This is a genomic window from Bacillus sp. AMCV2 (assembly GCF_056033925.1).
In genome coordinates this window covers 2,042,069-2,098,485 of record NZ_JBVYIB010000002.1, presented here as the reverse complement: position 1 = coordinate 2,098,485, position 56,417 = coordinate 2,042,069, and the positions used below count along the sequence as shown (strand labels likewise).

The window sequence follows — 56,417 nt, the reverse complement described above, 5'->3', positions numbered from 1 at the left end:
ACATAGCTTTGATGATGTTTTGTATGATGAAGGACCATAATATCGCGTGAAATATAAGGTTCTAAGGCGGAGTATTTGTAAGGAAGCTTTGGCAGCACGTGTTTCCCTATAGGAACATAAGCGCGTCTTTCACTTGTATCACCTGATTCTGTAATATCCCGATAAAGGGCAGCGGCCTGTTTATACCAATCTTCTTCTGTTGTTTGGTCATCTTCCAGAGCCTCAATCATCTTGTCGATTTGATCTTCAAACTGGTCAAGCTGACCTCGCTTTTGAATCTGATCTTTCAGGGCTTCACACCAATTGAACATCTCCGTTTGATAAGATTCACGTTTCATTTGCTGTCTCCTTTTCAATAGAATCTAAATACTTCCCGACAGCCAGCAAAGAGAATACATATGGATAACTGTGATAGCGAATATAAAATTGCTTCGGCAATCCGATCCCTGCTGGATACGCGAGGCTATCGGCGCTATGCGAACTGCTGTCGGTAAGGTATTGCATGCCTTTCACAACTGACGGGTGTTCGGAATTTTCATATGTGAGCAAAGCGTCTAAAGCCCAGGCCGTTTGTACAATGGTTCCTCTATGAAGCGGTACATATGTTTTGATTTCGGCGCTTTTGCAGGATTCTCCCCAGCTTCCCTCATCATTTTGTATGGATTTGAGCCAACGCAGAGCCTTTTGTATACCGGGATGCTTTCGGTCCACCCCGCATGCATGCATACCAGTAAGAGCAGCCCAAGTGCCGTAAATGTAGCAAACACCCCATCTGCCGTACCATGACCCATTTTGTTCCTGATGTTCGAAAAGCCACTTCACTGCGCGTTGAATATGTTGATGTTTTTCTGTAAAGCCAACTTTCTCGCCTAAAAAGTGCAGTACACGTCCGGTGAGGTCGGCGGTTGAAGGGTCAACTGCAGCGTCCTCGGCGGATTCAAGCGGCAGAAGGCGGATCAGTGGATGGTTCACATTTTTTTCGAAAGCAGAAAATCCGCCGTCATTGTTTTGCATCGATAAAAGCCAAGATACCCCTCGCTCCCATGCTGCAGGAGAATGATTGCGGGGAATTGCCTTTAAAACGGCTGCTGTGTCGTCACAGTCAGGGTTATTTGTATTAATGTTTGAAAACCCCCAGCCGCCAGAAACTGAATTAGGATTTTTGACAGACCAATCTGCTATTTTGGTATGCTGGCGTTCTAGCAAAAAGTCGGCTGCTTTTGTAACAGAGCCATCCGTTTCGGTCACACCATTTTTTTGAAGGGCATAGCTGATTAGAGCTGTATCCCAAACAGTTGAAGTAGAGTTTTCCAGATAAGGAATCCCGTTGCATTTAGTCACCAGTGATTTAATGCCGATAATCGCCCTCCTGATAACAGGAGAGTAGCGTGACACACCAAGTGACAGAAGGCTGTAAACCATAAATATGGTTGCGCTCGTATAGCTGTATAATGTTCCATCTTTTTCAATCCGGTCCAGCATATACGTTTTAGCTGTCTGTAGGCCCAGCTGCTGAAAAGCAAATGGTGCATGAAAAACGCGTTTCCAATGTGACAAAATAGACGTGAGATCTCTTTCTTCGAAAGCATCAGACCGAAGCCAAGTGAAAGGATTTTTTGTCATGTGCGGATCGAGATGGTGAAGAGATGAAATATTGCGGTTAATATGGACAAATCGCTGATTGAGTGTTACAGCCATAGGAGCAAAATGAATACGGGCATATGAGCTGAACTGATAGAAATGAATCGGCAATGTTGGGGGGAGCGCCATGAGTGATAATGGTAAATACAAAGCAGGCCAAGGATAAAGCCCGTTCGCGGCAAGCATCCATTTTGTCATAAAATGAACATGTCTCAAACCGCCATGTGAGATGATAAATTGTTCAGCTTTCTTCATGTGCGGCTCAGATCTGTGAAAACATCCTGAAGCCAGCATCCCGACATATCCTTGGACGGTAGCCGTTAGATTTCCGCGCGTTTCATCGGGATAGTTGATAAATGTTCCGTCGGGCTGCTGTTTTGTATGAATGCCGGCCGCAAGGGATGATATCAGTTCTTTTTCATTTTCGCCTTCATCTAGTGAGGTAAGGAGCAAAATAAAAAAGGAATTTGTCATGATTGGTCCTTCAAAGCAAAATGTCCATGAACCATCAGCATTTTGCCTGTCTCTTAACTCGGTAATGGTTTTCTTTTGAAAACGCCTCACTTTCTCCTGAAGTGTGCCCATCACGCTCAACTCCTTCAGAAGCATATATATTCAGCGTCTTTTACTGCCATTACAGAAAGAAAAAAACTGCTGGCAGGCAGCAGTTTTTTAAACATACATGTTAGTCTTCAAGGTTTATCCATACACTTTTGACTTCTGTGTAATTATCCAAGGCATATGATCCCATTTCTCGTCCGAGTCCTGACTGTTTATAACCGCCAAATGGAGACGCCGCGTCAAACACATTATAGCAGTTCACCCAAACGGTTCCGGCTTGAAGTCGGTCCGCGATATAGTGAGCCTGCTTGACGTTCTCTGTCCATAGTCCGGCCGCAAGCCCATATTCTGAATGGTTTGCCCGTTCAATAACTTCATCGATTGTTTCGTACGGAATTGCAGTCAGCACGGGTCCGAAAATTTCTTCTTTTGCAATGGTCATTTCGTCTTCAACATTCGCAAACACAGTCGGTGCGACAAAATATCCTGCTTCAAAAGGACAGCTTCCGCCGGTCACTGCTTTTGCTCCTTCATCTTTTCCTTTTTGAATATAAGAAAGAACGCGCTCATGCTGTTCCTTGCTTACGAGAGGCCCGATTTGAGTATCTTTATGAAGTCCCGCTCCTTGGCGGAGTGACTCAGCATAGGACGCCATTTCATCAACAACTTCATCATATTGGTCTTTATGAATGAAGACACGTGAGCCCGCACAGCAGACTTGGCCCTGGTTAAACATCACACCGTTTAAAGCGCCCGGGATGGCTTTTTTCAAATTCGCATCCGGCAGAAGAATATTAGGCGATTTTCCGCCCAGCTCCAATGTAACACGCTTAATGCTTTTCGCTGCGGTGGACATGATTTTCTTTCCGATTTCAGTGGAACCGGTAAAGGCAATTTTATCAACCGCTTCGTGGTTCGTCAGCGCTTCTCCCGCATCTTCACCGAATCCTGGGATGATGTTGATTACACCGGCAGGGAAACCGGCTTGGTCAATTAATTCTGCCAAATAAAGAGCTGAAAGGGGTGTTTGTTCAGCCGGTTTGAGGACGATTGTACAGCCTGTTGCAAGTGCCGCGCCCATTTTCCACATCGCCATCAGGAGCGGGAAATTCCATGGAATGATCTGGCCGACGACACCGACAGGCTCATGACGCGTATAATTAAAATAAGCGCCGGAAACCGGAATCGTCTGTCCTGTTATTTTTGTACACCAGCCGGCGTAATAGCGCATATGCTCAATAGCCAGCGGAATATCTCCATTAGTCGTTTCATTGATCGGTTTCCCATTATCAAGTGTTTCAAGCTGAGCAAGCTCAGTTTTATGCTCTTCCATTAAGTCTGCCAGCTTATACATCAGTCTGCTTCTCGAAGCTGGAGACATTGTTCTCCATTCACCTTGGTCAAAGGCTTTCCGGGCAGCTTTAACCGCTTTGTCCACATCCGCAGCCTGGGCTTCATACAGCGTCATCAAGGTTTCGCCGGTCGCCGGGTTTGGAGTGTCAAAGGTTGCCCCTGAGGCACTCGGAACAAACTTTCCGTCAATATAAAGCTTCTTTGTTCCCTGTAAAAATGTCTCCAGCCTTTTCGTCACTTGCATCGTTAAAGAACTCATCCGTAACAAACCTCCAGTCATTTTTTATGGTCTGTTCTGAGATTCTTGGTGATAGCACATTGATTCCTGGATTGAATAGCAGAAATAAGCTGTGATAGTTGCTTCAAACGTAAGCGTATACAAACATTCTATAATAGAAATCAAGGCAAAATCAATGAATAACCGATATTGCAATTTACAAAAGAAAAAAGCTACAATAAGCTTATAGATAAGAAAAGGAGATTTCATCATGATTCATAAAAATTGGCTTGAAAAAGAAACAATTAAAAAAGTAAAGTGTGTGCAGACAAACGCAAAAAAATATATCGTAAACCGCGTTTTAACGCCGGGAAAAGAATATGAAGTAAAAAATGAAACAGAGGAGTTTCTCTTTGTGGTCGACAATACGAATAAAGTCGGCGGCTATTATAAAGAATACTTCGAAGAGATGTAATGCTTCCTTGAAGCATCAGACAGATTTTGTTAAAACATCGATACATAATCCGCAGCTCAGCTGCGGTTTTTTTGTGGTTAAAACAGGAAATATAAAACAAAATTAAAAAAATCATTAAAAACCACTTTTTTATAAAAACATTGCTGAATATTGAAACTTTTTTCTCTATATGTGCGTATTACTTGATGACAACAGCTTAAAAGCCAAAAAACAAATCAAAAATTTGAAAAATGTAATCTGTTCGTAATGGTTTAAATGTCTTCTATGTCGTATTCTTATATAGGGATAAAGGACTTATTTTTATGTAGTGAATGATAAAACAAATAGATAAATGCAGAAAGAGGGGTTCTTCATTGGGTATTTTTTCTGTTAGCAGATCAACGGACGCAAAGAAGCTTGAGGCTTTGCTCGTTGAAGGGGAAAGAATAGAATCGATTTATAAGCTCCGAGTGGACCAAATTTGCTTTACAAATAAGCGGATCATTTTCTTTGACAATAAAATGTTTTCCAAAAAGAAGGTTCGTGTATTTCTTCCATATAAAACAATTGAAAGCTTTGCCATCCAAGAAGCGGGAATGTTTGATCCGGACACTGGGCTTTTATTGATGACAAGAAGCAAAACGTTCGAATTAGAATTTGCGAAAGACACCGATTTAAGCGAGGTTCAGGCGGTGCTGACAAAGCATTTGTGCAGCTGAAAATTTGATGAGCCAGCCGTTCAAAAAATGGTTAGGCTTTTTTTTATATAAAAACAAGAACAGGGCATGTGCGCCCTGTTCTTATTACACCACACTGTTTTTCGCTGAGTTCGAATCAACAAGATCTGCATCTAATACATTTGAAATCGGTACGACAAGAGGAGTAAAGTCGCCATTTTCTTCTCCAAACCCTTGATTTATTTTAGCTGATAAAAAGTAATCGACCTGCTGATACGGACCGAGTGTTAAAGAGGAACCACGGTCCATTGTATTGATTTTAAATCCGCCGACATTCACGACGGAGGGTGAAAAGAACATCTCATCACTTCCTTTTGATTGAGGAGTTAACCGCTTCACTTTCAAAAGAGGCCGGAGAATCAATTTGGTCTCTGTCATCCACATGGCTTCTCGTGCCCATAAATCCGCTCGCATCTCCAAAATTCTGTCCGTAGCCTTGATTTTTTTTATCTGAATTTTGCCATTCTGCCAATAAATTTTGTCCTACGTTAACCGCTGAAGCATTTTCAAAGGAATTAATTTTCAGCATGAAAATATTAATATTGATATACGGAGTTGGTTGAACCACAGGCAAACCTCCTTTCTATAGTTGTATGCTGGCGGTTATAAAGTATGTTAAGACAGGGGGCTTCAAATGGATTTCGAAAAGATGAAGCAGTGGATGGAATTCGCACAGCAGATGTACGGCGGTGACTTTTGGAAACAGGTATTTGATGAAGACCAAAAAACCCCTTTTATGACAAATGGCCAATCTCCGTTTCCGTTTGCGCAGCAAGATCAGCGAGGGAAAGGAGATGCTTCGTTTCCGAGCATGGATATTGTAGATACTGTTGCGGAAGTGCAGTTTTTAATTTATCTTCCAGGCTACCGTAAACAAGACGTTCACATATTATCGTACGGAGATTATTTAGTGGTGAAGGGGCAGCGCTTTTCCTATTTTAATGAACAGGACTTTCGCCAAAAAGAAGGGAAATACGGAAGTTTTGAAAAGAAAATTCCGCTTTCCGATCATCTTCATGGAAAGATGAATGCCATTTTTAAAGACGGAATCCTATACATCACTATTCAAAAAGACGAAGGTCAAGCGAAAACCATTGTTATTGATGATTGATTTTCATACTGAGTGCATCTGCCCCATCACGGTCATCAATTGATTCAATCGGAATGACCATGACAATAACATCTGCATTTTGTTCCCCAAAACCGTTATTTCTTTTGATAGCAGAGCACCTGTTCCTTAACTCCGCAGAACCAAAGGTAAGGGATGAGCCGGTGCCTATCGAGTTAGTCTTGAGATGAGAAATATTGATGTTAGTCGGAAGCATGAAAACCTCTCCTTTCTATGGGATATACCTCATTATATATGTAGACGAAAGAGGAGTATGCAAAGGGTCGTGATGTCATGAAAAAAATGTTCCGGTCGCTGATCAGGCATTGCTTGAAACCAGAACTTGACAAACTGCGTGAATGTGAAGAAAGACTCTCAGTGATTGAGAAACAAAAACAAAGCAGCAAACAGGAGTCTGAAGAAACCTATATACATATTGAAACGCTGAATGTCGAAAAAATTGACTATCATCTTGAATTCGGCGAGCTGACCATTGATGAACTGAGCGGCAGATTAAATATAGGCGCAACCTATTATATACCGCCAGAAGAGAAGGACAAAAAGTGCCAACGAAAATCCGAAGCACCATCGACGCCAGCGGTCACGATCCGTTCAAAAAGGCAGTAGCTCATCTTTCCATCGATGTTCCCATGTTTGACAGAAGGCAAAACGGGAAACAGGATAGAAAGGAGAGGATATACATGGCACTGACAAAAGAACAAACACAGCATCTCTATCATAAATTGCTCGATATGCAAAAAGAATTGTCTGGCGAGAAAAAGGAAACAGAATCAATGACGGAAGAAGTGGGGGAGCTTTCCAATGGGGTTGACAACCATATGGCAGACCACGGGACGCTCGTCACAGACCGGATGACAGACCAAACAGTGAGAGAGATTGACCGGGAGCTGTTAGAGGAGGTCAACCGTGCATTACAAAAGATGAAAGACGGAACTTACGGCGTGTGTGAAAAAACCGGCCAAGAGATTCCTTACGAAAGACTTGAAGCTGTTCCTTATGCAAGAATGACAGTTGAGGCCCAAGCTGATGTGGAGGATGATCTGGAGACAGATGCTCCTTCTTATGAAAGAGAGTTTCATGAACAGGTAAAAGACTTATCCAACAAAGAAACAATTGATCAAAAAAGCTCGCAGACGTATGAAATCTTGGATCGTGAACAAGATTCGAAGTAAAAATGGCAAGCAAGTACACCGATATTAGATGTACTTGCTTTTTTTTTGAAAAAAAATCTCATATTCAAAATAAAGTGATTGACTTTGCGTAAAAAAGAAAGTAACATACTATTTGTAAGTAAATATAAAAAGTTTACCGGGAGGAATACAAATGTCTACAGTTTTATTTGTAAAATCAAGCGACCGTACAGCTGAAGAAGGCGTTTCAACTAAACTTTACGAAGCTTTCTTAGCTGCTTATAAAGAAAACAACCCTAATGATGAAGTGGTTGAATTAGATCTTCATAAGGAAAACCTTCCTTACCTTGGCAGAGATATGATTAACGGAACATTTAAAGCAGGTCAAGGAATGGAAATGACAGAAGATGAGAAAAAACAAGCAGCAATTGCTGACAAATATCTGAACCAGTTTGTAAAAGCTGACAAAGTTGTTTTCGCATTCCCGCTTTGGAACTTCACAGTGCCAGCAGTGCTTCATACTTATGTTGATTATCTGTCTCGCGCAGGCGTTACATTCAAATACACACAAGAAGGACCAGTCGGTTTAATGGGCGGCAAAAAAGTTGCGCTTCTTAACGCTCGCGGCGGTGTCTACTCAGAAGGACCAATGGCTGCACTTGAAATGTCATTAAACTTCATGAAAACAGTTCTTGGTTTCTGGGGTGTTCAAGACTTGCACACAGTTGTCATCGAAGGACATAATGCAGCACCTGATCAAGCGCAAGAAATCGTTGAAAAAGGTTTACAAGAAGCAAAAGATCTTGCTGCAAAATTCTAATAAAGCCAAGACTCCTATCGTTACAAATAGGAGTCTTTTTGTATATACACATTAATATAGAAGAAAATAATTATTCGCTTTTAGCGAAAAAGGCTGTTTTTTTTATTGTAATATATTTTTTGTTTGTCGAATTGTCAGGTATTTTGGAGAAAAAACAGTTTTATTCACTGGAAAAAGTTTTTCTAAACAATTGTTCTGACCTCTTGATTAAAACCGCCTGATGGTGTACTATATTAAAGAAGCTACTTTGTGCGTATTGTTAATTAAGTTTTAACCTTTAAGCTGTAATAGGGAGTTTTATATCGAAGCCGGAATGTCATGCCTCCATTGCAGAGGACGACAGGAACGTTTCTGCAAACACCCACTTTGAGGAGTGGTGGTTTAAAACTTTCTTACTTGCATACGGCAAGACGTAGCGAAAGCCATTTCCTTTTCGGAAATGGCTTTTTATTTTATCTAAAAAGGTTTGGTATAGTGAATATTCCATTTTTGTGTGAAAGAAATGAAGGCCGCTTTTTTATGATATGATGGGAGAAATTCAAGGAAAAGCGAGGTTTACACGTTATGTTACATAGAGCCCAATCCCTTCTGGCTCATTATTTTGGTTATGAGAAGTTTCGGAGCGGCCAAGATGAAGCGATCCGCTTGGTGACGGAAGCGAGGCAAAATACGGCCTGCATTATGCCGACGGGAGGCGGCAAATCGATTTGCTATCAAATTCCGGCATTAATGTTTGAAGGGACGACGATCGTCATTTCACCGTTGATTTCCTTGATGAAGGATCAAGTTGATGCGTTAGAAGAAGCGGGAATTAACGCCGCCTACATTAACAGCACACAATCCAATCAGGAAATATATGAGAGGCTGAACGGACTCAAAGAAGGGGCTTATAAGCTTTTTTACATTACACCAGAGCGACTAACGTCCACAGAGTTTATCCGGATTTTGCAGGGTATAGTTGTTCCTTTGGTCGCAATAGACGAGGCGCACTGTATTTCTCAATGGGGCCATGATTTTAGGCCAAGCTACAGGAATATTGAAATCTTGTTCCGTGAATTACACGACAAGCCTGTCATCATGGCGTTAACAGCAACAGCCACACCCGAGGTTCATGATGATATTTGCAAACAGCTGCATATTCAAAAAGAAAACACGGTATATACCGGATTTTCCAGAGATAATTTAACCTTTAAAGTAGTAAAAGGAGAAAATAAAGATCGGTTTATAGACGAATATGTGCAAAACAACAGGCATGAAGCAGGAATTGTCTATACAGCGACCAGAAAAGAAGCTGATCGGATATATGAGAGATTGAAACGAAATCAGGTCAGGGCAGGCCGGTATCATGGAGGTTTGGCTGATGATGTGAGAAAAGAGCAGCAGGAAAGGTTTCTTAATGATGAGCTTCAAGTGATGGTGGCAACCTCTGCTTTTGGAATGGGTATTGATAAATCAAATATCAGATTTGTTCTGCATGCACAAATTCCGAAAGATATGGAAAGCTATTATCAAGAGGCAGGACGAGCTGGACGGGACGGTCTTGCCAGTGAATGTGTTCTCCTGTTTTCACCGCAGGATATTATGGTGCAGCGCTTCTTAATTGAGCAATCAGAACATGAAGAGAAACAAAAGCAGGATTTAAAAAAGCTGAGACAAATGGTCGACTACTGTCATACGGAAGATTGTCTGCAGCGTTTTATCCTTATGTATTTCGGAGAAAAGGAGCCTGATGCGTGCGGACATTGCGGAAACTGTGCCGATACAAGAGCGGCCCATGACGTGACGCGGGAGGCGCAAATGGTCTTATCTTGTATCATTCGCATGAAAGAACGGTTTGGCAAAACGATGGTTGCCCAGGTGCTTGCCGGCTCCAAAAATAAAAAAGTTCTTGAAAACGGCTTTTCCGACCTTTCAACATACGGGATATTAAAACACCAATCCGTTGGCGAAATCAGTGATTTTATCGAATTTCTTATTTCTGACGACTTCATCAGGATGTCAGACGGAACGTTTCCGACTCTTTTTGTCAGCAGTAAAGGAAGGAATGTGCTGAAAGGAGAATTATCAGTAGCGAGAAAAGAAGCGTTAAAAGCGGCAGCGATTACTGAAAATGACGAGCTATTTGAACGATTGCGCATGGTTCGGAAAGAAATTGCGGCTGAGCAGGGCGTTCCGCCATTTGTTGTTTTCTCTGACCAAACGTTAAAAGAAATGTCAGGAAAACAGCCCGTAAATGATGATGAACTTTTGTCTATAAAAGGAGTCGGAGAACAAAAAAGAACAAAATACGGCCGGCTTTTTTTACAAGAAATACAAGCTTATGCAAGGATGACAGACTAAAAAAACAGAAAAACAATCTTTTTTTCTATAAAAAACACATTTTATTTTCTCTGTTTCGCCTCAAAATAAAAAGACCTGCGAAGCCTATTATATCAAGGGTTCAGCAAGTCTTTCCATCAGAGAGAAATCCTTCATGTAAAGGAACTGTAATCTAAATCATATCTTTTTGTTATTGATTTGACATTTACGTGTGTTACGATATCACCTGTTAGCCGCCAATAAAAAGCTAACAAGGGAGGATTTACTTATGAAGAAGACGATTATGTCCTTTGTGGCAGTTGCTGCACTTTCAACAACTGCATTCGGAGCTCACGCTTCTGCAAAAGAAATTACGGTGCAAAAGGGTGATACGCTCTGGGGAATCTCTCAGAAAAATGGAGTGAACCTAAAGGACTTAAAAGAATGGAACAAGTTAACTTCTGATAAAATCATTGCAGGAGAAAAACTGACCATTTCTTCAGAAGAAACAACCACGACTGGGCAATATACAATTAAAGCGGGAGATACGCTTTCTAAGATTGCTCAAAAATTCGGCACGACAGTCAACAACCTGAAAGTTTGGAATAACTTAAGCTCTGACATGATCTATGCTGGATCAACTCTTTCAGTAAAAGGTCAGGCAACAGCAGCAAACACAGTTGTTGAGAATGCGCAAACAAGCGCACCTCAAGCTGCGCCAAAACAAGAGGCTGTGCAAAAAGAGCAACCTAAACAAGAAGCTGTACAACAGCAACCTAAACAAGAAACAAAAGCTGAGGCAGAAACTTCTGTTAACACAGAAGAGAAGGCTGTTCAATCAAATACAAATAATCAAGAAGCTTCAAAAGAACTAACAGTTACTGCTACTGCTTACACTGCTAACGACGGCGGCATTTCCGGCGTTACAGCTACAGGCATTGACTTAAATAAGAACCCGAACGCGAAAGTTATTGCGGTTGATCCTAATGTGATTCCGCTAGGTTCTAAAGTCTATGTTGAAGGCTACGGGGAAGCAACAGCAGCAGACACTGGCGGCGCTATTAAAGGAAATAAAATCGACGTATTTGTACCAAGTAAAAGTGATGCTTCTAATTGGGGCGTCAAAACTGTAAGTGTTAAAGTCTTAAACTAATAATATAGATTGTGATAAAAGACATGAGCTTTTGGCTTGTGTCTTTTTTTGTTCTGCTTAGAGCTGTTTATATCATATGCTGATAAAAGAAAGTGGTCCCGTTTTTCTTTATGTGCGATTCAGGGGCTCTCGGGTTAAATGATTGATTCCACATTACAGAGACATTCGGCATCATGACATTTATAGCTGGTTGTTACTATCTTTGATCAGCGAAATGTTGTATCTTTTTTGGCAGATAATAAGCAGTTGGATGTAGCAGATGCCATTTACGGAATCGGATTGATTTCAGACGGTTTTTTATTGTGTTATTAGGCTCTTGCAGTGGGGCATGGCAGCTTCGTGAGCGAAGTGGCACAACTTTGTCATACTGAAAATACAATATAATCAATATCAGAAATTCTGCTGATGTGCAATGGCCGACCATTTTAACAGGGATATCATTCAATCCTGTCTTTTATTGGGCTGTTAACCAAACAATCGTTCAGCGGGCATTAGGAGCGAGGATATGGACCAGTTTAATTCTGGTTGCGACGAGGTTCTCAAACGGGAATTTCAGGTTAAAAAAAGGATCCTGGCAGATGCCAAGATCCCTTTTTATTTAAACCAGCCTTTTTCCTTTGAACGGGTAATGGCTTCAATTCGATTTTTCACTTCAAGCTTTTCTAGAATCATTGAGATATAATTCCGCACCGTCCCGCTTTTGATGCTGAGTTCCTGAGCGATTTCTTTTGTGTTTTTACCGTCAGCCACAAGTTCAAGCACTTCTTTTTCTCTATCTGTAAGAGGGTTAGCTTCGCTGTATAAGTCCTCCATCAGCTCAGGTGCATAGATGCGTTTTCCGTTCATGACGCTACGGATGGCGTTGGCCAGCTCTTCACTCGGACTGTCTTTTAACAAATAGCCTTTAACGCCAGCTTTAATAGCTCTCTGAAAGTAACCGGGTCTGGCGAAGGTGGTTAAGATGATAATTTTGCAGCCTGTATCTTTTAGCTCCTCAGCAGCTTCAAGCCCTGTTTTTCCGGGCATTTCAATGTCCATAATACATACATCAGGCTGGCGTTTTTTGACAAAATCAACAGCATCTTGGCCGGTTGTACCTTTGCCTACGACTTCCATATCGTCTTCGAGGTTTAGAAGTGATCCTAAAGCGCCCAGCAGCATTTGCTGATCTTCTGCAATAAATATACTAATCATATAAGCCATCCTTTATGTTTATTTTGAATTATTAGGAATTGCCATGGTAAGCTTGGTTCCGTTTTCGGCATCGATGTGAAGGCTTCCGTTTGCAAACTCAAGCCGTTCTCTCATCCCGAGTAAGCCATGTCCTTTTGAAAAGGAATTTTCTCCTCCTTTGAATGTTCCATCGTCAGACACTGTTATCACAACTTCCTTCCAGAGCTGCTGAATGTCAACTCGGCAAGTTTTAGCCTGGCTGTGTTTGACGACATTTGTGACAGCTTCCTTTAAGCACATGCTCAAAATGTTTTCATTCAGCAATGAGATATTTTCGGGCCATTTCTCTTCTTCATAGATAAACATAATGTCAGCTGCTTCGAGAATTTGTTTGATGTTGATCAATTCATCCTTGAGCCGGATGCCCTTCATAGAGGAAACGATTTTTCTTACTTCATTTAAAGAAGTTCGCGCTGTTTGCTGAACACTTTTCAGTTCACGAGCTGCTTGTTCGGGATCTTTGTATATCAATTTTCTTGCTAAGTCACTTTTTAACCCGATAAGAGAAAGCTTTTGCCCAAGCGTGTCATGGAGATCGCGGGCAATTCGCTGACGTTCTTCTAATTTTACTAGTTCTGCAATCCGTTCATTTGCATCCTCGAGCTTTTCTTCAAGCCGTTCGCGCTCCTTGCGGCTTCTTATACTAAAGGGCAATAAAATTGCGCTGATGAGGGTAATGACGACAAAAGGAATTTGTGTCAGAAAGAATTCCTTTTTTAATACGAGACTGAAATTGGCTGCGACGGCTGCGCTTATTAAATGGACATAATATAAAATATGAAAAGGGACGCGTTCCTTAATGTTTCCAATAAAATACGCGATAAAAAAAGCAAAATAAATATAACTGAACAGGGTAATGGAGGCGGTTGAAATGCCAATTAATAAAAATCCCCACAAATAAATGGTCCAGCCTTTTGAGACAAAAGCAAATCGATATACCGAAAAAAATAAAAGCGTCAAAATGATGCCGACAATAATAACAAATGTAGATGATGATTTCCATATAAAGTAGAAGGGGAGGATGAAAAATATCGTCCATATATAGGGCGTAATCCCGTTTAGTTTTTGAAATGTAAAATGATTTTTAATCATGATCTTACCTCATTTTCAGCTTTTCATCTTACTTGTAACTTTATCATTGTGAAAGCCAGAATGCACCCTCCAACAATAAAAAGGAAGCCTTCTAGTATATTAGAAGACCTCCTTTAACATCAGGCGTTCTTCCGCAGCTTCTGTTTTTCTGGTGAATCAGGCGGAAGGCTTACAGGTATATGTTTTATAGCCCGAAATGACACAAACTGTTTGTTATCTTCATCCCAAAGACGGAACGCGAGTGATTGCAGGCTTGTTTTTAAGGTGATTGTCGGTACGTTTTTTAAAGGTTCGTGATGTTCATGAGCAACTTCAAGCTTATAGTTAGGCACCTTTGGACTCAAATGATGAACGTGGTGGTAACCAATATTGCCTGTTAGCCATTGAAGCAGTTTCGGGAGTTTATAAAATGAACTGCCTTCAACAGCAGCCTGAACGTAGCTCCAGTTTTCATCCGCTTCAAAATAAGAATCTTCAAAGGTATGCTGCACATAAAACAGCCAAACACCGATTGAACCTGAAATCAGAAATATCGGGCCTTGCACCAGTAAAAACGATTGCCAGCCAAAGATCAGACAGCAAGCGGCAGCCAACGCGACAATTGCCAGATTCGTAAGGTATGTGTTTACACGTTCCTTGCGTCTTGCTCCTTTTTTGTTAAAACGGTTCGTGATCAGAAAAACATAAATCGGTCCGAGAATAAACATGATAAACGGGTTTCTATAAATTCTGTATGCAAGCTTTGTTCGTCTGGATGCAGCTTTATATTCGTTTACTGTTAACATCCAGATGTCTCCTGTTCCGCGTTTATCCAGATTGCTGCTAGTCGCATGATGAATCGAATGGCTGTGCTGCCATTGAAGATACGGGAATAAAGTCAGGACACCTGTCAGAAAACCGAGAATATGGTTATAGCGTTTTTGTTTGAAAAAAGATTGATGGCAGCAGTCATGGAAGATGATAAAAATTCTTGTCAGAAAACCTGCGGCAATCACCGTTAATGCTAACGTAAGAAGATAGGAGACATCGAGGCTGAGATAAGCAAGAAACCATAGGCCGAAGAATGGGATAAACGTGTTTAAAAGCTGAATCAGGCTGTTTTTTGTTTCAGGCTGAGCAAATGCAGCGACTTGCTTTGTCAGCTGTTTTTGTTTATGTGCAATGGTTTGTTCAGTCATAGTAAGTATCCTCTCATTGTGTGTCTCGGTTCAGTATACGCTAATGAGAGAAGTCTTTTGTAGTAGCACACATCATGCCTCCTATATGACATTTGTCATGTCTCGTGCGGCATGCATAACCGATTGCGCTAAAAAAGCTTGTAAAAAAATTTACAAGCTGATTAATGTTTATCAATCCATATTCGTGATGTGCCCGAAATAGCTTCAATCCTGCATGTTCCTCCTATAGGGAACGTGGCAATTGGCGAGGTATGTCCGGCATTTATATTTGCGATGATCGGGATGCCGGATAATTCTTTTTTTGTTTCGATCATGGCTTTTACAAGATCCATTGATACGTTTGATGCATTCTGAAATCTGCCGATCAAAATCGCCTTTACATATGAAAAAGCGGGGAGGTGGATGAGTGATTGCAGATCGCGGTCAAACATATGGATGTCTGACATATAATCATCTTCAATCAATAAAATAGTATGTTCTGTTTCAGGAAAATACTCCGTTCCCTGCAGCAAATTAAGCGTGCATAAGTTTCCGCCAATTAAAGTGCCTTCCGCATAACCTTCTTGGATTACAACAGGGCCGTTATTAGGATAAAAACGCCTGTTTTCTTGATCCAAAAACCAGCGATCATCGCTCCACTCACTTGAGGGGTGAATTTCAAACGGATCGTCTGAAGCGCAGCAAGAAAGAAAATACTCCTCTGTATAATCGAGTCCTTTTTTCATTGCAAATGTTGAAAAGAAGGGGCCTGAATACGTAACAAGACCCGTTTTCCGATAAATTGCGTTGCAAAGAGCGGTTATATCGGAATAGCCGCACAGAATTTTTGGATGTCGTTTGATTTTCTCGTAATCAAGATAACGCAGCAGCTGATTTGAATTAAACCCTCCGAGTGTCGTTAAAATCGCTTTGACGCCTGGATCAAAAAAGGCATCGTGCAGATCATGGACTCTTGACTCAATAGAGGATGAATCAAATTCGTTACATTCATTTGCGTGTTCAGCGATGGTTACCCGATAACCTAAGCGTTCTAACTCCGTTTTTGCTTGGATTTTTGCTTCATTTGATAATATAGACATGCTGGTCGCGGGAGACACGATCCGGATTTCGTCTCCCTTTTTCAGTTTTGAGGCGTACATAAAACCCTCCATCAATGGTTTTATACCATTACAGCATATCTTGGCTCTTTCTTCCAGACTTTTTTACAAATCAACCCACTTAATGCTGCCGGATTGGGTATCATGATCGATACATACTTTGAATTGATGTTTTTCATAAAAGTGAATCAGCCGGTCTACATGATTCCAATCCCGTTTGGCGATGTCTCCGGTGACTTTCGGTATATTGTGGTCTCTTGCAATATCTTTTAAATATTTCATGCAAATGGAGCCAAACCCGTGATTCGGAGGGCCTGTTATATCCCCTATATGAATGGCATCGTCCTTGTAAGACGCTACAAGTGAAAAACAGCCTTTTCCTTGGTAAGCCGTTTTACAATCAGTTAGCATAATTTTGCATGTTTGGCCATCATCAATCGAGGAAACAATCATCCACTCATCATGTTTCGATTGATCAATACCAAGCACTTTGGCATCTTTAGATAAATCCTTCATATTCTCCTGCATGCGATAAATTTGAAATTCTAAATCATTTAGTTCTTCCTCAAGCTCTTGACGATTTTTTTCTTTTATAGTAAACAAGATCAAACTCCTTTCAAAAATCAGCTTAGAAACACAGTTACCAATTGTATTAGAAGAGAGGCGTATTGTAAACAACAATTCCATTATTACTAGAAATTAGCGGAAAGTCAGGTTTGATCGTTTTTAAGAGAGGAAAAAGAAAACTAACCTGTGAAAAAGGAGGAATCGGAATGGCGATTGATTCATTGATTAACAAATTACAGTATGTCCAATTGGAACCGCCGGATAAAATTCTCTCTCTGTATCTCAATACAGACATGAGAGATCCAGAGCAGCAGGGGGGAGAATGGAAGATTGCCCTAAAGTCAGGATTCAGCCGATTAAAAGAGTATTTGGCAGCTAGTGATCCAGAGGAGGAAAAGTGTCTGGATGGAATCAGGGCTAAAATGAATCAATACTTGAATGCAATGGGAAAAGACATGCCCCGCAGTCTCGTGTTTTTTGTTTCCGACAGCGGCATATGGGAACCTATTAAGCTTCAAGTCCCTGTAGATACAAGATTTTACTGGGAAGAAACAGCTGTCCTGGATCAGCTAAAGGGTTTGCGTCAGGCATACCCAAGTACGGCGTTTATTTTAACTCAGCAGCATGAAGTGAAAATTATTGAAACCGTTTTAGGGAAAATTGAGGCGGTGGAGCGTTATGAGTATGATATGATCAATGAATCTTGGAAGAATTGCCATTCCGCTGTAGACAAAGCGGCACCATTTGAAGAGAAGCGGATGAGGGAACATATAACAGAGAACCAATCGAGACTGTATAAGCGGCTGGCTGCCAGCCTTGATCAAAAAGCTGCCGCGAAAAGATGGGAACGAATGGTTATTGCCGGGGATAAAGAAACGGCCGATATCTTGGATCAGCATATGAATAAACCCATTCATTCGAAAATTCAAAAGAACCTGCTGAATGAAAATGAACATAAGGTCATTGAACATTTGATAAAAGAGGCGTAAACCTAACAGGCCGGGGCTAATAGCCCCCGGCCTTTGAAGTGTGTCTAATTTCTGACGAAGCAATCGAAACCGTTGACATCTTCTTTGAATTTGCATACGATTTGGATAGCCAGTACAAATTAGGAGAGGTCACCAAATGAACCAAACAGAAAATAAACCGAAAAATTACACGGGGATTGTCCTTACGCTGACAGTTCTGATTAACGGTTTAATCGCAGTGCTGTTTTTTATGCCTAAATTAGATCAGTTCAGCCATGCGAATATTCACATTTTGCCAATGCTAAATGCGATATTCAACAGCTTTACGTTTATCTTCTTATTGGCCGCGCTGATTATGATTAAACAGAAAAATATCAAAGCTCACAAACGCTTTATTTTAGCCGCATTCACAACAACATTACTATTTTTGATTTGCTATGTGACGTACCACTCAATTGCGGAAAACACGCTCTATGGCGGAGAAGGTATTATGCGCCCGATTTATTTCTTTATTTTAATTACACATATCTGCCTTTCTGCAATCATTGTACCGCTTGCGCTGTTTACGCTGATCAGAGGCTTCAGCATGCAGGTAGAGCGCCACAAAAAAATTGCGAGATGGACAATGCCTCTATGGCTGTATGTAAGCCTTACAGGCGTTATTGTATATTTGATGATTTCACCGTATTATTAAAAGCCATACTCAGTATGGCTTTTTTTACATGTAAACATGACAAAAGCCCAAATTCATTTTTGGGCTTTTGTCAGTAAATTGATAGACTCTTATTCATGAGCCTTGGATTCCATGGTTTCAAGTGTTGCAACCTGCAAAGATTCTTCAACAGTTTTTGTTTTTTCTTTTACTTTTTCTGCATACGTATAATCACCGTAGCAATACGGATAGCGGAAATTTTTCGCATTTCCCCCGCAAGTATACAGATCAGGATTTTTTTTGACTTGCTGCTCGGAGTATTGTTTTGCCAATTCCTCAGTATGCGTTCCTCCATGTTCAGCTACAAAATCAATGTAACCTGCCCCCATGTTGTAGCTTTGAATAATGGTATCCAAATCCACGCCTTTTTCCTTACCGGTCTTGTACATGAGGGTAAATTGCTTGATGCCTTGTTTAACACTGAGTTGAGGGTCTGTTATCTCATTGCGTTTTAACCCCAGAGATTCAGAGGACTGCATGGGATCATTGCCTTTTCCTTTTGACTCCTGATACATCATGCCTAATATGAGTGATGTATAATTAGAGAGTCCTTGGCTTTCAAGCTCTTCTTCCACCAAGGGTTTGTAATCGGTTAAACGTTCCAAAACAATGGTTTTCGTATCGATCGGAAGTTTTTTGATTAAATCCCGGTTGAAAAAAAGCAGGACCAATAAAAAAGAGGCGATGACAAAGACAAAAATCATCATAAAACCCGCAGCAGCGAAACAGCCTTTTCTCTTTTTTCTTCACTGTGTTTCACCCTCAATGTTTGGAGCAGTATGACCTTTTTTATTATGACATAAGACGGTATATCAGACCAAGTAAAAACCTGATTTGAAACATAAATTTAAACTATGAGATTGAAATGGAATACAAGCAGGCTGGTTTGCACTCAAGCGCATTTGTTATAAGATAAAACTATGAATAAAGAAAGGTGATACATATGACTGAATTTAGAGAAACGGAACAATCGGCTGCTGATCTGGACGAGGAGACGCTGTTTCTAGTCGCGCAAACATTCAAAGCGCTTTCTGATCCAACCCGAATCAGGATTCTCCATTTATTGTCCCAGGGTGAGCATGCTGTAAACGGAATTGCAGAAAAGCTGAATTTACTGCAATCCACCGTGTCCCACCAGCTTAGATTTTTAAAAAATCTCCGGCTTGTCAAATCGCGCAGAGAAGGAACATCGATTTATTACTCTCCGGAGGATGAACATGTTTTAGATGTTCTTCAGCAAATGATCCATCATACACAGCATGATTGAAAAAGACATCCTTGCTTAACTCGCTGTTAGCGGGCAAGGATGTCTTTTTCTTTATTGTGTTCGTGCTGTTCGAGTTCGTTTCTGCTGAGCTTGATGACAAAAGAAGAAAAACCGATATAATAAACGGCTATCAGAAAACAGACGCCAATTGTCAGAGGGTCCGTTCCGATTGACTGACTGTATGATCCAAGGCGGTTTAGATCAGGCGAGGTAAGATAAAGCTCTGTCACTCGATATAGAAATCTTGACAGGAATAAGGTTAAGAGAATCATTTCTACCCAAATATGAGTCCGAAAATAGATCTTTCCTCTGCGTTTTTCAAAGGAGATGTTTTTCTTAGCGAAAAAGACAAGGAGCCATCCGCCAAGAATGCCCAAAATGAGATATCCATATAAAAAAGGGTGAATGGCGCTGAAGATTGAAAGGCCAAAAGCAAACAGCGAGAAAAGAATGACGCGGGTGAACAGCCAGCGGGGCTTCAGCGGCTGGTATCCGATGGACCTTTTAATTTTTTTATACAGAAAAAAGATGATGATCATGGCAGGATAAACGCTCTGAAGTGTAAGATGCATGATGTGAAATCCCCTCCGTTGAGAAGTGTATGCTTATCCGGTTGGAAATAGTAGCTGAAATAAAATACTGAACACAAAAAAGAAGGGGAAACCCCTGTTTTCATAGCATATGCGAGGTGTATTCCGCCGCATAATAAATATGCCCAAGCTTTATCAAAATGTTATGATGGTTTTGTTGGAAAATACAAGAAGAAAAGGTGCGCAGAATGAAACTGGAACGTTTGTTAGCGATGGTTGTGTTATTGATCAGCAAAAAACAAGTGCAGGCTGCAGAGCTTGCTGAGCTGTTTGAAGTATCTGTCAGAACAATTTACCGTGATATTGAGACGATCAATAGGGCTGGTATTCCGATTGTGACCTTACAGGTTCCGGGGGCGGAATTGGCATCATGGAAACGTATCGGCTTGAAAGAGAGTGGCTGAAGGAGGAGGAATTGTTTGCAATTGCTTCCGCTTTGCAGAGCGTTTCATCTATGTATGAACCCGTTTCTCACAGCACAGCCTATCAAAAAATCAAACATCTTATACCGGAGCACTCTGCTCAAGCATTTAAGCACCAAACAGAAAAATGGTTTATTGACATGACGGCATGGGGCCATACCGAGGATCAAAAGGCGCTTCGTGAGAAAATCAGCGCCGCCATCGATCGATTGTCAACGATATCTTTTACATATACAAGCGCAAGCGGGGAAACACTACTTCGGGAAACTGAACCTTATACATTGGTTTGCAAGGCGGGGCGCTGGTATTTATATGCCTACTGCCTGGTAAGAAATGATTTTCGTTTTTTTAAACTAAACCGGATGAAAGATCTGGCCATCTTACATCAGACCTTTATCAGAAAAGACATTCAGCTGGACACTTTGCCATGGGATAAGAGTTGGTACCAAAAGGACCGTTTAACTGAATTGGTTATTCTTGTTCAGCCGGCAGCACGTCAGCGCATAGGTGAATGGTTCGGATATAATGTCCTTCACTGTGATGAAGATGAAATCTGCCGGGCAGTGATTTCGCTTCCAGAAGATCAATGGCTGATCGGTTTTTTACTGCAGTTCGGAAAGGATATTGAGGTTCTGCAGCCTCTTCATATACGGGAGAAAGTAAAAGAAACCATTCATCACATGCAAAAAATATATGAAACCTGACACACTGCTGTCAGGTTTCTTTGTCTATAATCTTAGTAAAAAGGAGGGGATCGTATGGGCTTTTCACATATGACACACTTAGACAGGAAACGATTTGCCGGACTGTCACAACGGACAAGCAACGCACTGGAAATGACAGAAGAAAGGCGGATTCCGGCACTGTGGGACCAATTCTGGAAGCAGGATATGAGCGCTCTTTTATCACAGTCTGAAAAAGACAAGAGCATTATTGCCTTATATTCGAATTATGAACAAGAGACGAATGGGTTATATACGTTTTCAGTCGGAACATTTCAGGAATACGACGACATTCTTCCGGGACCATATGAAAACATTGATTTGCCGGCTTCCGCTTACGCCGTTTTCACTTCCAGAATCGGCCCTATTGAAGAGATTGTGCTTGAAACATGGAAGGAAATTTGGACTTGGGATAAGCGGCATCTGCGCACGTTTACAGGTGACTTTGAGATGTATGATCAAAGTGCCGCAGTGCCACAGCGAGCAGAAGTTAACATTTATGTAGCGATTAAAAAATAATAAACTCTTGAAAAACTAATGGTGTTAGTTAATAATAAAACTAACACCATTAGTTTTTGTTAGGAGGAATAAAAAGATGAGGATTACTCAGTACCAAACGGTTTGGCAGCTGACTTTTTTTCCAGCATTGTTTCCAGTCAATTGCTATTTAGTAGAGGAAGAAAACGAAGTCACCCTTATTGATGCTGCGCTTCCAGGCAGCTATAAAGGAATCATTCAAGCCGTGAACCAGCTTGGAAAACCGCTTCAGCATATTTTACTGACTCATGCACATGGGGACCATGTTGGATCACTGGATACATTGGCACAAACATTTCCGCATGCAAAGGTCATGATCTCGGAACGGGATTCATTCTTGCTTCAAGGTGACACATCCTTGCGGCAAGATGAGCCGCAGACGCCTATAAAAGGAGGTATTCCGAAACACATACAAACAAAGCCCCACCAACTGCTGACGGGCGGTGAAACAATTGGTTCTCTGCTTGCCATCCCTACACCGGGACATACACCAGGCAGCATGTCATTTATTGATACTAGAAACGGCACTTTAATAGCAGGGGATGCGCTCCAGTTGCGCGGAGGAATCGCTGTATCAGGTCAGATAAAATGGGCGTTTCCTTTTCCCGCCTTCGCTACATGGAATAAGGAGGAGGCCATCAAAAGCGCACAATTGCTCGCCGATAAGGCGCCTTCCTGTCTTGCTGTCGGACATGGAAATTTCCTGAGATCACCCGCAGAGCGGATGAGACAGGCGATCCAAAAATCAAAGAAAGGATGATGAGCATGTCACCGAGAATAGGATTGAGCCAAAAAATGATTGTAGACGCCGCAGCAGAGATTGCCGATCAGGAAGGATTGAATAGTGTCACCCTTGCCGCTCTGTCTAAAAAAATGAATGTGCGCTCTCCGTCGCTGTATAATCATATCAACGGGCTGCAAGCGATCAGAACAGAGCTTGCTGTCAGCGGGCTGACAAAGCTTTATGAACAAATGGCAGCCTCCGTAGCTGAACAAAAGGGAGATGCCGCTATGTTTTCTTTAGCTCATGCATATGTTGATTTTGCAGTTGAAAATCCCGGCTATTATGAGGCGTCTTTGCTTAAGGTTCAGGACGAAAGGGCGGAAATCGCCGCAGAACAAATTGTCCGTCTTGTGACGAAGCTGCTCATTGAAAACGGCTATGCAAGTGAAAAGACTGCCATTCATGCGACAAGGGGGCTCAGAAGCCTGCTGCATGGCTTTACTGCTTTAATCGCAAAAGAAGCATTTGAACGTGAGGAGGACATTTTAGAAAGCCTGTCATTTTCAATTAGGACATTTTTGTCAGGATTATTAAATAAACAATAAAAATATTATGTAAACAAATGAATGGATGTCTTATATTTCTGAATATTGTATAATATCAAGGGAGTATACATAGGGGAGAGGCATTATGCAATGGATGACATTCACAAGATTGAACGGTTAGCGGCAGCTTCATGGCCGGCTTATTTTCAAAAAAGCATAGGGCAATGGCTTCTCAGAGCGAAGTTTGGAGTAACCAAAAGGGCAAATAGCGTATGGACTTCTGCGGGGATATGCCTGAAGGGGATTTTCATCTAGAGGCCGAACTTTTTTATCAAAGTTTAGGCTTACCTGTTTGTTTTCATATTAGCAACGCATCACCGAAAGGGCTTGATGACGCATTGGCAGACAGCCGTTATGAAAAGGTAGACGAGTGCTTCCAGATGACAGCGTTGTGCCGGTCGATTATGAGCCGAACAAATGACAACAGTCGATTTACATACAAGTGGGAACAAGAGCCATCATCTGTTTGGATAGATGAATTTATTCAATTAGAAGGGTTTTTACCCGAGCGTCACAAAGGTTACAAACACATTTTCGAACGCATGCCGCCGTGTAAAACTTTTTTCAAGATGTATGACAAAGAAAGCCTGACAGCGCTTGGCACGGTTTCTGTCATTGATGGTTATGGCGGACTTAGTAATATCGTTGTAGCTGAGGAGCACAGAGGAAAAGGGGCAGGAACCCAAGTGATCAGGGTGTTGACTGAATGGGCAAAAAACAACGGAGCGGAACGCATGTTTTTACAAGTGATGAAAGACAATCTGGCGGCAGTTTCTTTATATGAAAAGATCGGATTTTCGCCTATATCGGAACACCATTACCGGATTAAAAGATGACCAAAGGAAGGGGGTTGCTGATGGATTCGCTTCAAGAGATGATTTGCGAAAAACGGACATACACACGCCTTTATCATTCACATAAGCACGCATACAGCCAATTTCTTTTTCCACTTGAAGGGAGTATTGATCTTGAGACTGAAGAGCGCCAGGTGAAATTAAAGCCAGATCATTTTTTATATATTCCGCCGCAGTGCGAGCATCGCTTCCGTTCTATCGGAAGAAATGAATGTCTTGTACTGGATGTTCCGCTTCATGCAATGAAAATTGATGAGTATCGTGCAGGATCGGGAATTGAAGCTGCACTCGATCCTTTCTGGTCTTCGATCAGGTACTTGCTGACAGAGGAAGCAAAGGCCAGAACAGCCAACTCGCTTCATATGCTAGTACAATACATAAAAGAAAAGCTTCAATCCCATAGCTATGCCTCAATTGCATACATTCACAGCCATTTATTTGAGCGGCTGACGATTAAGAAGCTGGCAGAAATCGAGCATTATCACCCAGCTTACTATTCAAGCTGGTTCAAAAAACAGACAGGGAAGTCCCCGCAGCACTATATTGCCGACCTTCGCCTTGAGGAAGCAAAACGAATGCTGATGGAGAGAAATGAAACCCTTACCGTCGTGAGCGAGGCGCTGGGCTTTCAAAACCTTTCTTCTTTTACAAGATGGTTCACAAAAAGCACAGGAATGCCGCCCCGCCTGTATCGAAACACCTTATATTCAGATAAAAAATAATGGCTATTTGGTTAAACGAATCTTGAATATCTCCTTTACAATAGGAGAAAAAGGAGTTATTGATATGGCAGTCATTGAAGACTTTGAGAAATTGGATATCAGAACGGGAACAATTGTAAAAGCGGAAGAATTTCCTGAAGCAAGAGTACCGGCAATCAAGCTTGTAATAGATTTTGGGACAGAAATCGGCATAAAACAATCGAGTGCGCAGATCACGAAGCGTTACCAGCCGGAAGGTCTCGTCAACAAGCAAGTCATAGCAGTCGTGAACTTTCCGCCCCGCCGGATCGCCGGATTTAAATCGGAAGTCTTGGTCCTCGGTGGCATACCCGGCCAAGGCGATGTCGTCCTTTTGCAGCCGGATCAGCCTGTCCCAAACGGCACAAAAATCGGATAACGCAAAAAAGACGTTTGCCTAAGGCAAACGTCTTTTGCGTATTGAGGCGATGCACCACACGCCACATTCGTGTGTGCCGTAAAGGCATGTACATCGGCTTACACAATTCAGCTCATCGCTATATGAATATAGCATGGAGGGCGAAGGAATGCAAGGGTTACTTTGTTAATGTGATGAATTTGTCCGTCTAATCAAGATCTTATTATATGAAATGTAATAATCTTTTAGTACAAAAGGTGAGCATGATCTAAGGTAAGCGATTGACCTCATAAGCAACACGTATTCCAGATTCAATCGCGCCTTGCATCCACGCATGAGTGAGTGAGGCGTGTTCTCCGGCGAAATGAATTCTGCCCTCAGGGACAGGAATATAGGGATACAGCTCTAATTCTTGTCCTGGTTCGAAAGCTGTAAAACCTCCCGCAGAATACGGGTATAGGCTCCAGCTAAAAGAAGTGCCAGACACAAATTCAGACCATACAATATCGCCATAGATTTCAGATAAATTCAGTAAAGTATACTGGATTCGCTCTCCTTCTGAAAGACTGTCCCATATCAGTGCCTCATCGGCCCATGTATAGCTGGCCAGAATGACAGCATGTCCATTTGCTCCAATATTTCTGCTTGGATAATACGAAAAACGAATCGGTAGATCAGTAATAGATTTGCCGCCGCGCTGCCCGGCTTTTTCCCAAAATCGGCTTTTAAACTCTATGCCGATTTTTGTTGCACTGATATAGTTTAGCTCACGGATGGCCCTTCGTTTATAGTAAGAGAAAGAATGGTATGGTTCAACTTTTACAAATCGCAACGTTGAAAAAGGAATGGTTACAATAGCGAGATCAGCTGTGAATGATGTGAATTCTGCCGTTTGTTGATGCTGACAATGGATCGTAACACTATTTTCACCCTGAGACATTTTCATCATTTTTTGATGGTATAGAATGTTTGTTTTTAATTGAGGAAGAAACGCGTGAGGCAGCAGATCCATGCCGCCAGTTATCTCATAGAAGTGAGCGGGCGATGAAAAAAAGATAGATTCCCGCAATACTTCAACAAGGGACATCCCCATATACGCTTCCATATCCAAAAGTACACCGATCATATCGATCGCGCCATAGGAAAAATACCTGTTCAAATAAGAACTTAACGACTCATTTTTGTATTGTTCTTCGACAATCCGCCAATTTCTCGCTGGATTTTGATTGATAAAATTTAGAATAGGCTGCAGTAAAGAAAGCATCAGCTCTTCAGACGTTTTCCCTTGTTCATTTGGTGCAACTGGGTATCTCAATATTCCAGGAGCTCGTTCAAAAACTTGGAGACGTGTTTTGATTCCATTTGCATAAATGATGTCCATAGGGGTTCTGTTGAGAAATACATTTGTTGGCAATTTGAATTTTTTGATATATTCTAAGGTTAACGAATGGTTATTCGGTATGCGCATCGGGCCAACGTTAAAATACAAATCATCACTAAAGGGAGATCTCAAAGTGCAGACACGGCCGCCCGCTCTGCCGCTCGCTTCGAGAATCGTTACTCTGTGACCGGCATTTTTCAGCAATGATGCTGATACAAGCCCGGACAATCCAGCTCCTATAACAAGAATGCGCTTTGGATGCTGCGATGCGCTAAGGCCATTTCGAATGATCTTTACCATGTCATCATTCATTAGAGAATTCACTTTTTGAAGGCACCTCTTTTTAGAATTTATTGCATTATATTCACTGAAAAGAGCGCCTATCACGATCTGTTCATATCTTTTGGAATTTGAAAGGGTTATTGTTAAAAGGAAATAAAGGGGTGATGTATGTGACTAACTTTGTTCATAAGACGGTAAATGGCTTGAAAAGTCTTTTAGATGAAAAAGGAGCCATTCAATTGTTTTGTTCTGAAGGGGATATCATGGAGTTCCTTGTTACATTTTCACAGGACAAAGCAACCCTTAACGACATTCAAAGCTTTGAAGCTAAACATCAGATTACCCTTCCAGAGGATTATCAGAAGTTCATGACACTGCATAACGGTGCGAAAATTTTTGAGATTCTTTCTGATGGGGAGAATATAGGTGGAGGACTTCAGCTATTTAGCCTTGAAGAGGAGTTAAAATATGAGGATTTGTTTGTAGATATCAATGGTATTCCAATTGGCTACTTATTGGAAGAATGCCATTTAATGATCGATAAAGATAAAGTGAACCAAGGTGATCCCAACTATCTCTATATATTTGAAAGTGGTTTAGAATATAATCCATTAAATGTAAACTTTGAAATATTTTTAGACCGGTATATATTGGCCAATGGGGAACCTTTTTGGGATTGGCGCTACTATACCGCAGAAAATTATTATAGAACAAGATAGTGTGATGTATAAGACAGTCATTTTGGCTGTCTTTTTCTGTTATTCAAATAGATTACTGTGGTAAAATTTACATAGAGTAGTCTAGGAAGGAGAAATGATATGAAGGTATTTGAGGCTGATTCATTACTCTTTGAGGCCGATAAAAGAACCAAAGAGTATAAGGAACTAAGGTCGCAAATGGTGAAGCTAAGAAAAGCTTTTCAAAACGTAGCTACCCTAGATGACAGTGAGTTTTCAGGCAAGGGTGCTGACAACATTAAAGCATTTTATCATGATCATGTCGGTGTTACTGATCAATGGATTGATTTAATTGACATGAAGATTGCTTTCTTAAGCAGCATGTCTGCAAAACTTGAAGATGCTAAGATGTCTGATGCTTACATAGAAGAATCCTTTTTAGAACACGAGTTGGCTAACGCCTATACAAAATCAAAATCCATTATGTCTGAACAGAAAAAAGCAATGAAAGACATATTAAACGACATCAATGATATTCTTCCCCTTGAAATATTTTCAACAGAAGACTTCAAAGACAAACTTTCTTCTGCAGATGACAAACGTGAAAAAACAATCGATAAGCTAAACAAGCTTGATGAGGATTTAAAAACAGAATACGTCGAAACAGAGCCTAACGAACAGTTCATCCAGCAAGATTTTAAAAAGCTGCAGGAATCAACAGGCAAAGGGAAGAACGCCACTCCGATTCACTATAACGCCAAAGCGTATAGAGAAAGTGACATACATAAGAAAAAAGGCGATATTGAGAAGCATTCTGAATCTTATTTAAGCGTGAAGAAAGAAGAAGCTAAAGAACGTGAAATAAAGGAATTGAAAAAGAAGCTTAATGACGGTGTATCTGACCCAGATGAATATTTAGAGATTGCTAAGAAAGTAGGCTACGAGAATCTCGAGCCAGCTCAAGTACAGCTTGCAGTGCAAATTGAACAAGCGAAGCAGCTAGAAGAGGCAGGAGAAGTCACCTGGGATATTGTAAAAGGTGTAGGAGTAGGCTTATATGATGTAGGAAAAGACACTGTAACTGGCATATGGGATTTCATCACCGATCCGGGAGAAACACTCTCAGCACTGGGGAATGCAGTTATTCATCCAGTGAAAACCTATGACGCTATTTCAGCAGCAATAGAAGAGTCATATCAAAAAGATATGGTGAATGGGGATGCCTATTCTAGATCAAGGTGGGTAACCTACGCTGTTGGTTCAGTGGCTGTAGCTGTTTTTGGAACAAAAGGTGCAGGAGCCATTAACAAGGCAGATGCAGCGGGCAAAGTAATAAACAAAGCAAGTCAGGCAGGAAAGAAAATTAAGGACGTCAAAATTCCAGATTTGCTGCCTTATAATCCTAAGTACGACTTTGCTCTAGCCGATAATGTGCCATACAATGTGGTTGATAGCCAAAGCCTTAAGAATGAACTTTTGACTAATGCGAAGAAAATACCGGATGGAACAAGAAAACCGTTTACTGGCCAAAAGATAAGCCCCCCTTGGCTAAATAAAGAAAAGTATGAAGCATATGAAATAGAGGGGAAGGTAAAGGCGAAGGGGAAAGTTAAAGATGTAAGCCGTAGAGTGTATACTATGAAAGATATTGATATTAATCAAAAAACAGAATTCGGTGTTATAAATCTTCAGCTTATGAAAAACGGGAATGCCCCTTATGCAAAAGACGGTACACAGATTAATTTACATCACTTGATTCAAGAAGAACCTGGCCCAATGCTTGAAATCCCGAACAGCTTACATACAAAATATAGTGATGTCATTCATCAGCTTAAGTCTGATGGTGAAAGTTTTAGAAATGATAAGGTTTTAAAAGCACAATACGAGAGCTTTAGAAAGAGATATTGGAAGTGGAGAGCGAAACAATTTGAAAATGAGAATTGAGGTGTCTATATGATTTATTCGAAGGTTGAGAACTTTATTAATGAAAATAAACAAAATGCTATATTTACAGAAGGCGCAAGTCATGAAAACATTGGTCGCATTGAAGAAAACCTCCAATGCGATCTCCCCAACAGTTATAAATGGTTTTTAGAAAAATACGGTGCTGGTGGTTTATTCGGTGTTTTAGTTTTAGGCTACAACTTTGATCATGCATCAGTTGTAAATAGAACTAATGAATATAAAGAACACTATGGCCTTACTGATGGACTTGTGGTTATTGAAGATGTTGATTACTTTGCTTACTGCCTAGATACGAATAAAATGAAAGACGGAGAATGCCCAGTAGTTGAATGGGATAGGGTAATTGGTTATCAAGATACTGTTGCAGAAAGCTTTATTGAATTTTTTTATAATAAGATTCAGGAAGCGAGAGATGATTGGGAAGAGGAGGAAGACTGGGACGATTAAGTAAAAATATTGCAATTGCTCAATAGATACACTTGAGTTGCACATCCTCAATCCAAATAAAATAATGGTTTTATCCATAAAGCAATTGTATTCAAATAACATTTCTATATGGTTATAATTAGGATGAGGATTATGCTTTTTAAGGTATAAAAAATACATAAAATAAAAAGACTAGGGTGCTATCAACACCCCGTCTCTGTACAAAAGCTACCCAGTAAAGGGCTTGCTCGATGTGATTTCTTGGTAGACCTATCCCTTCAGGTTCTTAGGCTCAAGGGAGGTCTATTTTTTATTTATATATGTCAACAGGGCAATTATAAATGACCCGAATACAAGCATTAGCATTATTGCCTGGATGTTGACATAGCCTCACCCTCTTTCATAGGGGATGAGCAAGACTCCCTCGAGTGAGCAAACTTAATGTACAGGAAATACTATACTAAATTCCCTTGACGTTATAAATTCAAACAATATATTGACAACAGCATTTAATAGAATTTCTATTAACATCATTTACATTTGAAATGACAGACACATATGGTAGTTTGCGACTCGCAAAATTCAAGGCGTAGTCCTAATTCAGCTATTGAGTAGGATTGTTAAAAAGTGTTGATTTGTTGTTTTCAAAATGAAAAGTGAGGATTGTATATGAAGATTGTTAGCCAAGAAATTCAAGATTTGTCCATTAAATCCTTGGAATCAACTTTTAGTAAACTTTCAAATGCTTATAAAAGCACGACAGAAAAAGGTTCAAACACATCTCTTGTCAAAAAGAGACTGAACGCTGTAAAAATTGGTTTAGAAAGCCTAAAAGGTACTTGGAATGGTGAAGATTTTTGCTATGAGCAAGAAATCATATTGACTCATAAAGAAGTTCTACAAGATATCATTCCATCTATTGAAAAACAAATAGCAAAAGCAAAAGAAGGCAGTTCTCAAAAAACATTAAATGAGCGTCGCTTAACTGCACTAAAGCTGGCAATCGAATCTTTAGAGAGCCGTCTTATATAAGACAGTTAACTGTTCCAGAATTGGGCGCGTTACATAAACAAGATTGAAGGAAACCCTATTTACTATGGTTTCCTTTTATTTTTGCGTAATTATCAACATTAAAATTTATCAGAGCCTTATTAAATCATTTGAATGATTGTCGATATTTAACATGTGTAAAAATGGAAAAGGTGCTACAATTATAAAAAGCTCTGAAAGGATCGTGCTTATCGATGGTAAATGTAAACTCAAGTGATCTTATTTATGATCCGAAATTCTTAGCATTTTGCAGCTTGGCTACAGAAGGATACGGGGGAAATAACTCAGCTCCCAGTAAATCCATTGGTTTTAGTGAATTCTGTGAAAAACTTGAGAAAAATGAAGTAGTTAAACCCGAGAACAAAAAAAGCTCACTTGACCTAAATAATTCTTTAGATTATTGGAAATCAAGATTTAATCCAGCCGGTAATCTTTCGGCGTTAGATTCTCAGGTATTAGATATTATCAAAAAAGCTTACAACTTAGGCATGGTTAACAAAGATAATATGCTGTTGCGAAACGAAGCAGTTAATGCTTACAAAAATTCAATTTGAATTTGAAATAGAGCCCAGCTTAGTAAAAGTGCTGGGCATTTTATTTATTAGAGTTATTTGCTTTCAGATACTCTCGATGTTCTTTGTTCAACTTTTCAATATCATCTTTAAATATATAGATCTTATATTTTTCCTTTGCTTCTCTTGACAGATTATGTTCTAAATATTCACGGAGCTTTGCTTCACTTTTGGTTTGATCCATGCCAATTGTAATTGCCGGATCTGTTATTCCAATTTGAAAACTAAATAAACCAAATTCATCCCAAGCACTTTCTAAAACTTCTTCAGGTGCTTTTTTGTTTGATTCGATTAAAGTAATACCCGATATAATCAAAACAGGAACTAAAATCAAAAATCCAATTAACCTCTTCTTCATTCACCATCTCACTCTCCCTTGTCGATAAGAATCTCTCCTTTATTAATACTACGTATATCATTATTGACCTTTATATTTTATATCTAACATACATCGAACCTTTGTTCTGATTTGCGTTAAAACGGGAACGATCGTTCTATTAGTATTAGATCAATAAAGGAGTGAGTCGATATGTTTAGGGATCGAGGAACAATCAATGGATATCAATGATGCTCCAGAACATTTAATACAGCTTAAACAAGATTTGATTGATGGATCAAAAATTGAGATGATCAACAAATTGAAGAGATGGGCGTTTTCGTTTCTGAAGCACTTGAATTTTTTTGAAATTCAAACTTTTAAACTATGGATTTGTTTGAAAATGCCGCCGGTAGAGTTCATTACATTAATTTTGAACAACACAAGCTTCACGTTAAAGATCAACATAACAACACAGTATATATCAACATGAATAACATCATAGGAGTTACATACAATGATTGATTACTCACAATTTCCACGTAAGAATATACTTTGTGTTTTATGCTTCTGTATCGGCTGTTGCAGTGGGGCTTATTCCTTTAACATAGTATCTTGCTGTTGGAGAAAATACGGAGAGACAGGGAAGTGTAGTGTTAGCTGCGTCTCCTGCATTTAAAAAAGATTTTGGAATCAAAAACAGGCTCGAGACTTTTTGAGATGCCTGAAGGTCAAGAGTGCCATTTACAGTTCACAAAAAACCATTGTCCACTGTAATATCATAAGCTGATTTCTTTTCTTTGGCCAGATTAAAGTAAGCTAATTCGTTTCCTTGCAGGCCTTCAATAACAAATACATTATTATGGTCAAGGTTGAGATCTAAAAGCATGTTTTTGCGTTCACTGAGGGGCTTATTAGTGATTGGAATGCCCATCAAATTACATCAAAGACACAGTAAACTACCTTATGGACTGATTTTTTGGACATGAAACGTTGCATTACAGCTTCAAAGTCAAGAGCACCACCTGGGTCAGCTACAATGATTTCACAATCTCTAATGCATATCTCCTTTGTACGAAATGGACCGAATGGTAATTGATTACAGATATTGCTCCATCAGATTTAGAAACAAGAATTGTGATCCTGCGAAAAAAGGATCAGGATATGGCAGGACAAAACCATTTATTATGTGATTTTTAGGTATTTGTAATTAAATTACAAATACTTTTAATATTCACTCGTGAATTCGTGTTATTATACTGAAGGGAACGATCAAAAGCTTTGGCGTTAGTAATTAAGAATGTTTTAAATATATACGAGTGCTACCTCAAAGTCGGAAAAAATATTATAGGAGGTAACATATGTTTAAGTTTAAAAAGAATTTCTTAGTTGGATTATCGGCAGCTTTAATGAGTATTAGCTTGTTTTCGGCAACCGCCTCTGCAGCTAGCACAGACTACTGGCAAAATTGGACTGATGGGGGCGGTATAGTAAACGCTGTCAATGGGTCTGGCGGGAATTACAGTGTTAATTGGTCTAATACCGGAAATTTCGTTGTTGGTAAAGGTTGGACTACAGGTTCGCCATTTAGGACGATAAACTATAATGCCGGAGTTTGGGCACCGAATGGAAATGGATATTTAACTTTATATGGTTGGACGAGATCACCTCTCATAGAATATTATGTAGTGGATTCATGGGGTACTTATAGACCTACTGGAACGTATAAAGGTACTGTAAAAAGTGATGGGGGTACATATGACATATATACAACTACACGTTATAACGCACCTTCCATTGATGGCGATCGCACTACTTTTACGCAGTACTGGAGTGTTCGCCAAACGAAGAGACCAACCGGAAGCAACGCTACAATCACTTTCAGCAATCATGTTAACGCATGGAAGAGCCATGGAATGAATCTGGGCAGTAATTGGGCTTACCAAGTCATGGCGACAGAAGGATATCAAAGTAGTGGAAGTTCTAACGTAACAGTGTGGTAACAGATCATCTTTAATCAGGGGTAGCTAACGGGCTGCTGATCGTTCCTTGAGAAGTTTTATAATCAATGATTATTAAAATCGTTAGTAATGGTTAAAGGTTGTTTTCTACTAGGTGAACGGCCTTGGAATTGCTGGAGGTAGGGTATTCTCCATCTGTTTTATAACTTTCCCTATAGGTTAATAGAATGGTATTTAAATGAGAATGCTATCAATCTTTTGTAGTCAGCGCTTGCTCACAACAGATACCTTTACATAACCCTTATTCAAAATAAAAATATCTGGTAGTTAACCAGATCCTCATAACTTTATACTAGTTAAAGGTGGGACTGTTAAGAACAAAAAGTCTAATTTATATATAGGGACCTACGAATAAAGCAGGTTAGTTCCAAAAAGAACCCAACTTTAGGATTTCCTAAGAGGATTATGCTGTAATCGAATCAGCTCGAACCAAGTTTTTTAATGCGACTAGCTATGGAAATTAAGAAAGAACCTGGGGAAATTGCCCAGGTTCTTTTTATATTGCACAAAAACAGACACGGTGATATAATCACACTACGTGCGCTTTCTAGTTAAAAAGTTATAGATATCCATCTTATAATTTTATTATATCCTGCTAGGAAGCTCTTGTCAATATTTTTTTTGAAGGGGAGATGTAGAATGAGTTCTTTGGTTCTCGGTTTACATGAAATTGAAAAAACACAGCTTTCGCTCGTTGGAGGAAAAGGGTTACATTTAGGGGAATTATCAAAAATTCAAGGTATACAAGTACCAGAAGGATTTTGTGTCACAACAGTAGGATATCAAAAAGCCATCGAACAAAACGAAACGTTACAAGTATTGTTGGATCAATTGACCATGCTAAAAGTTGAGGACCGAGATCAAATTGGTAAAATCAGCAGGAAGATTCGGCAAATCATTATGGAAGTAGACATTCCTTCCGATGTTGTGAAAGCAGTGGCTCACTATCTCTTCCAGTTTGGCGAGGAACATGCCTATGCCGTGCGTTCTAGTGCGACTGCTGAAGATTTACCACATGCTTCTTTTGCCGGTCAACAAGACACCTATTTAAATATCATCGGCGTCGATGCAATCTTGCAGCATATCAGTAAATGCTGGGCGTCCCTATTTACGGATCGCGCGGTTATTTACCGTATGCAAAATGGATTTGGCCACAGCCAAGTCTATTTATCCGTTATCGTTCAAAGGATGGTTTTCCCTCAGGCTTCGGGAATTTTATTTACCGCTGATCCGATTACCTCCAACCGAAAGGTGTTATCCATCGATGCCGGTTTTGGACTTGGTGAAGCACTGGTTTCTGGCTTGGTATCTGCCGATTGTTATAAAGTACAGGATAGGCAAATCATCGATAAGAGAATAGCAACTAAAAAATTGGCTATCTACGGACGAAAAGAAGGCGGAACAGAAACACAGCAGATCGATTCTGATCAGCAAAAGGCTCAAACACTGACTGATGAACAAATTTTACAGCTGGCACGCATTGGAAGACAGATCGAAACTCATTTCGGCCAGCCGCAAGATATCGAATGGTGTTTGGCCCGCGATACTTTTTATATTGTACAGAGTCGTCCAATCACAACTTTATTCCCCATCCCTGAAGCGAGTGACCAAGAAAATCACGTCTATATTTCTGTTGGTCATCAACAAATGATGACGGATCCCATAAAACCACTGGGATTGTCTTTTTTTCTGTTGACGACTGCTGCACCCATGCGTAAAGCCGGTGGAAGGCTATTTGTTGATGTCACACATCATCTGGCATCTCCTGACAGCAGAGAAGTTTTCTTAAAAGGCATGGGGCAGCACGATCAGCTCTTAAAAGACGCACTTATGACCATAATAAAGCGACGAGATTTCATAAAGTCGATACCAAATGATAAAACAGCACCAAATCCAAGCAAAGGCAATGCAGATATGCCGGCTCAAGTTGAAAACGATCCGACAATCGTGTCAGATTTGATAAAGAGCAGTCAAACATCGATAGAAGAGTTAAAACAAAACATCCAAACGAAATCAGGATCAGATTTATTTCGTTTTATTCAGGAAGATATCCAGGAATTAAAGAAGATTTTATTTAACCCAAAAAGTTCGGTTGTGATTCGCACTGCTATGAATGCCTCATTATGGATTAACGAAAAAATGAACGAGTGGTTAGGTGAAAAAAACGCAGCAGATACGCTTTCTCAATCTGTACCCCATAATATTACTTCAGAAATGGGTCTTGCGCTATTAGACGTCGCAGATGTGATTCGTCCTTATCCAGAGGTAATTGATTACTTACAACATGTAAAAGATGATAACTTTTTGGATGAACTGGCTAAGTTTGATGGCGGAAGCAAAACCCGAGACGCGATCTATGATTATCTCAGCAAATACGGAATGCGATGTACCGGAGAAATTGATATTACAAGAACTCGATGGAGCGAAAAACCAACTACACTTATCCCAATGATTCTTAATAATATCAATAACAGTGGGCCTAATGCCAGCCATCGGAAATTTGAGCAAGGGCGACAGGAAGCTTTGAAGAAAGAACAAGAGTTATTAGATCGATTGAAGCAATTACCGGATGGTGAACAAAAAGCCAAAGAAACAAAACGAATGATAGATATCATCCGGAATTTCAGCGGGTTTAGGGAATATCCAAAATACGGCATGGTTAATCGATACTTCGTTTATAAGCAGGCTTTACTGAAAGAAGCCGAACGACTCGTAGAAGCGGGTGTTATTCAAGAAAAAGAAGATATATACTATCTCACTTTTGAAGAACTTCACGAAGTCGTACGCACACATAAACTGGATTATCAAATCATCAGCACACGAAAAGACGAGTACACATTATATGAAAAACTATCTCCACCACGTGTTATCACGTCTGATGGTGAAATCGTTACAGGTGAGTATAAACGAGAAAATCTCCCAGCCGGAGCGATTGTAGGTTTACCTGTTTCCTCCGGAGTTATAGAGGGGCGAGCGCGTGTCATTTTAAACATGGAAGATGCTGATTTAGAAGATGGAGATATATTAGTTACCTCCTTTACCGATCCAAGCTGGACACCATTGTTTGTATCCATAAAAGGCCTAGTCACCGAAGTTGGGGGACTGATGACCCATGGAGCTGTTATAGCCCGTGAATATGGCTTACCTGCAGTTGTTGGCGTTGAAAATGCTGCCAAGCTGATAAAAGATGGGCAACGAATTCGCGTTCATGGTACAGAAGGCTACATTGAAATCTTATAATGTCTGATGTGTGTAGAGAGCCATCAGATATTCCGCCATCAGCCCTAACTAGAAGCTGGGAGGCTGCATTTGTACCGAATGATTAAGTTCCCGTTGAACTAACGAAGATCGATAGCACATTAAGAAAAGCTGGAACCTCTTGGAGGAGGTCTGGCTTTTCTATATAAAATTGGCGTAGTGTGCAAAAGCCGCATTTTGCGGGCGGCGCTTCTTTAAAGTGAATTTTTTATTACCAGCATTTAAAACCAAACTTTAGATTTTGTTCGTGTCAAAGAGAACTGGAGAATATTGATATTGTATTTGATAGGGGACCACATAGAAAAAAATACCTTGTTTAAAACAAGAGAAAAAGGAGCTAAAAAGCTCCTTTATAAATTTAAACAACTTTTGTATAAATAGCCGTGTAAAACCCGATTGAGTAATCAAAATAATGACGTGTAAGCGTATAAGTATAACCGTTGTATTCTATTGTTGGCTGGAAGTCCATTGGCAGAGGACTAATGCGGTATATAGTGTCATAATCATACTCATCACTTTTTACTGCAACCTCAGACGAAGTGCCAGCAGCCAATGCGGGAACTGCGGATATGAGCATGCCAAAGGATAAAGCAGAACTCAATAAGATTTTCCTCATGTTCAATTATACCAACTCCATTTACAATTAATACATATATTATGTAGCGGTTGGAAGTTGTTTTGGAAGTGAATAATGGATCATAAAATGTGAAAATTTTGATTTTAATGGAAGTTGCGATAGTAAACGACAGTAAGGATAAGTATATTTATGCTGGAATCCAGAAAGAAGCGGCCTTCAATAATATATTTGAAAGCGCAAAAATGAGTAAGGGGATAATATCGAGGGCTACCACATGCAAATATTTGAGAAAGAATAAGAAGAAGGTTGAGGAATTGGAGAATGGAGTATGCTGCTGTTATGAATTGCAAAAAGAAGTAGATGGGTTGGGTGATATCCTGTTGTTTATTTTAAAGATCAAAAAGAGTTTAAAGAGGAGGGAGAAAGATGCCGAAAATCGGAGTAAGCTTGATAGTGCTCATTATACTCATTATTTTCCTTGCAGGCTGCAATAAAAATGAACAAAACGGTGACGAAACAAAGATGCAGAGCCTAGTAGGCTATGTCGTGCTTAAAGACAATGAAAGGGCAATTCTCATTACCACTACAGAAACTCCAGTAAAAGAAGATTACGATCTTTCTGAAGGACAACTTATGAACAAGTTTAAAAATAAAATAGTAATTGTAGGATTAAGTGAGATTGATAACACAGATGATCTCAAAAGAGGTGAAAAAATAAAAGTGTGGTTCCATACACGAAAAGAGTCAAATCCACCAAGTGCAACGATACAACAATATAAATTATTACAAAAAAATAATTGAATTCTCGTATAGATAACCTCTGATGGTCTGTTTCAAACTTTACTTGGTTTCATAAATGAAAACTTGCCATTCATGTTAACGATTCGTGTTTTAAGATACTTAAAGAAAGAGAGGTATTAGTGAGAATATGAAAAAACCGTTCATTAAAAATGAACGGCGGGGTTTACAAAAGTAATGTCTTTTTTCCTTTATGGCAAAAGGATAAAGGAATTCGCAATATTGTGCTTCAAATTTTTTATTTGAGATCGTTAAGGACGACTTTTGCAGCCTCAGCGATAAGAGCATTATCATAATTAGCATCTTTCGTAAAGCGGTTTGACATAATTGCCAAAACAATAGGAGCTCTGTTAGGCGGCCAAACGATAGCAATGTCGTTTCGTGTCCCGTAACTTCCGGCTCCGGATTTATCGCCGACTTCCCATCCTATTGGAGCGCCTGCCTGAATCAGTTCGTCACCAGTAGCATTGCCTCGCATCCAATCGGTTAAGATCGTGCGTTTGTCAGTCGTGAGAGTGTTATCTAAAGTGAAAGCTTTAAGATCGGTTGCCAGTGCTTTTGCGGTGCTGGTGTCACGAATATCACCAGGAATCGCAGAGTTTAGATCCGTCTCGAATCGTTTAGCTTTCGTTACATGATCCCCAATCTGTTTCAGTGACTTTTCAAAACCTTTAGGGCCGCCAAGCTGTTGCAACAAGATGTTCCCAGCGGTATTATCGCTGTAACGGATAGCCGCTTCCGAGATTTCTTTTAGACTCATGCCTGTATCTAGGTGTTTCTCTGTGATTGGAGAATATGTAACAAGATCGTCCTTGCTGTAGTGGATGACTTCATTAAGTTTTTCAATTGAGTTTTTCTTCAGGACAGCAGCTGCGGCTAGAACTTTATAGGTTGATGCGTAAGCAAATCGCTCATTCGGCCGATAGGCGATTGTCTTGTTTGAACCTGTATCAATTGCATAAACGCCAAGCCTGGCATCAAATTTTTTCTCAAGTTGAACAAATTCTTTATTCGTTATACAGCTTGCCATGTTTGTGTCTTCTATGGATTTTGCTTCGGCATGCGTTGAGCTGCAAAAAGGTGTGAAACCAGTAATGCTTAAACATAAAAGCCCAACACATATTCCAAATTTTATTGACGCTTTATTTTTCAACTTCATCAGGCCTCCTCATTCAAATGATTTTGTATTACCTTCTAATTCACATCGCAGGAATGATATTGAGATATTTCCAATGAAATGTTTCCCATGACAGTTAGTGTAACAAACCCCTTTGCGCTAGTAAACATAGAATCAATTTATCTTATATTTTTAATAAGTTGGGAGAACAAGGGTAATTGCCACCTACATGGTATTATATAAGAATAGGCAAATCAGATTACATATCAACAACAAAAAAGCTGACAATGGCTGTCAGCGAGGTCATCTATTAGAAAGCTTTATCAATTGTGATTGGAGTGTTATTGGATGCAAACGAGAAAAGTTTATCTCTACGTATTTCACACAATGTCAGACTGGGAATATGGATATTTAATTGCTGAACTAAACTCAGGGAGATATTTTAAACAAGATGCAGCATCTTTAAAAGTAGTTACAGTAGGGGCTAATAAAGAAATGATAACTACGTTGGGAGGATTAAGCATAAAACCAGATATTTCTCTTGATGAGTGTACTCTTGGGAGTCAAGATCTTATTATTTTACCCGGAGGAAACACTTGGGGAGAAGATATTCATCAGCCGATCTTAAAAAAAGTTGGGGACGCTTTAAAGCTTGGCACGACTATTGCTGCAATTTGTGGGGCAACCCTGGGGCTCGCGAATGAAGGATATTTAGATTCGAGAAAGCACACAAGCAATGACCTAGACTATATGAAAATGGTCTGCCCTAATTACAAAAGAGAAACATTATATGAAAAGGAACCTGCAGTATCTGATAAAAATTTGGTTACTGCATCAGGAATTGCTCCTCTGGAATTTGCGGTGGAAGTATTAAAAAAATTAGGTGTATTTGCACCAGATACATTGCGTTCATGGTATAAGCTAAATAAGACTCAAAAGCCTGAATACTTCTTTGAGCTAATGAATACAATAAATCGATAGAAAACACTTTAGCAGTTTTTTGTAGTGCTCCTGAACTTATAGGAGCATTTTTTATATGTGTCTAGGAGATATATAAAGAAATGCAGAAACTCTAAAAAAATATAGATTGGTAGGCCTTATTTCGAATAGAGTTTGATTTGGGTTAAAACTGTTCTTATTATGGCTCATTTCATGGTGCTAAAGATTCATTTGGAGAAGACTGTCTTGATCAGAAAAGACCCTTCCAATATATTGAAGTAAAAGATATCGGGAGGAACTCTTTTGAAAAAGATATTGATGTTAGCTTTTACATTTCTTTTGGCTTTGACTATCCATGTAGGGGAAGCTTCGGCCGTTATCGTGAAAGATGAGGAGAAAGTGAGTTTTACAATGACAGAAAATGAAAAATGGTTTATGAAGTCTGATGACCTAAATTCAAACCATTGGACATCTCACTTTGGGTACAGATTCACCATTTTTGATACTGAAGGATGTACAATTAACGCAAGAATCATGCGAATGACTTTGTCAGGATATGAAATAACCGTTAGTGAAAAAAACTTCTCAGGGGATCATTTTGATTTGAGTGCAACTGATCGAGTTGAGACGATGCCTTATAAGACTCATTATTTGATTTTGACAAAAGATCCAGATTGCGGAGATGTTAAAGTAAAAGGTCTATACGGTTTTCAGTTTGATCAGCCAGAATGGTAATAAAAAAGAATCTAGATTCTCACCAGCCTAAACGCCAGCCAAGCTAATGTCTACATGCAGACATTAGCTTTTTTCATTGTTTAATAGGCTGTCGTCAGGATTCTAGAAGACTTTCTCATAATAGTCGTCTCCTGTCACATGAAGCCCAAATGACAGGGGAAATGTATATCATTCACACTTTCCGTCGTGAAAATGTAAATGTATTCATAAAAATCCCGCAGCATATCAGCAGTGCGCCGAGGATAATGCTGATGGTGATCTGTTCGTGTAATTGCAGCCATCCAAAGAATAGGGCCAATACGGGAACAAACATTAATGCCATGGATGCTTTTGACGCTTCGATTTGATTGAGCACCCAAAACCATACGACAAATGTAAAGCCGGTGGAAAGCAAGCCATTAAACAGCAATGACCACACCGCCTGATATGTCCACTCGGCTGAAGGGACCGGCTCAAATATAAAGGAAAACACCAATAACATGACGGCTCCCATCATAAGGTGCCAGGCATTCATGTGAATAATATCGATATGCTTGAATTGTAGCTTGCTGAACACATTCGCGATTCCCCAGCTAAGCGCTGCCGCAAGGACGCACAGCTCCCCCAATAAAGCGCCTTGATCGATATTGAGCATTTCCTTTCCAAATATAAATAACAGTCCGAAGAGGCCGCAGACCAGTCCCATCGTTTTATACACATTCATTTTCTCGTTTAATGTAAAATGGCTGATCACCGTAACAAATATAGGCATTGTATATACCAAAACAGAGGTTTTCCCTGAATCGACAAACTGCATTCCATACGTCAAGATCCCCATGTAGCCCAGCCCCATCAACAGGCTCATGATGATATAGCTTTTGAGATGTTCTTTTTTAATTGAAAGCTTTTTTCTTTGGATGAAGAGAATGAGAAATAAAGGAACTGCTCCGATGAACAGGCGCAAACCCGAAAATAAAAGCGGGGGGATGTCATGAATTCCTACTTTCATCGCAACCCAAGTATAACCCCAAATAAGTGTGACAGATATGATTCCCAGCATAACTTTTACCATAATGAAGCCGCCTTTCTTGTTTAAATATCGTGCTGGTTTCTATCATATGTTACATTTATGTATAACTGAAATACATTTTTATTATTGGGGGTATAACCAAATGGTTATGAACATGAACCATCTTCACATATTTGTAAAAGTCGGGGAGAAATTAAATATTACAGAAGCGGCAAAAGAATTGTTCATCTCTCAGCCGGCGGTAAGCAAAGCGATAAAAAACCTGGAGAACTCACTGCAGCTCAAATTATTGATCAGGGATAAACATCATGGTTTAATGCTGACTGACATCGGAAAAGAAATATTGCTGCTGGCGAGGCAAATGAAGGGAATTGAAAGCAAAATATATCAAGTAGCCAACCGGGAAAACAAGCTGTTAAACGGGAAGGTGAAAATTGGTTCATTTCCTGCAGTTTCAACAAATATCATGCCACAGGCGATTGCGGCATTCAGATCAAACTACCCGCTGATCCGCATAGAATTGATCGAAGGAACCTCTGACCAAATAAAAGGATGGGTTGAAGATCGGACGGTTGATATCGGGATCGCAGCATCTCCATTTGAACCGTTTGAAAATCAGCTATTGTGTAACGACTATATGGTGGCCATCATCCCGCCGCAGCGTGACGAATTAAAACTTGAAAAGCATGTCGACCTTGAAACATATCAAGATGACCTCATTTTTTGTAAAGGCGGTCATGAAATCGCGATGTCAAACGCATTTTCGCAATACAACATCGAATTAAAGGAAAACTTAACTGTGCAAAATGCCGAAACCTTGATTAATATGGTCAAAAATAACTTGGGTATCGGCATCATTTCAAACTTTACACTTTCATCCGTCCCGCATCAGTTGATTAAAAAGGACATCTTTCCTAGGGTCACACGCGATATTGGCGTCATCGCACATTCATTTGAAGAGATAACGCCGGCGGCGCATGAGTTTGTCAAAGTGTTGAAAGCAGTTGTAATCTGAATCAGTTATCGTGTTGCGATGAAATTTGAAGAAGATGAATACTCACCGGCAGAGTTACATAAAAGAAAAAAGCAACCATTTGAACGTTGCTTTTTACTCTATTTGGGACCTTGTATGCTAAGAAAAAGATTCATCCATCTCTGCCTTTGTGGGACTCTGTTCCTTAACTTGTTTTAATGATGCTACTATAAGAAAGCTAACAATCACTAGCAAGAGCCATGAACTTACCTTTCCAAGGTGTACGAGACTCCATGTATCGATTTGGTTTGGATATTTCCAAGCTCCAAAAAACGTAGCGATATTTTCCGCTATCCATATAAAAAATCCGATGAGTACAAAAGAAAGTGCGAGCGGCATACGGTAACGAGCTCCATTCACCTCGTATGTAACCCATGTTTGCCAAAAGACAATGATGACAAGCCCAGATAACCACCATCGAATGTCTATAGAAAAATGGTGGGTGAAAAAATTCAAATAAATCGCTGCGGCAAGCGGAACAACTGCAAAAAAAGGCGGCCACTTAATCAGTTCAACCTTAAGCCTTCTCCATGCCTGGCACAAATAACTGGCTACACTTGCGTACATAAAGCCGCTATACAAAGGTACTCCAAATATTTTGGAGTATCCTTCTTCTGGATAAGACCAGGAGCCCATATGGACTTTAAAAAGTTCCAGAGCAAGCCCAATAAGGTGGAATAATGTGATCACTTTTAATTCATCCCGTGTTTCAAGACCGGAACGCACCATCCACAATTGCATGAGAACGCAGATAATGAGCAGCCAGTCATACCGCGGCAAGAAGGGCAGTGGGATGATTTGCGTAATAGCCAAAGAGGCAAAAATAACGGCAGGAAACAAACATGAAAGGGCTTGTTCCCAGCCAAAATGAACGATTTGTTTTATGGCTCTCATGATGTATGCCTCCTCCATAGTTGTGTTCTTCGTGTATGAAAGGGACGCTTAGTATAGCAGCTAGATGGATATAAGTTTATGTCCATAAGCTCACCACCAATCACTTTATTTTTCTGTTAATCTTACATATTTTTTTACGAATCCTGTGTGTTTTCATCACTTCGGTATTCCAATATATCCCCGGGCTGACATTCTAAAGCCTTGCAAATCGCTTCTAAAGTTGATAATCGAATAGCTTTTGCTTTTCCGTTTTTCAATATCGAAAGATTAGCCATGGTGATGCCAACTCTCTCTGAAAGCTCTGTTACGCTCATTTTCCTCTTAGCTAGCATCACATCAATATTGATAATAATCGCCATGTCATCACCTCAGACCGTTAAGTCATTTTCTGATTTTATATCTATCGCTTCTTTTAACAGTTTTTGAAGAACAGCAGCAAAGACCGCAATCACCATTGAAGCAAAAATAATAACCAATCCGATCACAATGATACCGGGGGCGTCGTCTATCTCGGCCATCAGATAAAAGACAGGCATGCCTGCTGCGTAAAAGATACTGATAGTGACTGCGCAGTATTTTATATTCTTCAAAGCTCTTACAGACAAACCCGAGAAAGCTTTGTTTTTGTCAATATAGCTTAAAAGTTTGAACGCTTGATAAAGAGCAAAGTAAAAAGGTATCGCCGTTACATACAAATAGATGAAAACGAGATATTTTATATAAGCGATATTTGGAAATAATTCTGCTGAATAGTTGGCCATCTTAGGCACTAAAAAAATGCATAAAGCAAGAATTGGAATTCCAATAAGAACCAAAGCTATCTTTAAAAAAATTGTCGACATTCGATTCATAACAAGCACCTCATTTATTTGTTGTCTAATTGAATGTAACAAAAAATTTATCGTTTCTCAATAAAAAAATATTGAAATGGATTGATTTGTTGTTGTTATAGGAGACCCTTTTCATTTTTGACAAGACAAAAAAGCATCCCTCATCACTGGGAGATGCTGAACTACTTCAAACTTGCCGACTGAATGAACCGTGTGCCTCAGTGAGCTCAGGGATCGGTGTGAACATTAAAGCTATAGCTCTTTTATGAAGGCTTTTATCAACGTCTAAAGATTCAAACAAACGATGGGAAGAAATACATCAAAGGATAAGCGGCTGTTCATACTAATGATCGGGAGGTAAACCGACTTATGATACAAATTTTGATCACTGGTCTTTTTTTATTGGCTCAGCCGAGTGAGCCGCAGGACAGTTTAACGGTCACACAGCAAGGACGGACGATTGCCACTGTTAACCGTGAAGACTTTACAATGCCTCTTCCCGGCACTCCAATGGTTGACTATGAAAAATACAGTAAATTCATCAAACAGCTTGATCAGAAAGTGTACCGGGAGCCGATAAATGCTGTCCTTAACGATCATGGAAGCATCGTCCCGGGCAGGGTTGGCTACAAACTGTATCAACAGGCGTTTATGGAAAAGTTTTATGCGTATTTTTATGGCCAAGGTCCCTCCAAGATAGAAGTGCCGGAAATGAACATTTATCCGAAAGTTGACAGCGAGCTGCTAGCTCACATCAGTACGCAGCAGCTTGGTCAGTACGTGACGTATTTTAACTCAAGCAATAAAAGCCGTTCACACAATATTTCTCTTTCTGCAAAAGCAATCGACAATCACGTTGTTTTCCCTAATGAGACCTTTTCGTTTAACCAAGTTGTGGGAATGAGAACTCGGAACAAAGGATATAAAAGTGCACCCATTATTGTAAAAGGGGAGTTGTCTGAAGGTGTAGGAGGAGGAATTTGTCAGGTGTCCTCAACTCTATTTAATGCAGTCGATCGTGCAGGACTGCAGATCGTTCAGCGCTATTCTCATACTAGAAGTGTACCATATGTACCGCCCGGACGGGATGCGACGGTAAGCTGGGGAGGTCCTGACTTTCGCTTCCAAAACCAATATAACCAACCAATCTTAATTCGGGCAAAAAGGTATGGGGGAAGGATGATTATTACACTATACTCTTCTGATGTGATTAACAGCAAATTGAGAAAAATCCCCAAAGCTCCATCTCGGATACCGAAAGAAATAAATGCTGAGCAGTAAAGACAAAACCTTAGGTAAGGTTTTGGTTAAGAGAGCTTGTAGATTGCTCAAAATCAATTCTTTAAGGAGCGGCCAGCGAAAAGGAAGGAGGGATAAATGAAGTGAAAAGGGTATTATTTTCTGTAATTGTTTTTACAGCAGTTGGATTTTCGTTTTGCCAATCAAAAGCGCATGCTCTGACTTTTACGGTGTTGCCTATTACACAAAAAACAGACCAGTGGTCAGTAAAAGTAAGTGAAGCAAAAAATGTAAAGGAATTTGCGAGACCTCAAAAAGGAGAATATCAAGTTTATTCCTTGGAAGTCAAAAATATAGGGGAAAATGCAGCTACAGTGGATGTGCAATTGTATAGAAATGATCCTGATTCAATCACAAGATTTTCACTTTTTGGATGCCTCGATGAAAATTGTGACAAACCAAAAGAAGATTCTAAAATGTTAGCTGCAAGTTTAAATGATGGCTCACCGCTGAAGTTCAATCATTTTATGCTGGCAGATAAGGCCTCTGAATTAGAGGTTGTTATAATTTGGACACAGAAGGGGCAAGAAGGTCGCAATTTAAAACAGACCTTTAAATTCACTGAAGATGGCGTTAATTAGACAGTAAAGATGGAATGGCTTTGATGATTCGATCTCTTACTTTGCCTAAGGAAAAAACGAAAATAATTGTTGGAAAACCAATCATAGCTGAGTCAAATGTCAAAGTGACTGTGATTTATGACTATAGAGAAGAACCAGAGGAGGCCTTTTGGATACATTATCCGATGGGAGTGAAATGTTTGTCGATGATCACAAAGTCTTTATGAAATACGAATAGAGACTTTGTGACTGACTGCGCATTTCAGCTTAATATTTTCCTGATAATGACAGTAACACCTAAACAAGTGCAGCCCGTTCATTATTAAAAAACTCTAATTTCAAAATTTTCAGAGTTCAATTTCAGTCAATTCAGTTATCATCGAAAGAAGAGGCACAAAAGTCACCAGTTATTTGGACAACTTTTAGCGTTTTTTTGATGGGAGATTTGTGACTCATGAGATCATGAGTGTAAATAAATTTGAAAAGTTACTTAATACACTAGCTTGATTTTTAATAATAAAAAGCCATTTTAAGGTTCTTGACTCAATGAAACAAAAAATGCATTTAAGAGCTGTTATACGTTTTAATCTTGTCTTTAGAGAGCACTTTAATTTAAGTCAAAAGTTTAGACAGCCATCTGTTAGATCATTAGCCCTTTTTTATTTTCTTTTCGGTAACATTTTGATCATATTTTCCTACTAAAGAGTTAGGAAAGTGGGGAAAAACATGAGAAAAAAGAACAACATTAAGAAATGACTATTGATCATTGCTGGATTCTTGATCATCTGTATCATCACATTATTTGTAATGGTGTCAGGAAACAAAGTGAAATATGAGGGCAGCGGGAAAAGCGGACTGTGGATGTCTAACCTTGAAAAATCAGACAAAACTTCAATTGGACCTAATTATTTTCTAAATCTGTATTGGCAGGGGAGCAAGAAGGACGAAAAGAGTACTGTTGTTGAAAGAATTACTCTGTATGTAGATGGCGAAAAGTATCAAGATGATAATGTAGATGAGTACGACTTATCAGAGTACACAGGTGATGAAATGCCGGGTGGGGGACGCATGGAGGACCATATCGCCACCTTTGATTATATGCCTGAAGATGAAGTGATAGGACATGATGTATTAGTGAAAGTGGAGTGGAAGACAGGCCAGATAAAACAGACAGAAGAAATCAAATTACATAAGAAGCCATGGTATAAAAAATAGCTTATTTGCTGTATTTGTGATCACATTGGTGGTCACTTTTTTATTTGCGGATTCCTAGGCACAGCAATCTAAGATTCTGCATAGGCTGAAATAAAATCATGTTCATTTTTAAAACGAGGTGCATGCTGTTGGAACAACAACCAATCAATCATGAAGACAGAAACGTGCCGCAGCCTATTCGAAGTGATGGAGCTGGAGCTATTGATGCAGGCCCGCGAAATATAATGAGGGATATTCAAAATCCGAATATACTTATTCCGCCTGTTACAGATGAGGGTATGATTCCTAACTTGAGATTTTCATTCTCAGACGCTCCCATGAAATTAGATCACGGCGGCTGGTCAAGAGAAATCACCGTAAGACAGCTTCCGATTTCGACTGCGATTGCAGGTGTAAACATGAGCTTAACTGCGGGAGGCGTCCGCGAGCTTCATTGGCATAAGCAAGCGGAGTGGGCTTATATGCTTTTGGGACGGGCACGTATCACAGCTGTTGACCAAGACGGACGAAATTTCATTGCTGATGTTGGTCCCGGCGACCTTTGGTACTTCCCGGCAGGAATTCCGCATTCCATACAGGGATTGGAACACTGCGAGTTTCTGCTCGTATTCGATGATGGAAACTTTTCTGAGTTTTCAACGTTAACCATTTCAGATTGGCTTGCACACACACCAAAAGACGTTCTGTCTGCAAATTTCGGTGTCCCGGAGAATGCTTTCAACTCTCTTCCGTCTGAGCAAGTCTATATCTACCAAGGGAATGTGCCGGGATCAGTCGCCAGTGAAGACATTCAGTCACCATATGGAAAAGTCCCCATGACCTTTAAACACGAGTTGTTAAATCAACCCCCAATTCAAATGCCAGGGGGGAGTGTACGAATTGTGGATTCTTCTAACTTCCCAATTTCAAAAACGATAGCCGCTGCACTTGTTCAGATTGAGCCTGGCGCGATGAGAGAGCTTCATTGGCATCCCAATAGCGATGAGTGGCAATATTATCTAACAGGACAGGGACGAATGACGGTATTTATCGGAAATGGGACTGCCCGCACATTTGATTATAGAGCAGGCGACGTTGGATACGTGCCTTCTAATGCCGGCCACTATATACAAAATACTGGTACAGAAACATTATGGTTTTTAGAAATGTTCAAAAGTAACCGCTATGCAGATGTGTCACTCAATCAGTGGATGGCATTGACGCCTAAAGAATTAGTGCAAAGCAACTTGAATGCTGGATCAGTCATGCTTGATTCTCTGCGTAAGAAGAAAGTGCCTGTTGTGAAATATCCCGGTACGTAAAGACGTAACAGATCACACAGCTGCCCTTCATATCTTTTTAAAGTAAATAGAGCTGAATTTTGGCCTGTGTTTTATCAAATCCCTATATATACGTTATGTAGGGTTTTTCTGCTTGAATCGTATTGTAATGAGCTTTAAAATGTTAATGTGGAAATGATAACCACCCGCTAATGGAAATTCAATGGCCGATTTCTACCAGTTTGATTGGCTTTAAAGGAGGACAAGATTGAAAGCACTCATATTTTTATCCAGTTTGACTGCTATTGGGAGCTCTATATTGGGGCGATGGTTAGGGGTGCTGGATGATTCTTATGCTGTTGGCGATGCTTGGTTTATAGGTGTTTTAGCTGGTTTGATTTCACTTCTAATATTGATTGACAGTCAAACGATGACAAAGAATTACATAGTAAGTTTAAGTACGATACTAGGCATTCTGGGAGTGGGATTGATATATTTTCCAGCTGCATTCATCAACATATTATTAAGTATTACACTGGATAAACAAAAGAAAGAAGACCTTCATGTAAGATGAAAGAAATTTCATTTAATTCTTAGGAGGGAAAGTGTATGGATTTACCTCTATGGGCTTAAATCATATTTGCAATCACAGGTGCGGCAGGTTTCATAAGTTTAATGTGGTTCAGTTTTTTTGCTGACAAAATAGAAAAGTAAAGCGATTTTATAAAAATGTAAACTATTTTATATGAAAGGGATAACATTGCTTATTTAAGTTTACATAATAAAATTATTTCAAACTTATACTAAAAATAACTAATTGATCTATGTACTAAATATTCATAATTACTAGAAGGATTGGCACCTAAGGAACAAAGCTAGTTGACAAGTTCTTGCTAGAGAATTTCAATCACTACATATGATTTTCTGCATCAAGAAGCTCAGCTGAATTATTTTTAGGTGAATTTACTAATGATGAAACCTGGTATGCTTCCATGTCATCAGCATCATAAGGCAGCAGCAAACTTTGCAGATAATCAGGGTTTGTATTTTTGGGGTTAAGCCACTCCTTTTCATGATCATGGGCCAATATAACCGGCATTCGGTCGTGTATATCTTTCATGAACTCATTAGGCTCAGTTGTTATGATGGTGCAGGTATAAAGAGGATCTCCTTGATGTGTGCTCCACTTTTCATATAAGCCAGCAAACGCAAAAAGAGCAGATGATTTCAATTTGATCCGCATTGGGATTTTGGTTTTGGAATCAAGCCGTTTCCATTCATAAAAACTGTCTGCTGGTATGATGCAGCGTTTGCTGACAAGCGGTCTTCGAAAGGCAGGTTTCTCGGTAATTGTTTCGGCTCGAGCATTGATCATTTTATAACCGATCTTTTCATCTTTTGCCCAAGGTGGAATAAGTCCCCATCTAAGCTTGCCTAAGCGATTATTTGATCCATCATTGATGATCGCAAGGATGTTTTGTGATGGTGCGGCATTATAGCTTGGCTGGTATTCATCTTTAGGAAAAAATTGATCGATGTCAAACTGGTCAATAATATCATCAAATGCAGAGAACAAAGTAAACCTGCCGCACATATCCATCATCCTTTTTAGGGGTTTTTGAATAGTGTGTGGGACGAAAGTTCATTTAATACAGGTTCAGAACAATGATTTCTTTTTACTTGCGATAAACTGGTATAATAAGAAAGCCATTTAAGAAGTTATTGTGGAAAAAAACATATGCTTTTTGGTGGGACCGATGTTGGATCTTGATGGAGTTACAAGGATCGCTTAAAAATAGCCTATAAGTATAAAAAGAGGCACAGCGTTTTTAACGCAGGGCCTCTTTTATATCAGTAGCCAAATACCAGAGTTGTACTTTGTGATCCGGCATATTTCGTGACAAATTCCTTTGTATATTCCGGCGATTGGACACGATAGCTATAGTTTGACCCGGGATTCCAAGAAGTCAGCGGAGAGGTTTGCTTGTTGAGTGATGGATAGCTGCCTATGTCTTTGAAATAACCAGTGCCCTTGTCGTCAAGGATGCCGCCTTTTTCACTGCCTTTCCCAAAGTAATTATATTCGGAATATATTTTTGCTTTTGTAGCAATTGTAATCGCCTGGTTAAAATTGTTGCTGTAATTGTTTTTAACATGAAAGTAACCGTATCTCATCAGACCTGGGCCTCTAACATACAAGTTCTCAAAATAATTATTGGCGATTGTCATGTGAGGGTAGCCGTCATATTGATGCTGAGAATCATCCGGGTATCCTAAAATCAAACCGTATTTATGATTCGCAAATTTTGAGTTGCTGATCGTGATATAATCTGCAGATTTTCCGATATACAGGAGTTTGTCCAAATCACTTCCGCTTGCACTATAGCTATGTCCTGAGAATGTGACGTGATCAATCCAATAGTTCATACCGGAATCTAAATAAAGCTGGATATCATTATTTCCGTTAATCTGCGGACTGTGTTCAAACGTTAAATTTTGAAAAATGACATTTCCAGAAGCTGATGAAGTTGTTAAATAAATATTTTTCAGCGTTTTTTTCGCGTAAGAGCCCACGAGTGTTTTATTTGAGCCAATGGTAACTGTTGTTTTCGCAGATGCGGAAAGATCATTTTGAAGCACTAAAATTTTCGGAGTGGATCCTCCTAGATGGGTTTTTAAATCATTTACGCTTTGAATGTAAACAATCTGCCCGTTTTTTCCACCCGTTGTGCCCGTTTTAGAAATGCCTTTTTCATTTTTGGCATTTCCGGCAAAACCTAAAAGGCCATTTGTTGAGGTATTCGGAAAATCGACTGCACCTAATGCTTTTCCAGGCAAGAGAACCAAAAACAAACTAAAGACGGTGAACCATAAACAAAGTCGTTTCATCATAATATGCTTCCTTTCAATTTTAATAATTTCCTTGCGGGGATTATTATTACAGTTAATGGAAAGGAATGATAGGTTCTATCTTCCTAATTAATGTTGGGTTACTTAAAAAATACAGATTGCGCCAAAAGACATACTAACAATTAAAATAAAAGAAAGGATTGATACACCGTTGACTGCAGCAGCTTATCGAAACACCTTGCTATCACTTTTATGTTTAACAGCTGGAATCGTGGATGTAATCGGGTATTTAAGCCTGGGACATGTGTTCACAGCTAATATGACTGGAAACATTGTATTATTGGGGTTAGCTATCGGCAAATCCATTCAGGTCACTGTTTTTAATTCCTTGACTGCGCTAATCGGATTTATATGCGGCGTGATCATTGCTACATTGATGGTAGGGAAGGCGGAAAATACCCTTTGGCCTTCTGCTGTGACAAAAGCCCTCGCACTTGAAGCATTCATTTTGTTTGTCTTTGCTTGTCTTTCCTTTTACCGGGCATTTGTTCCTGTGCACATTCTAATTATACTCATGAGCATTTCTATGGGGATTCAAACTACAGCAGCAAAAAAACTGGGGATCGCAGGTATTTCTTCAACTGTGTTGACCGGCACTTTGGCTTCTCTTTTAGAGGATATATCCGGCCGTTTGTTTTTTAAGAAGCAGAAGAAGACTTTCTTAAGAGATACTGTGTTAAGAGCACTGGCTATTATTTTGTATTGTGTGGGGGCTATTATTGTTGCTCTGGCTGAGCCTGATTTTTATCACTTCATTATTTGGGTTCCGATTGTGCTGATATTTGGCATTATGATGACAGCTAAGTGGAAACTGAGCGGGGAAAAATAGCTTATCCTGTATAGCTGTTATCAGGCCAACAGCCTGTCTCATTTCGTTATTGTTATGCGAATTTTGAGAGGGAAAAATAAGACATTCGGCTGAAGTGCACATTCGTTCATTTGTATTGCCTTTTTCATAAGTACGCTACATTTGATATATGAATGATAGTGAATTTGCCTTAAAATCATCTATGAATCTATTTCCTCTTTCAAACCAGATGGATTGAGTCTTATAATGATAATGATTCTCATTTGAAGTCTGGTTTGAGGAGGACCAATATGAAAAAGATCATGAGTGCATTTGTTGGTATGGTTTTGTTGACGATCTTCTGTTTTTCCCCGCAAGCTTCGGCAGCATATGACGACCTGCATGAAGGTTATGCAACGTATACAGGGTCAGGTTATTCAGGAGGAGCTTTCCTGCTGGATCCCATTCCTTCCGATATGGAGATTACTGCAATAAATCCGGCGGATCTCAATTACGGTGGAGTAAAAGCGGCACTTGCCGGCTCTTATTTGGAAGTTGAAGGGCCAAAAGGGAAAACAACCGTATATGTTACTGATCTTTATCCCGAAGGCGCTCGGGGAGCTCTTGATCTGTCACCTAATGCCTTCCGTAAAATCGGCAATATGAAAGACGGAAAAATCAATATTAAATGGCGTGTTGTCAAAGCCCCAATCACCGGCAATTTCACGTACCGGATCAAAGAAGGCAGCAGCAGGTGGTGGGCAGCAATCCAAGTCAGAAATCACAAGTATCCTGTGATGAAAATGGAATATGAAAAGGATGGTAAGTGGATCAACATGGAGAAAATGGACTATAACCATTTTGTGAGTACAAATTTAGGGACAGGCTCTCTCAAAGTCAAAATGACTGACATCCGCGGAAAAGTTGTGAAAGACACCATTCCAAAGCTGCCTGAAAGCGGAACGTCCAAAGCCTATACAGTACCGGGCCATGTTCAGTTTCCTGAATAAAAAATACGAAACAGCGGATCTTTTCCCGCTGTTTTTTCATTGTTCTGTATCTGCATGTAAAAATGTTTTAATCATGTTCAACTGCTCCTGCTTTGGATAACTGGTATACAGCCTGCTTGAAATCCGAATAGGATCTCCGAAAAAATATCTTTCGTAGTGAGTTTGTCTAGTTCCGAATGAACTCATTGTTAAATCCCATGCCAAACGGAAAATTTTCACACGTTCTTCAGCATTTGTATTGGTTGCTTGAAGATATTGGTCAAGATCTTCCCGTATCTCTGAGTCAAATGCATTTTCGGTAGGCAGTGTCACCATTCCGCTAGCTCCAATTAATTGTATGATTTCAGTAAATCGAGGATATAGCTTAGGAATGATCGTACTGATGACTTGAAGAGGAATTAAACAGGGGCGCATATAGCCGAATTCATCTAACTGAGCATCATTTTCCGATTTGTCAATGAGCGCTTTGATTGTTTCCAATCCCACAATGATTTCTGAGAGCTTTTCTTGGATGTGCTGATATTCGGAAACATTAATGGTGTCGACAAGAAGCTGTGCAACACCTAATAGAAATTCAATTTTTATCATTTGCCTAATGACAACCTGGTGAAAGGTAAAGGCATGAAAGGAGCTTTTTGTCATAAAATCTTTAGCTGCTTCCACATTATCGTAAAAAAACACACGATTCCACGGCACTAACACATGATCAAAAACCACAATTGAATCCATTTCTTCATACCTTGAGCTTAAGGGATGATTAAAGGAAGAGTCGCTTAATACAAATGATTCTCTTGTGATGAATTTTACGCCTTTTGTATTAGAAGGGATTGAAAAAGCATAAGCTTCATCTGTTTCAAAGAAAAATTTAGGCGCTGAAAAAACCAAGATTTCATCGGTCAGCCCGCCTTGTGTTGCAAGCAGTCGTGCTCCATGAATCATTAAACCTTTTTCGGTTCTATCAATGACTTTAGCAGATATCGGTTTTTCACTTAGCCCAAAATAGGACTGTGACCGGTTCACTTGCGGAGTAATGAATGTATGGGTAAAGGAAAGGTCATGCTTAGCAGCTTGTTCATACATATCTAGTATATGGTCAGGAAAGCAATTCTCTTTATCTTTGAGAAGCTCCGCTGACGAAGCAAAGCTCATCATAACCGTATTCATGTAATCCGGACTTCTCCCCATCATTCCGTGAGTATGTCTAGCCCAATGTTCAATCATGTTCCTTCTTTTTTTTAAATCATTTTTGGTTTTAGGCTGGAGATAGGAAATGCCGATTCGATCATCATCTCCAGGAAGGCAATAAGTCATTTCATGTATTAACTCATCCTTTGTTTGCAATTCATAAAGTGAGCTTTTTGTTTTGATTATTCCTTTAAATGCAGGATGCTCAGAAATGTTACCCTTTATTTTTTCGCCATCATACCATATTTCGTTTTCTAGTTTATTCAATCGGTCAATGAATTCTTTACCATTGATGATCCCCATTAAAGTTCGCTCCTTCATATTATGCTGCGTATTGTATTATATTTTCGAGAAAACAGCCGGTTCAGCCAATTTGAGGTGGGAAAAGCCTTTTTTGTATGCCTAATAGAAAATGAGAAGAGTGACTTATACGACAAAAAACAGCCAATTTTTCTTGAAGCCTTTCTGAAGATTCAGAGCCGTAAAGAATTTGCTTATTCATATGAAAATAGCACTATAAAACTTGATAACACGTGTCGATATTATGGACATGAGCGTAAGCGAATTGGATTCAAACGCGCTTGAACATATTTTATTTCAGCCATTACATTGTGCGGAAAGGGAAAACGACACATGAAAGTGAAAACAAAATTGCTGGGGATTATATCAATATTAGTTGTTTCAATTATTGGAATTGGAGGCTCCTCAGTATTTATGATTTCTTCTACTGTGAAAAAGAATGAAGAACTTAAAGACAAAATGGAATTCCAAAAAGAGATAAAACACATCCAATATGAATTGACCGGGTTATCAAATGATGAAAGAGGCTTCTTGATTACCGGAGACAAAGAATACGACGAGGGTATGAAGGAAAAAGCAGACGATGTCTTAAAGAGTCTTGACCGGGTTAATGACTTGATTGATGAAGAGAGATATCAATCAAATATCGAAGACATTAAGACAAGTTTTACTCAGTATAGAGCTTTGAATCAGCAAGTAGTAACAGCCTACTCTTCAAATCCGAAAAAAGCAGAAACCATCCATTTTGGAGAAGAAAGAACACTAAGAAAAGAAGGCGTAGACCCGGCTGTCAATAAGCTGTCTGATCGCCTGGATCAAGAGGTGGAGGATCTAAAAGATGAAATACGAGGCA

The 56,417-nt window shown here is 39.8% G+C and carries 59 protein-coding genes, 1 other RNA gene and 10 pseudogenes (2 of these 70 running past the window's edge); 44 read left to right on the top strand and 26 right to left on the bottom strand.

The annotated features are described in order from the left end of the window. From AC0OMA_RS10635 to dhaS, 3 genes are all read right to left on the bottom strand, one after another. Window positions 1-338 carry the 5' portion of a superoxide dismutase gene (locus tag AC0OMA_RS10635; protein WP_474222110.1) on the bottom strand. Its footprint begins 508 nt before the window's first position, so only the first 338 of its 846 coding nucleotides appear in the window; its start codon is at window positions 336-338; its stop codon lies beyond the left edge, outside the window. Further along, window positions 328-2,226 (bottom strand): sporulenol synthase, encoded by a 1,899-nt coding sequence (sqhC, locus tag AC0OMA_RS10630; RefSeq protein WP_474222109.1) that lies wholly within the window; start codon window positions 2,224-2,226, stop codon window positions 328-330. The genes AC0OMA_RS10635 and sqhC overlap by 11 nt, the downstream gene beginning before the upstream one ends. A gap of 100 nt (window positions 2,227-2,326) precedes the next feature. Then, window positions 2,327-3,814 carry an aldehyde dehydrogenase DhaS gene (gene dhaS / locus AC0OMA_RS10625; RefSeq protein ID WP_047182736.1) on the bottom strand — a complete coding sequence of 496 codons (1,488 nt, stop codon included), beginning with the start codon at window positions 3,812-3,814 and terminating at the stop codon, window positions 2,327-2,329. A 229-nt stretch (window positions 3,815-4,043) separates the two neighbouring features. On the opposite strand from dhaS, the gene AC0OMA_RS10620 reads away from it, so the two are divergent. Beyond that, window positions 4,044-4,247, top strand: a complete 204-nt coding sequence (locus AC0OMA_RS10620) for a DUF6501 family protein (RefSeq protein ID WP_003231245.1) — start codon at window positions 4,044-4,046, stop codon at window positions 4,245-4,247. A gap of 353 nt (window positions 4,248-4,600) precedes the next feature. Next, window positions 4,601-4,945 carry a PH domain-containing protein gene (locus AC0OMA_RS10615; protein ID WP_003220141.1) on the top strand — a complete coding sequence of 115 codons (345 nt, stop codon included), beginning with the start codon at window positions 4,601-4,603 and terminating at the stop codon, window positions 4,943-4,945. A gap of 84 nt (window positions 4,946-5,029) precedes the next feature. On the opposite strand, the gene AC0OMA_RS10610 is transcribed toward AC0OMA_RS10615, so the two are convergent. Together AC0OMA_RS10610 and AC0OMA_RS10605 are read right to left on the bottom strand one after the other, a co-directional pair. Continuing rightward, window positions 5,030-5,263, bottom strand: coding sequence for a hypothetical protein (locus AC0OMA_RS10610; RefSeq protein ID WP_003231251.1), 234 nt, complete (start codon window positions 5,261-5,263; stop codon window positions 5,030-5,032). A gap of 4 nt (window positions 5,264-5,267) precedes the next feature. Further along, entirely contained in the window at window positions 5,268-5,531 is a 264-nt protein-coding gene (locus AC0OMA_RS10605; RefSeq protein ID WP_004399338.1) for a hypothetical protein, read from the bottom strand. 66 nt (window positions 5,532-5,597) lie between these two features. Between AC0OMA_RS10605 and yocM the strand changes: the two genes are divergently transcribed. Then, on the top strand, window positions 5,598-6,074 hold the full coding sequence (gene yocM / locus AC0OMA_RS10600; RefSeq protein ID WP_003231255.1) for a salt stress-responsive protein YocM: 477 nt from the start codon (window positions 5,598-5,600) through the stop codon (window positions 6,072-6,074). Here the strand turns inward: yocM and AC0OMA_RS10595 are convergent. After that, window positions 6,061-6,288: a hypothetical protein gene (locus AC0OMA_RS10595; protein ID WP_015383862.1), complete on the bottom strand. Its 228-nt coding sequence runs from the start codon at window positions 6,286-6,288 to the stop codon at window positions 6,061-6,063. The genes yocM and AC0OMA_RS10595 overlap by 14 nt on opposite strands. Window positions 6,289-6,365: 77 nt before the next feature. Here AC0OMA_RS10595 and AC0OMA_RS10590 point away from each other — a divergent pair, with 77 nt between their 5' ends. The 6 genes from AC0OMA_RS10590 to AC0OMA_RS10565 all read left to right on the top strand — a co-directional run bounded on the left by AC0OMA_RS10590 (window position 6,366) and on the right by AC0OMA_RS10565 (window position 11,493). Beyond that, window positions 6,366-6,698, top strand: a complete 333-nt coding sequence (locus tag AC0OMA_RS10590) for a hypothetical protein (protein WP_015383861.1) — start codon at window positions 6,366-6,368, stop codon at window positions 6,696-6,698. Between the two features lie 74 nt (window positions 6,699-6,772). Next, window positions 6,773-7,264, top strand: coding sequence for a TraR/DksA family transcriptional regulator (locus AC0OMA_RS10585; RefSeq protein WP_014477068.1), 492 nt, complete (start codon window positions 6,773-6,775; stop codon window positions 7,262-7,264). Between the two features lie 151 nt (window positions 7,265-7,415). Then, a complete protein-coding gene (gene azoJ / locus AC0OMA_RS10580; protein ID WP_003231260.1) occupies window positions 7,416-8,042 on the top strand; it encodes an FMN-dependent NADH-azoreductase AzoJ in 627 nt (208 codons plus the stop codon). A 236-nt stretch (window positions 8,043-8,278) separates the two neighbouring features. Beyond that, window positions 8,279-8,465, top strand: a non-coding RNA gene (gene ssrS, locus AC0OMA_RS10575) — 6S RNA. 141 nt (window positions 8,466-8,606) lie between these two features. Next, window positions 8,607-10,382, top strand: coding sequence for a DNA helicase RecQ (gene recQ, locus AC0OMA_RS10570; protein ID WP_309530283.1), 1,776 nt, complete (start codon window positions 8,607-8,609; stop codon window positions 10,380-10,382). 247 nt (window positions 10,383-10,629) lie between these two features. Continuing rightward, complete coding sequence (locus tag AC0OMA_RS10565) at window positions 10,630-11,493, top strand: LysM peptidoglycan-binding and 3D domain-containing protein (RefSeq protein ID WP_047182733.1); 864 nt, start codon at window positions 10,630-10,632, stop codon at window positions 11,491-11,493. A gap of 594 nt (window positions 11,494-12,087) precedes the next feature. Here AC0OMA_RS10565 and desR read toward each other — a convergent pair. The 5 genes from desR to AC0OMA_RS10540 form a co-directional block, all read right to left on the bottom strand. Next, complete coding sequence (desR, locus tag AC0OMA_RS10560; protein ID WP_004399356.1) at window positions 12,088-12,687, bottom strand: two-component system response regulator DesR; 600 nt, start codon at window positions 12,685-12,687, stop codon at window positions 12,088-12,090. Between the two features lie 18 nt (window positions 12,688-12,705). After that, window positions 12,706-13,818 (bottom strand): two-component sensor histidine kinase DesK, encoded by a 1,113-nt coding sequence (desK, locus tag AC0OMA_RS10555; protein WP_047182732.1) that lies wholly within the window; start codon window positions 13,816-13,818, stop codon window positions 12,706-12,708. Between the two features lie 119 nt (window positions 13,819-13,937). Then, entirely contained in the window at window positions 13,938-14,996 is a 1,059-nt protein-coding gene (gene desA, locus AC0OMA_RS10550) for a Delta(5) desaturase DesA (RefSeq protein ID WP_015383856.1), read from the bottom strand. A 161-nt stretch (window positions 14,997-15,157) separates the two neighbouring features. Next, a complete protein-coding gene (locus AC0OMA_RS10545; protein WP_181219363.1) occupies window positions 15,158-16,135 on the bottom strand; it encodes a S66 family peptidase in 978 nt (325 codons plus the stop codon). Between the two features lie 63 nt (window positions 16,136-16,198). Next, a complete protein-coding gene (locus AC0OMA_RS10540; RefSeq protein ID WP_181219361.1) occupies window positions 16,199-16,696 on the bottom strand; it encodes an N-acetyltransferase in 498 nt (165 codons plus the stop codon). 170 nt (window positions 16,697-16,866) lie between these two features. Here AC0OMA_RS10540 and AC0OMA_RS10535 point away from each other — a divergent pair, with 170 nt between their 5' ends. Continuing rightward, entirely contained in the window at window positions 16,867-17,649 is a 783-nt protein-coding gene (locus AC0OMA_RS10535; RefSeq protein ID WP_181219359.1) for a VLRF1 family aeRF1-type release factor, read from the top strand. 136 nt (window positions 17,650-17,785) lie between these two features. Next, the gene (locus AC0OMA_RS10530) at window positions 17,786-18,322 is read left to right on the top strand and encodes a DUF420 domain-containing protein (RefSeq protein ID WP_003231280.1); all 537 of its coding nucleotides are present in this window, start codon (window positions 17,786-17,788) and stop codon (window positions 18,320-18,322) included. Window positions 18,323-18,411: 89 nt separating this feature from the next. Here the strand turns inward: AC0OMA_RS10530 and AC0OMA_RS10525 are convergent, their stop codons facing one another. After that, on the bottom strand, window positions 18,412-19,047 hold the full coding sequence (locus AC0OMA_RS10525) for a lysozyme family protein (RefSeq protein ID WP_156581569.1): 636 nt from the start codon (window positions 19,045-19,047) through the stop codon (window positions 18,412-18,414). A 236-nt stretch (window positions 19,048-19,283) separates the two neighbouring features. Here AC0OMA_RS10525 and czrA point away from each other — a divergent pair, with 236 nt between their 5' ends. Then, window positions 19,284-19,607, top strand: a complete 324-nt coding sequence (gene czrA, locus AC0OMA_RS10520) for a Zn(II)-responsive metalloregulatory transcriptional repressor CzrA (RefSeq protein ID WP_003231284.1) — start codon at window positions 19,284-19,286, stop codon at window positions 19,605-19,607. Between the two features lie 26 nt (window positions 19,608-19,633). On the opposite strand, the gene csk22 is transcribed toward czrA, so the two are convergent. Further along, window positions 19,634-20,179 carry a mother cell-specific sporulation protein Csk22 gene (csk22, locus tag AC0OMA_RS10515; protein WP_063335160.1) on the bottom strand — a complete coding sequence of 182 codons (546 nt, stop codon included), beginning with the start codon at window positions 20,177-20,179 and terminating at the stop codon, window positions 19,634-19,636. 206 nt (window positions 20,180-20,385) lie between these two features. Here csk22 and AC0OMA_RS10510 point away from each other — a divergent pair. The 7 genes and pseudogenes from AC0OMA_RS10510 (at window position 20,386) to csaA (ending at window position 25,180) form a co-directional block, all read left to right on the top strand. Next, a pseudogene (locus AC0OMA_RS10510) lies at window positions 20,386-21,323 on the top strand (helix-turn-helix transcriptional regulator). A gap of 54 nt (window positions 21,324-21,377) precedes the next feature. Continuing rightward, window positions 21,378-21,860 carry a GyrI-like domain-containing protein gene (locus AC0OMA_RS10505; protein WP_474222107.1) on the top strand — a complete coding sequence of 161 codons (483 nt, stop codon included), beginning with the start codon at window positions 21,378-21,380 and terminating at the stop codon, window positions 21,858-21,860. Window positions 21,861-21,936: 76 nt separating this feature from the next. Further along, entirely contained in the window at window positions 21,937-22,638 is a 702-nt protein-coding gene (locus tag AC0OMA_RS10500; RefSeq protein ID WP_181219355.1) for an MBL fold metallo-hydrolase, read from the top strand. A 5-nt stretch (window positions 22,639-22,643) separates the two neighbouring features. Beyond that, window positions 22,644-23,220 (top strand): annotated as a pseudogene (locus tag AC0OMA_RS10495) (TetR/AcrR family transcriptional regulator). Window positions 23,221-23,297: 77 nt separating this feature from the next. Continuing rightward, window positions 23,298-24,043 (top strand): annotated as a pseudogene (locus AC0OMA_RS10490) (GNAT family N-acetyltransferase). Window positions 24,044-24,057: 14 nt separating this feature from the next. Beyond that, window positions 24,058-24,783, top strand: coding sequence for an AraC family transcriptional regulator (locus tag AC0OMA_RS10485; protein WP_181219899.1), 726 nt, complete (start codon window positions 24,058-24,060; stop codon window positions 24,781-24,783). A gap of 64 nt (window positions 24,784-24,847) precedes the next feature. Then, on the top strand, window positions 24,848-25,180 hold the full coding sequence (gene csaA / locus AC0OMA_RS10480; protein WP_014477051.1) for a chaperone CsaA: 333 nt from the start codon (window positions 24,848-24,850) through the stop codon (window positions 25,178-25,180). 247 nt (window positions 25,181-25,427) lie between these two features. Here csaA and AC0OMA_RS10475 read toward each other — a convergent pair whose 3' ends face one another. After that, complete coding sequence (locus tag AC0OMA_RS10475; RefSeq protein WP_181219353.1) at window positions 25,428-26,864, bottom strand: flavin monoamine oxidase family protein; 1,437 nt, start codon at window positions 26,862-26,864, stop codon at window positions 25,428-25,430. Window positions 26,865-26,992: 128 nt separating this feature from the next. Between AC0OMA_RS10475 and AC0OMA_RS10470 the strand changes: the two genes are divergently transcribed. From AC0OMA_RS10470 to yobK, 3 genes are all read left to right on the top strand, one after another. Beyond that, entirely contained in the window at window positions 26,993-27,541 is a 549-nt protein-coding gene (locus AC0OMA_RS10470) for an SMI1/KNR4 family protein (RefSeq protein WP_181219351.1), read from the top strand. Between the two features lie 99 nt (window positions 27,542-27,640). Beyond that, on the top strand, window positions 27,641-29,443 hold the full coding sequence (gene yobL, locus AC0OMA_RS10465) for an LXG family T7SS effector ribonuclease toxin YobL (protein WP_181219349.1): 1,803 nt from the start codon (window positions 27,641-27,643) through the stop codon (window positions 29,441-29,443). Between the two features lie 9 nt (window positions 29,444-29,452). Then, on the top strand, window positions 29,453-29,911 hold the full coding sequence (gene yobK, locus AC0OMA_RS10460; protein ID WP_015383841.1) for a type VII secretion system immunity protein YobK: 459 nt from the start codon (window positions 29,453-29,455) through the stop codon (window positions 29,909-29,911). A 271-nt stretch (window positions 29,912-30,182) separates the two neighbouring features. On the opposite strand, the pseudogene AC0OMA_RS10455 reads toward yobK, so the two are convergent. Further along, window positions 30,183-30,256 (bottom strand): annotated as a pseudogene (locus tag AC0OMA_RS10455) (putative holin-like toxin). A gap of 303 nt (window positions 30,257-30,559) precedes the next feature. On the opposite strand from AC0OMA_RS10455, the gene AC0OMA_RS10450 reads away from it, so the two are divergent. Next, window positions 30,560-30,922, top strand: coding sequence for a hypothetical protein (locus tag AC0OMA_RS10450; RefSeq protein ID WP_181219347.1), 363 nt, complete (start codon window positions 30,560-30,562; stop codon window positions 30,920-30,922). A 212-nt stretch (window positions 30,923-31,134) separates the two neighbouring features. Further along, window positions 31,135-31,494, top strand: coding sequence for a hypothetical protein (locus tag AC0OMA_RS10445; RefSeq protein WP_047182720.1), 360 nt, complete (start codon window positions 31,135-31,137; stop codon window positions 31,492-31,494). Between the two features lie 40 nt (window positions 31,495-31,534). Here the strand turns inward: AC0OMA_RS10445 and AC0OMA_RS10440 are convergent, their stop codons facing one another. Then, window positions 31,535-31,870, bottom strand: coding sequence for a YolC/YozM family protein (locus AC0OMA_RS10440; RefSeq protein WP_015383839.1), 336 nt, complete (start codon window positions 31,868-31,870; stop codon window positions 31,535-31,537). Window positions 31,871-32,041: 171 nt separating this feature from the next. On the opposite strand from AC0OMA_RS10440, the pseudogene AC0OMA_RS10435 reads away from it, so the two are divergent. Together AC0OMA_RS10435 and AC0OMA_RS10430 are read left to right on the top strand one after the other, a co-directional pair. After that, window positions 32,042-32,353: pseudogene (locus AC0OMA_RS10435) on the top strand (YolD-like family protein). Further along, window positions 32,346-32,575: pseudogene (locus tag AC0OMA_RS10430) on the top strand (UV damage repair protein UvrX); the annotation flags it as partial. The pseudogenes AC0OMA_RS10435 and AC0OMA_RS10430, both read left to right, overlap by 8 nt. Before the next feature lie 46 nt (window positions 32,576-32,621). On the opposite strand, the pseudogene AC0OMA_RS10425 reads toward AC0OMA_RS10430, so the two are convergent. Beyond that, window positions 32,622-32,887 (bottom strand): annotated as a pseudogene (locus tag AC0OMA_RS10425) (ATP-dependent DNA ligase); the annotation flags it as partial. Between the two features lie 302 nt (window positions 32,888-33,189). Here AC0OMA_RS10425 and xynA point away from each other — a divergent pair. Together xynA and ppsA are read left to right on the top strand one after the other, a co-directional pair. After that, window positions 33,190-33,831: an endo-1,4-beta-xylanase XynA gene (gene xynA / locus AC0OMA_RS10420; RefSeq protein ID WP_015251938.1), complete on the top strand. Its 642-nt coding sequence runs from the start codon at window positions 33,190-33,192 to the stop codon at window positions 33,829-33,831. A gap of 657 nt (window positions 33,832-34,488) precedes the next feature. Next, entirely contained in the window at window positions 34,489-37,089 is a 2,601-nt protein-coding gene (gene ppsA, locus AC0OMA_RS10415; protein WP_474222106.1) for a phosphoenolpyruvate synthase, read from the top strand. Window positions 37,090-37,465: 376 nt separating this feature from the next. Here the strand turns inward: ppsA and AC0OMA_RS10410 are convergent, their stop codons facing one another. Further along, window positions 37,466-37,729, bottom strand: a complete 264-nt coding sequence (locus AC0OMA_RS10410) for a hypothetical protein (protein ID WP_015483321.1) — start codon at window positions 37,727-37,729, stop codon at window positions 37,466-37,468. A gap of 83 nt (window positions 37,730-37,812) precedes the next feature. Here AC0OMA_RS10410 and AC0OMA_RS10405 point away from each other — a divergent pair, with 83 nt between their 5' ends. Both AC0OMA_RS10405 and AC0OMA_RS10400 read left to right on the top strand, forming a co-directional pair. Continuing rightward, window positions 37,813-38,178: a hypothetical protein gene (locus tag AC0OMA_RS10405; RefSeq protein ID WP_474222105.1), complete on the top strand. Its 366-nt coding sequence runs from the start codon at window positions 37,813-37,815 to the stop codon at window positions 38,176-38,178. Continuing rightward, window positions 38,111-38,485 carry a DUF3221 domain-containing protein gene (locus tag AC0OMA_RS10400; protein ID WP_474222104.1) on the top strand — a complete coding sequence of 125 codons (375 nt, stop codon included), beginning with the start codon at window positions 38,111-38,113 and terminating at the stop codon, window positions 38,483-38,485. Before AC0OMA_RS10405 ends, AC0OMA_RS10400 begins: the two co-directional genes overlap by 68 nt. A 235-nt stretch (window positions 38,486-38,720) precedes the next feature. Here the strand turns inward: AC0OMA_RS10400 and bla are convergent, their stop codons facing one another. Continuing rightward, window positions 38,721-39,641, bottom strand: coding sequence for a class A beta-lactamase (gene bla / locus AC0OMA_RS10395; RefSeq protein WP_474222103.1), 921 nt, complete (start codon window positions 39,639-39,641; stop codon window positions 38,721-38,723). Between the two features lie 306 nt (window positions 39,642-39,947). Here bla and AC0OMA_RS10390 point away from each other — a divergent pair, with 306 nt between their 5' ends. Together AC0OMA_RS10390 and AC0OMA_RS10385 are read left to right on the top strand one after the other, a co-directional pair. Next, window positions 39,948-40,580 carry a type 1 glutamine amidotransferase family protein gene (locus AC0OMA_RS10390; protein ID WP_474222102.1) on the top strand — a complete coding sequence of 211 codons (633 nt, stop codon included), beginning with the start codon at window positions 39,948-39,950 and terminating at the stop codon, window positions 40,578-40,580. A 261-nt stretch (window positions 40,581-40,841) separates the two neighbouring features. Next, window positions 40,842-41,273, top strand: a complete 432-nt coding sequence (locus tag AC0OMA_RS10385) for a hypothetical protein (RefSeq protein WP_015483318.1) — start codon at window positions 40,842-40,844, stop codon at window positions 41,271-41,273. A 172-nt stretch (window positions 41,274-41,445) separates the two neighbouring features. On the opposite strand, the gene AC0OMA_RS10380 is transcribed toward AC0OMA_RS10385, so the two are convergent. Further along, window positions 41,446-42,324, bottom strand: coding sequence for a DMT family transporter (locus AC0OMA_RS10380; protein ID WP_474222101.1), 879 nt, complete (start codon window positions 42,322-42,324; stop codon window positions 41,446-41,448). A gap of 100 nt (window positions 42,325-42,424) precedes the next feature. On the opposite strand from AC0OMA_RS10380, the gene AC0OMA_RS10375 reads away from it, so the two are divergent. Next, a complete protein-coding gene (locus tag AC0OMA_RS10375) occupies window positions 42,425-43,297 on the top strand; it encodes a LysR family transcriptional regulator (RefSeq protein WP_474222100.1) in 873 nt (290 codons plus the stop codon). A gap of 117 nt (window positions 43,298-43,414) precedes the next feature. Here the strand turns inward: AC0OMA_RS10375 and AC0OMA_RS10370 are convergent, their stop codons facing one another. The 3 genes and pseudogenes from AC0OMA_RS10370 to AC0OMA_RS10360 form a co-directional block, all read right to left on the bottom strand. Further along, entirely contained in the window at window positions 43,415-44,209 is a 795-nt protein-coding gene (locus AC0OMA_RS10370) for a DUF817 domain-containing protein (protein WP_119899486.1), read from the bottom strand. Between the two features lie 105 nt (window positions 44,210-44,314). Further along, window positions 44,315-44,568: pseudogene (locus tag AC0OMA_RS10365) on the bottom strand (helix-turn-helix domain-containing protein). Between the two features lie 9 nt (window positions 44,569-44,577). Further along, window positions 44,578-45,060, bottom strand: a complete 483-nt coding sequence (locus tag AC0OMA_RS10360; RefSeq protein WP_047182717.1) for a DUF2975 domain-containing protein — start codon at window positions 45,058-45,060, stop codon at window positions 44,578-44,580. A 348-nt stretch (window positions 45,061-45,408) separates the two neighbouring features. Between AC0OMA_RS10360 and AC0OMA_RS10355 the strand changes: the two genes are divergently transcribed. The 8 genes and pseudogenes from AC0OMA_RS10355 to AC0OMA_RS10320 all read left to right on the top strand — a co-directional run bounded on the left by AC0OMA_RS10355 (window position 45,409) and on the right by AC0OMA_RS10320 (window position 49,946). After that, window positions 45,409-46,320, top strand: a complete 912-nt coding sequence (locus AC0OMA_RS10355; RefSeq protein WP_474222099.1) for a VanW family protein — start codon at window positions 45,409-45,411, stop codon at window positions 46,318-46,320. Between the two features lie 101 nt (window positions 46,321-46,421). Further along, a complete protein-coding gene (locus AC0OMA_RS10350) occupies window positions 46,422-46,919 on the top strand; it encodes a hypothetical protein (RefSeq protein ID WP_474222098.1) in 498 nt (165 codons plus the stop codon). A gap of 104 nt (window positions 46,920-47,023) precedes the next feature. Next, window positions 47,024-47,256, top strand: a pseudogene (locus AC0OMA_RS10345) (hypothetical protein); the annotation flags it as partial. Then, window positions 47,251-47,405, top strand: a pseudogene (locus AC0OMA_RS10340) (YoaP domain-containing protein); the annotation flags it as partial. The pseudogenes AC0OMA_RS10345 and AC0OMA_RS10340, both read left to right, overlap by 6 nt. Window positions 47,406-47,444: 39 nt before the next feature. Beyond that, complete coding sequence (locus AC0OMA_RS10335; protein ID WP_144052040.1) at window positions 47,445-47,600, top strand: hypothetical protein; 156 nt, start codon at window positions 47,445-47,447, stop codon at window positions 47,598-47,600. A gap of 57 nt (window positions 47,601-47,657) precedes the next feature. Beyond that, complete coding sequence (locus AC0OMA_RS10330) at window positions 47,658-48,113, top strand: DUF4944 domain-containing protein (RefSeq protein WP_252494324.1); 456 nt, start codon at window positions 47,658-47,660, stop codon at window positions 48,111-48,113. Window positions 48,114-48,235: 122 nt separating this feature from the next. After that, on the top strand, window positions 48,236-49,414 hold the full coding sequence (oxdD, locus tag AC0OMA_RS10325) for an oxalate decarboxylase (RefSeq protein WP_181219897.1): 1,179 nt from the start codon (window positions 48,236-48,238) through the stop codon (window positions 49,412-49,414). A gap of 226 nt (window positions 49,415-49,640) precedes the next feature. Then, on the top strand, window positions 49,641-49,946 hold the full coding sequence (locus tag AC0OMA_RS10320) for a hypothetical protein (RefSeq protein WP_181219338.1): 306 nt from the start codon (window positions 49,641-49,643) through the stop codon (window positions 49,944-49,946). A 336-nt stretch (window positions 49,947-50,282) separates the two neighbouring features. Here the strand turns inward: AC0OMA_RS10320 and AC0OMA_RS10315 are convergent, their stop codons facing one another. Beyond that, window positions 50,283-50,966 carry an SOS response-associated peptidase gene (locus AC0OMA_RS10315; protein WP_047182713.1) on the bottom strand — a complete coding sequence of 228 codons (684 nt, stop codon included), beginning with the start codon at window positions 50,964-50,966 and terminating at the stop codon, window positions 50,283-50,285. 257 nt (window positions 50,967-51,223) lie between these two features. Next, window positions 51,224-52,261 (bottom strand): polysaccharide lyase family 1 protein, encoded by a 1,038-nt coding sequence (locus AC0OMA_RS10310; protein ID WP_047183563.1) that lies wholly within the window; start codon window positions 52,259-52,261, stop codon window positions 51,224-51,226. A 172-nt stretch (window positions 52,262-52,433) separates the two neighbouring features. Between AC0OMA_RS10310 and AC0OMA_RS10305 the strand changes: the two genes are divergently transcribed. Beyond that, a complete protein-coding gene (locus AC0OMA_RS10305) occupies window positions 52,434-53,111 on the top strand; it encodes a YoaK family protein (RefSeq protein WP_015483310.1) in 678 nt (225 codons plus the stop codon). Between the two features lie 269 nt (window positions 53,112-53,380). Then, entirely contained in the window at window positions 53,381-54,079 is a 699-nt protein-coding gene (gene exlX / locus AC0OMA_RS10300; RefSeq protein WP_015383820.1) for an expansin ExlX, read from the top strand. 36 nt (window positions 54,080-54,115) lie between these two features. Here exlX and hpaB read toward each other — a convergent pair whose 3' ends face one another. Further along, complete coding sequence (hpaB, locus tag AC0OMA_RS10295) at window positions 54,116-55,567, bottom strand: 4-hydroxyphenylacetate 3-monooxygenase, oxygenase component (RefSeq protein WP_181219336.1); 1,452 nt, start codon at window positions 55,565-55,567, stop codon at window positions 54,116-54,118. A 330-nt stretch (window positions 55,568-55,897) separates the two neighbouring features. Between hpaB and AC0OMA_RS10290 the strand changes: the two genes are divergently transcribed. Further along, window positions 55,898-56,417, top strand: partial view of a methyl-accepting chemotaxis protein gene (locus AC0OMA_RS10290; protein WP_181219333.1) — the 5' portion only. 1,166 nt of this gene lie beyond the right edge of the window; only the first 520 of its 1,686 coding nucleotides appear in the window; its start codon is at window positions 55,898-55,900; its stop codon lies off the right edge, out of view.

Bases quoted from the DNA above. Each gene is read 5' to 3' on its own strand.
- sqhC (WP_474222109.1), bottom strand. From the start codon at position 2,226: ATGGGCACACTTCAGGAGAAAGTGAGGCGTTTTCAAAAGAAAACCATT.
- dhaS (WP_047182736.1), bottom strand. From the start codon at position 3,814: ATGAGTTCTTTAACGATGCAAGTGACGAAAAGGCTGGAGACATTTTTA.
- AC0OMA_RS10620 (WP_003231245.1), top strand. From the start codon at position 4,044: ATGATTCATAAAAATTGGCTTGAAAAAGAAACAATTAAAAAAGTAAAG.
- AC0OMA_RS10610 (WP_003231251.1), bottom strand. From the start codon at position 5,263: ATGTTCTTTTCACCCTCCGTCGTGAATGTCGGCGGATTTAAAATCAAT.
- yocM (WP_003231255.1), top strand. From the start codon at position 5,598: ATGGATTTCGAAAAGATGAAGCAGTGGATGGAATTCGCACAGCAGATG.
- AC0OMA_RS10595 (WP_015383862.1), bottom strand. From the start codon at position 6,288: ATGCTTCCGACTAACATCAATATTTCTCATCTCAAGACTAACTCGATA.
- AC0OMA_RS10590 (WP_015383861.1), top strand. From the start codon at position 6,366: ATGAAAAAAATGTTCCGGTCGCTGATCAGGCATTGCTTGAAACCAGAA.
- AC0OMA_RS10585 (WP_014477068.1), top strand. From the start codon at position 6,773: ATGGCACTGACAAAAGAACAAACACAGCATCTCTATCATAAATTGCTC.
- azoJ (WP_003231260.1), top strand. From the start codon at position 7,416: ATGTCTACAGTTTTATTTGTAAAATCAAGCGACCGTACAGCTGAAGAA.
- recQ (WP_309530283.1), top strand. From the start codon at position 8,607: ATGTTACATAGAGCCCAATCCCTTCTGGCTCATTATTTTGGTTATGAG.
- AC0OMA_RS10565 (WP_047182733.1), top strand. From the start codon at position 10,630: ATGAAGAAGACGATTATGTCCTTTGTGGCAGTTGCTGCACTTTCAACA.
- desR (WP_004399356.1), bottom strand. From the start codon at position 12,687: ATGATTAGTATATTTATTGCAGAAGATCAGCAAATGCTGCTGGGCGCT.
- desK (WP_047182732.1), bottom strand. From the start codon at position 13,818: ATGATTAAAAATCATTTTACATTTCAAAAACTAAACGGGATTACGCCC.
- desA (WP_015383856.1), bottom strand. From the start codon at position 14,996: ATGACTGAACAAACCATTGCACATAAACAAAAACAGCTGACAAAGCAA.
- AC0OMA_RS10545 (WP_181219363.1), bottom strand. From the start codon at position 16,135: ATGTACGCCTCAAAACTGAAAAAGGGAGACGAAATCCGGATCGTGTCT.
- AC0OMA_RS10535 (WP_181219359.1), top strand. From the start codon at position 16,867: ATGGCGATTGATTCATTGATTAACAAATTACAGTATGTCCAATTGGAA.
- AC0OMA_RS10530 (WP_003231280.1), top strand. From the start codon at position 17,786: ATGAACCAAACAGAAAATAAACCGAAAAATTACACGGGGATTGTCCTT.
- AC0OMA_RS10525 (WP_156581569.1), bottom strand. From the start codon at position 19,047: ATGATGATTTTTGTCTTTGTCATCGCCTCTTTTTTATTGGTCCTGCTT.
- czrA (WP_003231284.1), top strand. From the start codon at position 19,284: ATGACTGAATTTAGAGAAACGGAACAATCGGCTGCTGATCTGGACGAG.
- csk22 (WP_063335160.1), bottom strand. From the start codon at position 20,179: ATGCATCTTACACTTCAGAGCGTTTATCCTGCCATGATCATCATCTTT.
- AC0OMA_RS10505 (WP_474222107.1), top strand. From the start codon at position 21,378: ATGGGCTTTTCACATATGACACACTTAGACAGGAAACGATTTGCCGGA.
- AC0OMA_RS10500 (WP_181219355.1), top strand. From the start codon at position 21,937: ATGAGGATTACTCAGTACCAAACGGTTTGGCAGCTGACTTTTTTTCCA.
- csaA (WP_014477051.1), top strand. From the start codon at position 24,848: ATGGCAGTCATTGAAGACTTTGAGAAATTGGATATCAGAACGGGAACA.
- yobL (WP_181219349.1), top strand. From the start codon at position 27,641: ATGAAGGTATTTGAGGCTGATTCATTACTCTTTGAGGCCGATAAAAGA.
- yobK (WP_015383841.1), top strand. From the start codon at position 29,453: ATGATTTATTCGAAGGTTGAGAACTTTATTAATGAAAATAAACAAAAT.
- AC0OMA_RS10450 (WP_181219347.1), top strand. From the start codon at position 30,560: ATGAAGATTGTTAGCCAAGAAATTCAAGATTTGTCCATTAAATCCTTG.
- AC0OMA_RS10445 (WP_047182720.1), top strand. From the start codon at position 31,135: ATGGTAAATGTAAACTCAAGTGATCTTATTTATGATCCGAAATTCTTA.
- AC0OMA_RS10440 (WP_015383839.1), bottom strand. From the start codon at position 31,870: ATGAAGAAGAGGTTAATTGGATTTTTGATTTTAGTTCCTGTTTTGATT.
- xynA (WP_015251938.1), top strand. From the start codon at position 33,190: ATGTTTAAGTTTAAAAAGAATTTCTTAGTTGGATTATCGGCAGCTTTA.
- ppsA (WP_474222106.1), top strand. From the start codon at position 34,489: ATGAGTTCTTTGGTTCTCGGTTTACATGAAATTGAAAAAACACAGCTT.
- AC0OMA_RS10400 (WP_474222104.1), top strand. From the start codon at position 38,111: ATGCCGAAAATCGGAGTAAGCTTGATAGTGCTCATTATACTCATTATT.
- bla (WP_474222103.1), bottom strand. From the start codon at position 39,641: ATGAAGTTGAAAAATAAAGCGTCAATAAAATTTGGAATATGTGTTGGG.
- AC0OMA_RS10390 (WP_474222102.1), top strand. From the start codon at position 39,948: ATGCAAACGAGAAAAGTTTATCTCTACGTATTTCACACAATGTCAGAC.
- AC0OMA_RS10380 (WP_474222101.1), bottom strand. From the start codon at position 42,324: ATGGTAAAAGTTATGCTGGGAATCATATCTGTCACACTTATTTGGGGT.
- AC0OMA_RS10375 (WP_474222100.1), top strand. From the start codon at position 42,425: ATGGTTATGAACATGAACCATCTTCACATATTTGTAAAAGTCGGGGAG.
- AC0OMA_RS10370 (WP_119899486.1), bottom strand. From the start codon at position 44,209: ATGAGAGCCATAAAACAAATCGTTCATTTTGGCTGGGAACAAGCCCTT.
- AC0OMA_RS10360 (WP_047182717.1), bottom strand. From the start codon at position 45,060: ATGAATCGAATGTCGACAATTTTTTTAAAGATAGCTTTGGTTCTTATT.
- AC0OMA_RS10355 (WP_474222099.1), top strand. From the start codon at position 45,409: ATGATACAAATTTTGATCACTGGTCTTTTTTTATTGGCTCAGCCGAGT.
- AC0OMA_RS10335 (WP_144052040.1), top strand. From the start codon at position 47,445: ATGAAACAAAAAATGCATTTAAGAGCTGTTATACGTTTTAATCTTGTC.
- oxdD (WP_181219897.1), top strand. From the start codon at position 48,236: ATGCTGTTGGAACAACAACCAATCAATCATGAAGACAGAAACGTGCCG.
- AC0OMA_RS10315 (WP_047182713.1), bottom strand. From the start codon at position 50,966: ATGTGCGGCAGGTTTACTTTGTTCTCTGCATTTGATGATATTATTGAC.
- AC0OMA_RS10310 (WP_047183563.1), bottom strand. From the start codon at position 52,261: ATGAAACGACTTTGTTTATGGTTCACCGTCTTTAGTTTGTTTTTGGTT.
- exlX (WP_015383820.1), top strand. From the start codon at position 53,381: ATGAAAAAGATCATGAGTGCATTTGTTGGTATGGTTTTGTTGACGATC.
- hpaB (WP_181219336.1), bottom strand. From the start codon at position 55,567: ATGGGGATCATCAATGGTAAAGAATTCATTGACCGATTGAATAAACTA.